Raw genomic sequence first — 56541 nt, 5'->3', positions numbered from 1 at the left:
GTCCGTGGGGAAGACCGAAAACACTGCTCCAACCTGCGCGGAACCTTAGAAACACCCCCACGTCCGTGGGGAAGACCATGTCGAACGCGAGAAGAACGTCTGCGGGTCTGAAACACCCCCACGTCCGTGGGGAAGACGCCATCGCGGCGGCAGCAATCACACCCGGCATGGAAACACCCCCACGTCCGTGGGGAAGACGGCCGTTTGACTGCCTCCAATGGCTGGGGGTTCGAAACACCCCCACGTCCGTGGGGAAGACCCTTGCGACTGCAAACCGCCGCGTCCACTGGCAGAAACACCCCCACGTCCGTGGGGAAGACACGACTACGATGAATATGCACTAGAAACAGATGGAAACACCCCCACGTCCGTGGGGAAGACTAGATTTTTGTCAATCGCATGAAGAACCTCCAGGAAACACCCCCACGTCCGTGGGGAAGACTGTGGTCCGGGGCTCTCACGATACGGCGCTCAAGAAACACCCCCACGTCCGTGGGGAAGACCCGCGTCCAGGTCACCGGAAACAAGCAAGACGGGAAACACCCCCACGTCCGTGGGGAAGACCTCTTGATGAAATCTCCGAGCAATTTCCTGACGGAAACACCCCCACGTCCGTGGGGAAGACGGGCCGAAGTCGGCCACATTGGCATCCGCCGGAGAAACACCCCCACGTCCGTGGGGAAGACACCATGGCGGCGAAGCCGATCAGCCCCGCCTTGGAAACACCCCCACGTCCGTGGGGAAGACGTTGCGCTCGTGGCGATACTGGGAATCTCCAGAGAAACACCCCCACGTCCGTGGGGAAGACCCATCAAGGTTCCGGGAAGCCGCGCCCTGTACTGAAACACCCCCACGTCCGTGGGGAAGACTAAGGTTGGCATTTACACCGGCCAACTGCTCTGGAAACACCCCCACGTCCGTGGGGAAGACCCAGGTCCACCGGAGAACCTTGGCTGAGCTGCGGAAACACCCCCACGTCCGTGGGGAAGACGGTGCCTGCGTAAACCAGTGGTCGGCAATACCAGAAACACCCCCACGTCCGTGGGGAAGACCCGATGAGGGCGGCTGCCAACTCTTGGATTTTAGAAACACCCCCACGTCCGTGGGGAAGACACCCCGCACCTTGGAGAATTGGCGGGTTAACTGGAAACACCCCCACGTCCGTGGGGAAGACCAACTCCCCGAACGGGCAGTCGGCGTAACACTGGAAACACCCCCACGTCCGTGGGGAAGACTTTGACGGGGTGGATGACGTTCTAGTTTTACCAGAAACACCCCCACGTCCGTGGGGAAGACCCACGGAAGACAACTGGCCAGCATGGCCCGCAAGAAACACCCCCACGTCCGTGGGGAAGACGGCCCTACCTGAATGCGCGCGGCGAGTCCGTCAGAAACACCCCCACGTCCGTGGGGAAGACGTTGTCAAGGCTCTTGTTACCCTTCTCTTGTTGGAAACACCCCCACGTCCGTGGGGAAGACTTACGGTGATAAGGTGCTCAATGTCCTCTGCTGGAAACACCCCCACGTCCGTGGGGAAGACCCGGCGCTCTGCTCACTCGATTCAACCACATCAGAAACACCCCCACGTCCGTGGGGAAGACGACGCTCAATGATCAACTCAACGACTGCATCAAGAAACACCCCCACGTCCGTGGGGAAGACATGTGCGATAAAGCAAGCCACGGACGACAGCTAGAAACACCCCCACGTCCGTGGGGAAGACTCGACCTGGCGATTGCGTCCGACATGACCACCGGAAACACCCCCACGTCCGTGGGGAAGACTTATTGGAGTGACCGTAGTTCGAACCCGGCTCCGAAACACCCCCACGTCCGTGGGGAAGACGCCGGGCTGCTGATGGCGGTTGGCGTGTCTCCAGAAACACCCCCACGTCCGTGGGGAAGACGCGGACAGGGTGCGCACACCGGACGGCGACGAGGAAACACCCCCACGTCCGTGGGGAAGACATCTGCCTGGGCCTGAGCGAGCTGCAGTCTGAGGAAACACCCCCACGTCCGTGGGGAAGACAGGGAGCCGCCGACGGTCACGCGCCCATGCTCAGAAACACCCCCACGTCCGTGGGGAAGACTCATCATCCGTAACGCTAGGGCAACCTAAAATAGAAACACCCCCACGTCCGTGGGGAAGACGATAAAGGAGGCCGTGGAGAAAGGGGAGGTCCAGAAACACCCCCACGTCCGTGGGGAAGACAGCCGAAGCCGAAGCGCGGAGAATGCACAACTAGAAACACCCCCACGTCCGTGGGGAAGACGCCCGCAGTTGCGGCGGGTGGGTGGGTGTAGAGGAAACACCCCCACGTCCGTGGGGAAGACTACCTGCTCCAACAGGCGACCGATTTTCTGTCGGAAACACCCCCACGTCCGTGGGGAAGACGTTCATGCGGCCTCTCTGTGCTGAATCAGAATGGAAACACCCCCACGTCCGTGGGGAAGACGCGAATGGCCTGAGAGCTGGGATTCATTGACCGGAAACACCCCCACGTCCGTGGGGAAGACGTGTTGGCCTCGCTGCCGATCTTGACCTGGCCGGAAACACCCCCACGTCCGTGGGGAAGACTTCTGATACCGGCGATGTCGGCAAATCTCCATAGAAACACCCCCACGTCCGTGGGGAAGACACCAACAAATTGTTAATGAGCAGAAACGAAAACACAATATCTTCTGATTACTGGGATTTAAGTGTTTCGATAACTAGTTGAAGGCCGCAGATCTCTGTTAGAGCTTTACGAGTCGGGCCAGTGGTGTGAACTTCATAACCGGGTGGTCTCGGCAAAGAGCGAAACATGACGATGCCGGATTCAGGAGGACAGTGTTTATACAGGTAATCAATTACCGTCTTGGCCACGGAATCCTTGACGCCAGAAACAAAAATGTTGGGACGCGGCTCTACAAACCAAAGCTTCATTCGCCCACGCACAGCGGGCGGCAAATCATTTGCGACGACCACGAGCACGGCCCACCCCCAGCATTTCGGCGATATCGTCTGCCAGTTTCGCCAACAGATCCATTTCAATCACCCGCTCGCGAAACGCCTCTGAGACCTTGTGTTTGTTGTAACGCCCAGCCATATCCCGGGTCAGCGAGAAGGCCAGATCAATACACAGGCGTTCTTTATACAAATCCGCTAGATCGTAAATGAAAGGCAAGGGGCTACCCGAGTGGATAAACCCAATATGGGGCGAATAGCCCATGCTGTGTACCGCGGAACAGAGTATGCCGTACAACGCCGCATTACTGGCGGTCAGCACCTGATTGGTAACATCACTGGTCTCAAATTTTCCGGGCACAAACTTCCGCCCCTTCCAGCCAACCTGATACTCCTCGGCTTTTGACTGATAAAGAACGCGGACGCGGTGGCCTTCCATGCCCATCATTTCCTTCAAGGTCTTCCCATCCAGGTCTGCATCGGGAAAACGGCGAGCAAACATGCGCCTGGCTACTTCCACCGATTTGTCGGGGTCGGCCGCCAATTCAATTTGCTGCTTCAGGTTGCGAGTATCCGCCGTGGGCAGAAAACCAGCGGCGTAGAACAACAAGCTGTCCTCTCCCACCCAGCAGACGGAACAGTTTGCCGCTGTCGCTGTTTTCACCGCATCGTGGGTAATGCTGGTTCCCGGCCCCAGCAGCAAGGCATTTAACGTCGCCACGGGTAGCGGCACCACGTTATTGGTGGAATCAATCCACTTGATACTACTGTCGTCGATTTCCAGCCTGCCCCGCTCCAGATACAGGAACGGGTACTTGTCCTTTACCTGCGGCAGAGAATCCCGAGTCACCTTCACAAACAGCCGTTGGCCGCCAGCCATGATCAGGGCACCGGCAAGACAGTAACGCGGCGATCCCGATACAACTTATGCTCACCAAACTGCAGCGGCACATCGTTGAGCGTGAGAACCTCCCCCTCGTGCTCACCTTGCAGCACTTTGAAGACCGGACTCCGGTTTTTGGACTCCGCCAGCAGCCCCGCCTGAGCCATTGCCTGCTCCCCGTCCTCGTAAATGCCCTGAGCAATAAACTCGGTGGGTACGCAGTTCTTACGCCCCAAATAGAGATCCCAGACCGGGTTTTGCAGTGCACGTTGTAGCTCGACCAGTTCCTCTTGCGGGCCTTGCAGGGCAACCGCAAAAGCCATGTCTTGCAGATAGTAGCGGTAGGTCATCTTCGCGCCCCCACCATCACTCGTTCTGGGCTTGCCATCGCTTTTGCGCGGCTCTAGAAGTTTCTGCCAAGGATCCGATAGATCATAACCTGCACCCACCATATGAAAATCCCGCATCAAGGGTTGGCGCGGCAAGGGTTTGCCTTTTTGGTCCATCAGCACATAGGCTTGCACCTGCATATCCCTATCAGCCCACTGTGCCAATCTCTCGGTCTGCGTTCCCCCAGCCCCCAAGGCACAGCACAGAAGACCGAACACCCCGGACTTGGTAGGAAAATCGAGGCTGTCCCGGCGACCAAACTTGGAGTCATGCCCCCATGACTGAAGAGGGGCCTCCAGCCAGAGCAGCAGATATGGATCACTCATGACCGGCCTCACTGAACATGGCTTTGCAGGGATTCCACCAGGGCGTCAATGCTGAAGTTTTCGTCTTCTCCCCAGTCATAAGCCGCCTGCTTGCCAAACAGAGAGCCCGTCAGCTTTTCTTTCTTGTCGAGATACTCTTTCAGAGTGTCAATGCTGGGCTGAAGGAAACCGCTATCGCGGGCTTTAACGGGTGCCTCAAACGGCACTTGCAGGCGCTGCCCCTTGCGAACCATAACGCGGGCAAACTCCCAGGGGCTGGCACCGGACTGGGTAGTCTGGCGTGCGGTGGGTACGGCCACAAACAACGCCTTGGTGAAAGCTTCCACGGCCTTCTTCAGATCGGCCTCCCCCATGGTCTGTGCCAACTGGCCGAGATCCAGGCTGATATAGCGATAGTAGGTTGCTGAGTTGTATTCCAGGCTACCCATGTGCGCGGTAGTGCCTGTGCTATCATCCAGAGCGGTGAAAAATTCCACCTCATTGCTGACTTTGTGCGTCGAAATGGCGTGAGAAAATGAGGCTGCAGCCTCCACATTCATTTCAGCCGCCTTGGCCACCATGCGCCCGAACAGCACAATATCCAGCGCATTCATGGCTAGATCGTGCTTGGATTTGCCAATCAAGGACGCTAGCTGACCTGGCCACTTCTTTTTATCCTTCGCTGTGAAAAATTTGTCCGTGTCGAAGCCTATATTCTTGAACGACTCTGCGATAGTTTGGATTTCTTTTTGACTCCAAAACAGCAGGGTATCGTTATCATCTCCAACTGAAGGTTCAATCGCATCATCACCTCCATTTTTTCCCTTCTTTTCTTTTACAAAGGTGCTCGATATTAAATCCCCACACTTAGTGGCTTGCTCTTCTGAAGCCCCAAGCTCAATACAATTTTCAGTAATAAGCGATTCCACTTTTTTAGTGCGAATACCCAGCTTGATACCAAATTCCTGCATGGCCAGGCGTACTTGCCGTTTCCAGCATTGCGAGCTGACGCGCGCGCGCTGCACCCCACCCACCATCGCGGATTTTGGTGCCCCGACATCATCCCGGTTCAGGCAGGTCACAGGAAACGACTGCAGAATGTGGTATTCGATTCGGGTATTAGTGTAGTTATTCGTCATTTCATTATTCCTTGTTTGATAAAACTGAAGTTAAGCAAACGGATTGTCGATAACGGGAACGATCTGAAGCAGGCCACAGCCGTATGCACGGGCACGCCCAACCCCCTGGGTGAAACTGTTGGCAAATTGCGCTTTGTCGGTGATGCTCAGAAGGCCCTTAACATGCGCCTGGCCAATGGTGACCTGACGTTGTTGCTTGTCTTTGAAACGCAAGACGTCAATGCGATCCACCTGCAGATGCTGCGGGTCAACCTCGAACCCCCAACTGGCTTTCGCCCGCTCGGAGAACCACTGAGCCACGGGTTCCCTGCCACGTACGGCAACCAGCTTGCGGCTGGCGCTATCACGGCGAGTCGGGTTCACTATCACCTTGAATCGGTACTGCTGATGTTCGAGAAAATCGTCAGGGATCGCCCGGCTCTGCACCGCGCCATGCTCGCCATCCACGGTAACCATCGGTTCACGGTTGGCCAGCATCAGCACCTTCCGCCCCCGAGCATCACCGCCCTGGTCAGCATAGAGAATGCCGCTGGTGGTGCTGGCCTGCTTCTGCTGTTCATCGCGTACATCGTTATAGAGGCTGTACACCACCCGATGCAGGGAATAGGCATCGGTGATGCGCAGCGCCTTGACCGAGCGGCGGTCGAGATGCAGTACGCTGGCAATCATTGTCATGCTGCACCCTCCTCACCACCGGCCGGAACGGGCTGACCATAAAACTCCTGTGCCCACTGGGTCTTGGTGCTCTGCCCGGATTCGTAGGTAAAAAACCGCAGCTGACGCAACAGGCGGACATAGTCGAGAGGCTGGCCGACCTTGCTGTCTATCAACGTCAGCACAGGGCGAAGAATGCGACACACTTCCGCCAGATCATTGCACGCCAGCAAGCGCCGCAGCTTCGCCTTGGCCTGACTGCTTTCCCGCCCATCGTCATAGCAGGCCGCAATCGCCCGCCCCAGGGTCAGCGCTCCATTCCGCTCAGCCTTGGATTTCGCAATGGCCGCCGCAACCGTCACGAAGGGCAAGCGCTCATAATCCTTCTCAAGGTCCACACCAAGGCAGCCCAGAAGCTCCCAGCTTTGATATTCCATTGCCGGGTTATCCGCTCGGCGCAGACGTGCCGCCATGCCCTTGTCGTTCTGGCATCGCTCCATCACAGCGTCCACAAAGCGCTCTCGATTTATACTCGCACCTGATGGTGCAGACGGTTGGTTATCCTGCATAACCTCAGGCCTCCTGTTTCAGATAGTTGCTGTTATTGGGGCGGCATTTTGCCCAGGCATCCAGTTGCCGGGCGGTCTCGTGGGGGCAAAACTTGTCGTAGGACTGCTGAACGTAGCTGGCGAAGCGCTGGCGCAGTTTTTGGCGCGCCTCGGCAGCCTCGTTGCTCTGTTCACACGAATCGACCAGGTGTTGAAAGTCCCTTTCGCATAGCTGCCAGAAGAGTTGTGTAGCCTGGGGAGCTACTTTGCTTCCATCTACAGTCTGTTCTTTAAAGAAGCCTTGAACTCGGCCATAGAGATTTTTAGCAAGGCTGTCGAGGGCACCCATTTCCTGCTTGAGCTGGCTGAACTCGCTCTGACCCAGAATATCGCTATGCAGCCAGACCTGAGATTCAACAAAATCATTTCTTCCAGATACAAACTGTTTATTGGTTTGCCCTCCACTTACACTCAACCCTCCGGTCCAGACGGAAAAGCAGCCTGACTCTTCTGCGGCGCGGTCTAAACCGCAATATAATTGCCAGCACTGAAAGCCCTGAGAAAAATCTTGCTCAATAAAATTAAGCAATGCCGTCAATGATCGCCAAGGGCGTTTCTCTGGATCAACCCACAAGGCCTTTGGCTCATTTGATGAATAATTAATCGCCATGCTTGGGTCATAAAACCCATCCTTATAACCGTAATGGGCAACCCCTTCGGAAAAATGCAAGCCCTTGTCCGTTAACAAGCAAAAATAACTTAATGAAACTAGACGCCCAATCAAAGACCGCTTCAAAACACGTGCCACAGGACAGTCCTCACCTTCAGGCATCTGTTCCCATGGAGCCGCTCCAATACCATCAGGATAGATATTCATCTGCTCAATCTGCTGCGTGGACATCAGGTTCAGCCAGACAGTTTCACTCAAGCTAGCCCCCATTAAGAAGCTATGCGTAAATCCGTTTGTACCCAACGACACACCCGGCTTTGAAACAGATTTTTTTCCCTTGGCATTGGTTTTTCCACTATATCCAGAAGTCAAAACAACGCTGTTGTCACCTTTCCCTCCAAATGCGAATCCCATAACCCCAACAAGAAGCAAAGCTCGTTCAGCGTCATCTACTACCCGCTGCACCTGTGTGTGGCTTAGCACTGTAGTGTTCCCGATCGAAATCTCTGGAATCACCGCCCCGAAAGGCTGTACTTTCGCCGCTCTAATCGCAGGCATCTGCAAAAACGGCTTATCCCCATACAGATAAAACCGGTCATACCACTTATCCAGATAGCCCAGGCAGCGTTCAGCCAGCCCATGCACTCCCAGCGCTTTCCATTCCGTTTCGTCCTTGGGCGTAGCGGCCGCCTGGGCAATCGCCAGCAGCAGCTTGAGCAACGCAATTTTCTGTACGGGGTTACCTCCGAGACTGCGATATTCCGGATTGCTGAATATCTGTCGCAGGCTGACGCGACCATGATCGGCCACGGGTATCCACGGCTCGTCAATCAGATTAAAACGGTTTTCCATGTTCAGTTTCCCTGGTTCTTGATGACGCGATAACCCAGGTCATCGCGGTATTCCATAAGATGGCTATCGTGTATTCCAGTATTCTCGATACCACGAAGGGCATCCGTTTCGTCTACCAGCGCCACACGCAGCACGCTTTCATCCTCAGGCCAGTCCGCGCGGCCCAGGAAGAAGCAGTGGTGCAACCCAAAGCGCTTGAGTGTATCCACCGGGGCCGCTTTCGGTTTGTCGCCCGGCGGCACATTCACGATCTGTCGCATCAGGGTGGCTGTACGCTTTTTCCATTCGGCCTTTCTCAGCTTGTACCGCTGTAACGGCAATTCGACCTGGGAGCCGTTCATCAAGGTCAGACAGGCCGTCTCGGCATTGCGGGAAAGGCCTTTCAGCATCAGCACTTCGTAGCTGTCGGATTCGCTGTAGCGGGTCTGGGCCTTGCTTTCCGGCAAGGTATTGCCATCCTCGGCCAGCCCAATTCGAGCTAGCTGCTGCAAGGCGATACGGCCCTTGCGTTGGCGGTTACGGTTACGGTTACCGTGATCGAGCTCATGCAGCCAACGCTCCATGCTTCCCTGTTCCTGCCTTTCCTCATAAGTACACTCAATCAGCTGGCGAATATCGCCGGGGAGGCTAACCCGCTCCACGTTTTGCCAGGCCTCCAGGCTACGGCATAGCACATAGGGGCTGTAGACATAGGCCGAGGCACCAAACGACTTTTGCGGTGCCTCAATGGCATCATTAAGCGCTGGTGCCAACAGCCACACCTCCGGCTCAGCAGCTTTACAGCGCGGTGTGTCTTCGTGCCGCCATACCCGCCCCAGGCGCTGCAACAGCATGTCTGTGGGCGCAAAGCGGGAAATCATGAAATCGGCATCAATATCCAGGGATTGCTCCAGAACCTGAGTCCCCACCAGGATTCGTCCCTGTTTGAGGCGATCCGGCCATCCGGCCTTGCCATACAGATTGACCCAGCGATCCTCAATCCGCTGGCGGTCATCCACCGTAAACCGGGAATGCAGCAAGCCACACCCCACGCCCAGCTCTGCTGCGCGGGCGGCGAGATCCAGGTACCGCTGCTGTGCCTCCTTGACGGTATTCTCGATCCACAACACCTGCTGCCCCTGTTCCGCTCTCAACAGCGCCTGTTCAACCGCTAGAGCCTCATCCGTACTCAATGAAACCCGTAACTGCCTGCACTCGCCAGCAGGAACGCTCACTTCGCTGACGTCCGCTGTATCTATCGTCGGGCAAGCGGTAATCAGCGGGTATTCCATGGATTTCGTCGGTCGACCCAGCAGCGCCGCCCGGCGCTCCTGATTCAACGTGGCGCTGAGAATAATCACCGTACACCCCAGCTCTCGCAGCAACCTGACCAGTGCATCCAGCAAGGTGCCGGTGTAGGCGTCATAGGTATGCACTTCGTCAAGGATGACCACCTTGCCCGCCAGGCCGAAGGCCCGGACAAAGCCGTGCTTCACATTCATGGCCGCCATCAGGGCCTGGTCAATGGTGCCCACCGCAAAAGGTGCAAGCAGGCCACGCTTGCCCTGGTTAAACCAGGCCCCACCCGGGCGACCCTCCTCCCCCATCTCGGTCTCCAGCAGCCAGGCATTGGCGTGCAACAACAACGAGCGGTGCGAACAGCCCTCCGCCAACACCCTTTCGAGAAAATTCTGGAACCGTTCAAAGATCTTGTTGGAGGTCAGCTGCGTTGGTAGCGCAAAGTAGATACCGCTGGCTTGGCCGCGATCGAGCATTCGGTATGCGGCATAGAGTGCGGCTTCGGTCTTCCCCAGCCCCATGGGTGCTTCGAGAACATAAACGCCGGGGGACGACACCTTCTCGATCAGGATCGCCTGCGCCTGGCGAGGAGCAAATCCGAAGACCTCTTCAAAGCCCAGATCTGGCTGATAGGACACCGGTACAAACCCTGCTTTATTCAGCGCCTCCGCTATTTTTCCTTCCCAGGGCAGTTCGGGGTTTTCAAAATGGTTCCCGGAACCAATCCAGTCAGCCACCGACGTCAAGCCAGCCACCAGGCGGGCCTGAGCAGCGGACTCAATCTGTGGCCAGTCTTCAGCCAACTGGTGCCGCAAAGCCTGAACCAGACTCTCTCGCTCATTCAACCAGGCCGCGCCGCCAAAGATCTCATCCTCAGCCCGCTTGCCCGCAAGGTTTGGAGAGAAGCCATGATGCCGGCCAAGAATTTCCGGCACATACCGTGGAGCACCCAGCTTTCTGGCGGTCAGTTGACTGACCCCTGCGTGACCACCCCACCCTTTTTCAAGATCGGGGTTGGCACCCGGGATCTGCTCCAGAGAGCAGGCCCGCATGATTTTGTTGTAGAAGGTCGGGCTGACCTTGCCGATATCATGACAAGCTGCAGCCAAACAGGCCCCTTCCGGGAATAAGGTAGCGACTGAAGAGCGCCTCACGATCTCTTTCGCTACCTCGCCAACGATACGGCAGTGGCTTTCAACCGAGCGCCCACATACGACCCCGTCAGACGATTCATAGGTTTTCGCTGGGCACTTTTGATATGGCACGACGCCACTAACGGGGGAATGGCTATCTCGTCTAAAGCGCCTCATCTCAGATCAATCTCCAACCTAATTTGTGCCGTTTCATTGCCGTTGCTGACATCGAATACCCTATAGGAGACACTGCCCCAATTCGTGCACTACTGTGAAAATCAACAGTAAATTCCAGTCATCATCTTAACCCGCTCGACCACCTCCTCCCTCAATTCCTCCGGCCCCATCACCTCCACGTCGGCCCCATAGCGCAACACTTCCATCACCAGCTCACGCTCGTCCGAATACGGCACGTAGAGGTGATAACCATCGTCCAACCACTCCCCACGCTGGTCCCTGTGCCATTGCTCCTCCGCCACCCACTGGGCGGCATGCTCGGTGAATCGCAGATGGGCGGTGGCTTTGGGTTGGCCGCCGAAGATGCCGAAGCTGGAGGAGGTGTAGGCGTCGAGACTTTCGGTGCTGAGTCGCTGGGCGGGAGCAGTCAGTAGCTTGGGCTGGGAGATGCGATCCAGGGAGAACAGGCGTAGGTCGTTGGCGGTTTGGCAATGGGCCAGCAAGAACCAGTTTGAGCGGTAGTGCAGCAACTTTTGCGGATGAACGGTACGAGTTCCCCCCACTCTGTTGCTGCGGGACGAATAATCAAACTTTATCTGATTTCCCGCCAACGTAGCCTCGGCCACAGGATCAAAAACCTGGGGCGCCGCCATGCGCGCCTGTATCGGTTGTATCTGAACGCGCTCACTGATCGTTTCCGCAGCATGCCCAGATTCCCCCAGCAGTTGGTGAATGCGCTCCCGCAGCGGGGCCAGGCGATGGCTGATCAGCCCCGGCTGTACGTTCTCCAGGAGCTGTTCGCAAGCCAGCAGAGCGTAAAGTTCCCCGGGGTTCATCCAGAATCCGGGCAATTCGAATACAGGAGCGTCGGGGTTATAACGATGCCCATTCCGCTCTCGGCAATACTCCAACGGCGCCCCGAGGCTGTCTCGCAGGAATTCGAAATCCCGGGTGATGGTGTTGCGGCTGGCTTCCAGTGCGTCCATGAATCGCTGCATGGGCACTGGGCGACGGGCGTTACGAAGCAGTTCGTGGATGCGATAGATACGGTCGAATCGGCTCACACCAGGTCCCTCTGGCTTGTGGACTTCCCTTTACAAACAAGGGTAGCCCCTCCAGCCAGAAACACCAACTTCAATATCAATTACAGCCAGTTACGCTGATCCGACCAAACCAATCACCACCGCCCCTGCAAAGTCGCCACCAGGGTGCGGCCGCCGGCGTGGTCCCGGTGTTCGCACAGGTAGATGCCCTGCCAGGTGCCTAGGGCGAGGTGACCGTCGGAGACCGGGAGGGTGATCGAGGGGCCGATCAGTACGTTCTTGATGTGGGCCGGCATGTCGTCCGGGCCTTCCAGGGTGTGGCGGTAGTGGGGGGCGTTCTCCGGCACCATTACGTTGAAGTGCCGTTCCAGGTCGCCTCGCACGTCGGGGTCGGCGTTTTCGTTGATGGCCAGGGAAGCCGAGGTGTGCTGGATAAACAGGTGCAGCAGGCCCACCTGGCAGTTGGTGAGGTCCGGGCCCTGGGACACGATGTCGTTGGTGATGAGGTGGAAGCCGCGGGGCAAGGCGGGGAGTTGAATGAAGGTTTGGTCCCAAATCATTGCACCGCTCTCCAAATAGGTTGCGCTATCTCTGGGTCTCATCCCAGGGATGGGCCGGCAGCACGTCTTCGGCCACGTCGGATTCGTAACTGCTGCGGAAGTAATCCATTGCCTTTTCTGCCTCCGCCAGCTCTTCGAACCGGGCCACGTGGTAGATGGCCTCGCCTTCGTTGACCAGCGGCAGGTTGTTGACGCAGATGACGATGCCCGAACAGGGCGCGAGGATGGCAGTTTCAGTTTCGCCAAAGGGGTCGGCGATCATGGCCAGTATCTGGCCTTGTCGCACCCGTTGGCCAAGACGGGCCACCGGGCGCATGATGCCGTCCATGTCCGCCCGCACCCAGGTGGAGGTGGCGGCGGTTTCGGAACGCTTCTTCGGGGCTTTGGGGCCTTTCTTGGCCGGCACCATCTCCAGCGACCGCATCACCCGCAGCACGCCTTTGACCCCGCTGCCGATCACCACCGGATCGAACCGCAGCGCCTCGCCGCCCTCGTAGGTGACCACCGGAATGTTGAGGGAATCGGCGTAGGCCCGCAGGCTGCCATCGCGCAAATTAGCATTGAGAATAATCGGAGCGCCGAAGGCTTCTGCCATGCGAATGGTATCTTCGTTCTTCAGCTCGGCGCGTATCTGCGGCAGGTTGAAACGATGGATGGCGCCGGTGTGCAGGTCGATGATGTGAGTGACATGCTCCATCACCTGGGAGCGCAGCAGGTAGGCAATTCGCCCGCCCAGCGAGCCGGTTTCGGAACCAGGGAAACAGCGGTTCAGGTCGCGCCGGTCCGGCAGGTAGCGGGTGCGCTGGATAAAGCCGAAGATGTTGACGATGGGCACCGCCACCAGGGTTCCGCGCAGATGCCGCAAGGCGGAATTACGCAGCACCCGCCGGATGATTTCCACCCCATTGATTTCATCGCCGTGGATGGCGGCACACACCATCAGTACTGGCCCATCCCGGCGGCCATGGATCACCTCCACCGGCAGGTGCAGCGGAGTGTGGGTGTAAAGCTTGGCCACCGGTATTTCCACCGTAGCCCGGCCGCCCGGCCGAATCTCGGTGCCTGCAATGACAAACGGTGCCCGGGCCATGATCTACCCTCGTCCCCTGGTTCGGGTCTTGCCGAGTTTCTGGTTCTTCTCGGTCCAGTTGATGATCATACCGGCCACGTTCTTGCCGGTGGCACGCTCTATTCCCTCCAGCCCCGGGGAGGAGTTCACTTCCATCACCAACGGTCCGCGACTGGAGCGCAGCAGGTCGACACCCGCCACATTCAGCCCCATGGCCTTGGCGGCGGTCACGGCGGTACGGCGTTCTTCGGGGGTAATGCGCACCAGCGACGCGGTACCGCCGCGGTGCAGGTTGGAGCGGAACTCACCTTCCGGCGCCTGACGCTTCATGGCGGCGATCACCTTGTCGCCGATGACGAAACAGCGGATATCGGAGCCGCCGGCCTCTTTGATGTATTCCTGCACCAGGATGTCGGCCTTCAGGCCCATGAAAGCCTCGATGACACTTTCCGCCGCCTTGCGGGTCTCCGCCAGCACCACGCCAATGCCCTGGGTGCCCTGCAGCAGCTTGATCACCACCGGTGAACCGCCCACCATCTTGATCAGCTCCGGCACGTTGTCGGGCTTATTGGCAAACCCGGTCACCGGCATGCCAACGCCCTTACGCGCCAATAACTGCAACGAGCGCAATTTGTCCCGGGCACGGGTGATGGCCACCGATTCGTTGACCGGGAACACCCCCATCATCTCAAACTGCCGCAGTACGGCGGTGCCGTAGAAGGTCACCGACGCCCCGATGCGGGGAATCACCACGTCAAAGCCCTCCAGCGTCTCGCCGTGATAATGGATTCTGGGGCTGGCCGAGGTAATGTTCATATAGCAGTGCAGGCAATCAATGACCCGCACCTCATGCCCCCGGTTGATGCCTTCCTCGATCAGGCGTCGGGTGGAATAGAGGTTGCGATTGCGCGACAGGATCGCAATTTTCATGTTGGGGTCCTTAGCACCGGCTCACCGGCCAGATAAGAGGATTCGGGGGACACGATACAGCGCCCGGCCATCGCCGTGCGACCGATCAGCATGCGAAAACGCATGGAGTCCCGGTTGGTCAATGTCATTTCAACCGGCCAGGTTTCCTGGCCAATCAACAGCGTCGTCGCAATCACCAACCTTAGCTCGGTGTGGCCACCGGAGTCGGTCACCGAGCGTTCGTCGATCACCGCGGCATCGCATTCCACGCTGGCGTGCAGGTTGTTCTGCTCCGGATGCACCCAGAAGCGCACCCGCCGCTCGCCATCCTGAGTGTACGGCTCGGTCCGATAGGTGTGCAGACAGGAGGTGCGGGCGCCGGTGTCCACCTTGGCCTTGATCCGGGGAATGTCCAGTTCGGGCAACGCCACCCATTCCCGCCATCCCAGGCATAGGCGCTGGTCGTCACCGGCGTCAGGGGTCTTGGCGGCGTTCTCAGTCGGTTTCACTGACATCGATTTCATCCTGCTGCTTGTTGCTTTGATTTCGGATCAGCTCGATCCGGAACGGTTCGGAATGACTTCCGGCATAGACGCTGGTGTGGGGGAACGGTATTTCGATTCCTGCCCGGTCCAATTCGCGTTTGATGGCCACCATCATGCTGCTGCGGCCCTCCAGTACTTGCTCCCTGGCGACCCAGAAGGAGAACTGCAAATCCACCGACGACGCCGCGAAGGCGGTGACCAGCACAAAGGGCTTCGGCTCCTGCAAAACGCACACCTCCCGCTTGGCCAGACCCAGCAGCAGCGACTCAACCCGCTCCACATCCTCAGCGTAGGCAATGCCTACGGTCAGGTCGATGCGGCGAATGGGAAAGCGGGATCGATTGACCACTCGGGTCTTGATCAGGGTTTCATTGGGGATACGCACATACAGGTTGTCCGGCGTCCGCAACTTCACGCTGAGCATGTCAATCCCCACCACCTCGCCAATGGTGCCCTCCACTTCAATATAGTCGCCCAGTTCAAACGGGCGCTCCACCAGCAAAAACAAACCACTGATCATGTTGGACGCCGAGGTCTGGGAGGCAAATCCGATGGCGACGGTCAAGATCCCCGCCGCCCCCAGCAACACATCCAGGGAGAACCCCGCCTCCCGCATGGCCGCCATCACGAAGATGGCCAGCACCACATAGAACACCAGCCGGCGCAACATCACCGAATGGTGGCGGGAGGTGCGCGCCTGCATCACCCTGGCAATGCCCCGACTGGCCAGCGACGCCAGCACCGCTCCCATCACCAGCAGGAACAGGGCCGCCAGCCACTGGCTCCAGGCAATATCGGCGATCACCGCCATCAGGCTCTGCTCAACCTCCTCGAGCACCGTTCACACTCCCAATTAACCAAACATCCGATCGAAGGCCCGGATCAAACCGCCCCGCTCACTGGACTCCCTGGCCGGGCTCAGCAAATGGCACTTGCCCGCCTCGGGTATCAGTGTTGGCGATATCTTTAATCGAGCCGAATTCATGTCCGTTTCGCACACCACCGTCACCTGGGGCGTCCATAGCTGGCCGTCCTCATTCTGGAACAGCGGCAGCAACGGCGTAGGCAAGCTGAACCGTTCCAGCAACAGGGGCTCGGGACGGCGATTCAGAATACGTACCGGGGTGATCGCCCGCCAGGGCCGCTTCGGCACTGCGTCCAGCACCATCCGACCATAACTGGCAGCGCTGTAACACAAGTCCCCCTCCATGGTGGACGGTCCCACCCAGGTGAGTGACGGTTCGGTGAGCGCCACCTCGGTCAGCAGGGTCTGCCGCTCCCCGGCCCGCAGCTGCAGCCACACCTGGGTCCCCACATAGATGGTGCACTCGCTATCGGCGGGAAGGGTCAGCGGCTGGTAGGGACGGATGACCGTGGGTTTGGTGGCCAGCGCAGGCAGCATTCGCACCCGGGTGCCCGCATCCGGTCGCACAAACCGTTGCAGTGGCACCTCTGCCCCTGGCAACACATGGCTGATCGAGGTGAGCCAGCCGGCCGGGTCGGTCTGCTCATAATGGTATTGGGAGCGTACCTGCCACTCCTTATCGAGCAGGGTCAACCACAGGCGCAGGTGGCCTAGCTCATGCAGCTGGGTCTGGCCGGAGTCCAGGATGTAATCCCGGTTCCACGCTCCGATATGTTTTGGCCGCACGGTGGCCTGGCTGTCAGATAATACGCCCGAGGGTTCGGTCATTGCGTCCTGTGTGGTGAGCAATCCAAAGGGTTTCTTCAACTATAATCCAATTCCGGGCTGTCAGCGAATACCCAAGTATGTGATTTTATTGATTCCTTTTGACCTGTAACGGGCTCCCCCTATGACTGCACTGGTCTGGTTCCGTAACGACCTCCGCACCGCCGACAATCCCGCCCTCACCGCCGCCTGCCAGTCCGGTCTGCCGGTCAGGGCCTGCTACCTGCTAACTCCCGAGCAATGGCGCGCCCACCACTGGTCGCCGGCGCGCGTCCGTTTTGTGATCGATCATCTCAATAGCCTGAGCCGGCAGTTGGCGGCTCTGGGCATCGAACTGGCGATTCTTTCGGCCGCCAGATTCGACGATTCGTTCGCCTCCCTAAAGAAATTTTGTCATGAGCAACGAGTTCAGCGCGTCCATTTCAACGAAGAATATGGCATCAACGAGCGCCGACGGGACAGGCGTGCCCATCGTGGATGCCGCCATGCGCCAACTCAATCAGACTGGCTGGATGCACAACCGGCTGCGGATGGTGACCGCCATGTAGATGTGCAAGAACCTGTTCCTGGACTGGCTGGGGGGAGTAACGCCAAAGGGTTACCCGAAGCCGTTGGTGGATCTGAAGACGAGCCGGCATGAGGCCATCGCCCGTTTTCGGGCGCTGAAGGAGGCGACATCGGGTAATACTGGATAGGGGACGGACTCAGTGCTCGACCCCGGAGCCGCACACCGGGCATTCCGGGTCCCTGGCCAGGGTCATCTGTCGCCACTCCATCTGCCAGGCATCGAGGATCAACAACCGGCCTATCAGCGGCGAACCCACACCGCTGATGACCTTGATGACTTCCATGGCCTGACTGCTGCCGATCATGCCCACCAGCGGGCCGATGACACCGGTCTCGGAACAGCTCAGGTCTTCGTTGCCCTCTTCCGAGTACAGGCAGTGGTAACAGGGGCTATCCGGCTGACGTACGTCAAACACCGACACCTGCCCCTCAGCGCGAATCGCCGCACCGGATACCAGCGGCACTCGGGCCCGGACACAGGCCCGGTTGAGGGCGAAGCGGGTGGTGAAGTTATCGGTACAGTCCACCACCACGGTAGCCTCCTGTACCTGCTGCACCAGCGCCGCGCCATCCAGCCGCCTGGACAGTGACGTTACTGCCACTGCCGGGTTGATCTGACGCACCCGCTGGGCCAAGGCCTCGGCCTTGGACTGGCCCAAATCAGATTGGTCGAAGGCGATCTGCCGTTGCAGGTTGGCCACTTCCACCGTGTCGTCGTCCACCACGGTGATCTGGCCAACCCCGGCGGCGCCCAGATACAGGGCCACCGGACACCCCAGCCCGCCGGCGCCGACAATCAGTACCCGGGCCTGCTTGAGACGAACCTGGCCGGCCACATCGAACGCGGGCAACAGCAATTGACGGCTGTACCGCATCAACTCGTCATCAGTCAGCATGGAATGTCTCTCCGGTCTCAGCGGGTGAATTGGCCCAGGGTTAAGCGGTCCTGACCACCATAATCCTTGCGGGACGCCACCGCCACAAAGCCCGCCTGACGAAACAGTGCCTGGACCGCATCGGCCTGGTCGTAGCCATGCTCCACCACCAGCCAGCCCTGGTCGTCCAGCCAGTCGGGCGCCTGGGCCACGATCTGGCGCAGGTCGTTCAGACCGTCGGCCCCGGAGACCAGCGCGGTGGCCGGCTCGAAGCGCACATCGCCCTGGGACAGGTGATGGTCATCGGCGGCGATGTAGGGGGGATTGGACACGATCAGGTCAAACCGTTGGGGCAGCAGATCGTCGAACCAGTGGCTCGATACCACCCGCAGCGGCAGGCTCAGTTGCTCGGCATTGCGACGGGCCAGTGCCACCGCGTCGGCAACGGCATCACAGGCACTCACCTGCCATGGCGGTCGCTCACTGGCCAACGCCAGGGCGATGGCGCCGGTGCCGGTACCCAGATCCAGCACCCGGGCGTTCGGCGGCAGCGGCAATGCCAATGCCACCTCCACCAGGCATTCGGTATCGGGACGGGGAATCAGGGTGTCGGGGGTCACGGCCAGGGTCAGGGACCAGAAATCCTGCGTCCCCAACAGATGGGCGATGGGCTCGCCGTCGATACGACGGGCCAGCAGGGTATGGAACTGGGCCAACTGCGCGGCGGTGAGTTCACGCTCCGGCCAGGCCCGCAGGCTGGTGCGGGACCAGCCGGTGACGTGACTCAGCAACAGCTCGGCATCGAGTCGCGGCGTCTCGCTATCAATGCGGGCCACCGCCTCTAAAATCAGCGCCTCACTGGTCAGTGACGACTCACTCATCCGACATGCTGGCCAACAATTCGGCCTGGTGTTCCTGCTGCAACGGGCCAATCACCGGCGATAGGTCGCCGGCGATGACTTCGTCCAACTTGTACAGCGTCAGGTTGATGCGGTGGTCGGTAACCCGGCCTTGGGGGAAGTTGTAGGTGCGAATCCGTTCGGATCGGTCGCCACTGCCCACCAGGCTCTTGCGGGTCTCCGCCTGGGACTGCTGCTGCCGTTCCCGCTCGGCGTTCTGCAGGCGGGTCGCCAGCAGGCTCATGGCCTTGGCCCGGTTCTTGTGTTGCGAACGCTCGTCCTGACACTCCACCACGATGCCGGTGGGCAGATGGGTCAGGCGAATGGCGGAATCGGTCTTGTTGACGTGCTGACCACCGGCGCCCGAGGCGCGGAAGGTGTCCACCCGCAGGTCCGCCTTGTTGATCTCGATGGCCTGGGCCTCATCGGCTTCCGGCATCACCGCCACCGTGCAGGCCGAGGTATGGATGCGGCCCTGGGACTCGGTCTCCGGCACTCGCTGCACCCGGTGCGCGCCGGACTCGAACTTCAGCGCACCGTACACGCCATCGCCCACCACCCGGCTGATCACCTCTTTATAGCCGCCATGCTCGCCGGCACTCTCGCTGACCAACTCCACCTGCCAGCGCCGCCCTTCGGCGTACCGGGAATACATGCGGAACAGGTCGCCGGCAAAGATCGCCGCCTCGTCGCCACCGGTTCCGGCACGGATTTCCAGAAACACGCTCTTGGTGTCGTTCGGATCCTTCGGCAACATCAGGCGCTGCAGTTCTTCGTCGAGCTCTTCACTCTTTTGCCGGGCCAGGGCCTGCTCCTCTTCGGCCATGGCACGCATGTCGGCATCGCCATCCCGGGCCAGCTCGGCCGCAGTCTCGATGTCGTCGAGGGCCTGCTGATAGGCCCGGAAGCACTGCACCACCGGTTCAATCTCGGCGAATTCCCGGGACAGGGTGCGAAACTTGTCCTGATCGCTGATAACGCTCTGGTCACTGAGCAACGCACTGACTTCCTCGTAGCGGTCGACCAACCGCTCGAGTCGGGACTGAATCGATGGTTTCATAGTTTTTCCGATGTGACGGAAACCTCGTTATCTTGGGTTTCCAGCTGATGCAGTTCTCGGAGCCAATGGGTGACTTCCACCCGCCCCTCGGCGCTGGCTTTGCGGACCTGGATCGAAGGTTCGTGCAGCAGTTTGTTGGTCAGGCCCCGGCCGAGGCTGCGGATGACCGTCTCCGGGTCGCCGCCATTGCGCAGCGCCCGCAGGGCTTTTTCGGTTTCCTGGTCGCGCTGGCGTTCGGCCTGTTGACGGAACTGTTTGAGGGTGGCCACCGCATCCAGCGCCCGCAACTGGCTGAGAAACTCCTGGGCGCCGGCCAGAATCAGGTTTTCGGCTTCTCGCGCCGCACCTTCCCGCGACCGCACATTCTCTTCGATCACCTGGCGCAGGTCGTCTACGGTATAAAGGTAGACGTCGTCCAACGACGCCACTTCCGGCTCGATGTCCCGCGGTACGGCAATGTCGACCATGAAATAGGGCCGGTGCTTGCGCCGTTTCAGCGCCCGCTCCACCGCGCCTTTGCCGAGAATTGGCAGCGGACTGGCGGTGGAGGCAATCACGATGTCCACCTCCGGCAGATAGTCGGGAATATCCGACAGCACGATGCCCCGGCCGCCATGATCCTCGGCCAGGTTCTGGGCCCGATCCAGGGTCCGGTTGGCCACCAGAAAATCCGTCACCCCGGCTTCCGACAGATGCCGGGCCACCAGCTCGATGGTTTTGCCCGCCCCAATCAGCAGCGCCCTGTTCCGCGACATATCGGAAAAAATGTGGCTGGCCATACTGACCGCCGCATAGGCCACCGACACCGGGTTCTCACCGATGGCAGTCTGGGTGCGCACCCGCTTGGCCACCGAGAAGGTCTGCTCGAACAGGCGGGACAGGAAGGTACCGCTGGCATCGTGCTCCCGCGCCAGTGCGTAAGCGTCTTTCAGCTGACCAAGAATCTGAGGCTCGCCCAGCACCATCGAATCCAGCCCGGAGGCCACCCGCATCATGTGGCGCACCGCCTCGCTGTCCCGATGCACGTAGATGGCGTCTTCCAACTCGCCGGGCGCCAGACCATGAAAACCGGCCAGCCACCGCAACACCAGGGCCGCGCAGTCGTCGTCACCCGCCAGGTAGAGTTCCGTCCGGTTGCAGGTGGACAGGATCGCCGCCTCGCTGGCACCGGAAGCCGCGCGCAGCTCGGCAAACGCCTCAGCCATCCGCTCCGGGGTAAACGCAATGCGCTCCCGAAGCTCCAGCGGCGCGGTGCGGTGGTTGATGCCCAGCGTAAGTAATGCCATGTGGAAGTGAGACTGCCTCTGCGCCAGAATTTACGCCCGCAAGCTCCCGTGCGCCCTGTTTCAGGAGGGCCGTGAGTGCAGCAGACGGACGAATAATGGCCTCATTTTACAGACGGACTTTGCCCCCCGCCACCCAAAACGCCGTTCCACCACCGCCAATCCGGGGAAATGCGGACAGGTTGGGCAAGATCAAATGCTTATGCCATCATAGGGTTTCGATATCGACGCCCGTTGCCGGGCCGGGCTCCCGCCGCCCCGACGCGTCGAACCAACCAGTACGGGATACCGCATGCAAAAACCTGTCTTGTTGTTTCTTGCCAGCCTGATCGGCGCGACACTTGCCGGCTGCGCAAACCTGATGGACACCACGGAGCCTGCCCAACCTGTCAAACCGCTCTCCCCGGCAAACACCGCCAAGGTCGAGGAAATTCGCTACGCCGACTTCGACCCGGAAGTGCTCTACCTGCTGACCAGCGCCGAGATTGCCGGCCAGCGGGGCCGCTACGATGTGACCCTGCTGAACTACCTCAAAGCCGCCCAGCGCTCCAGGGACAAGGGCGTCATTCGCCGGGCCCTGCGCATTGCTCAGTCGCTCAACGGCGACAACGCTCAGCTCCAGATGGCCACACTGTGGCTGGAAGTGGAGCCGGACAGCCTGGAGGCGCACCGGGTCCTGGCCATCCAGGCGGTCAAACGCAGTCAGTTGGACACCGCCTTGCAACACATGGAGCAAATTCTGGAGCTGGGGGGCGATGCCGATTTCGACAGCCTCGCCGGCATGGCGTCCCAATTGTCCCCGGACAAGCAGCAGGAACTGCTCGAGCTCTACCGCCAGCTGGCGGAGCGGCATCAGGACAACATCGAGATTGAGTACAGCATTGCGCTGCTGATGAAGATCAACAACCAACCGGCCACCGCCCTGGAGCGCCTGGAGCCGCTGCTTGCGGCGCATCCCAATTTCCAGCCCGCGATCATCCTCAAGGGCGACCTGCTGTATCAGACCGGCCTGCCGAGCGCCGCCCTGGATCATTTGCTGCAGAACACCCGCAAGTTCCCGGACAACCGCCAGATGGGCACCCTCTATGGCCGCATGCTGGTGGGCGAAGGTGAAATGCAGGCCGCCCAGGACGAGTTCGCCCGGCTGATGACTCAATTCCCCACCGTGCCCGGCCTGCGCCTGTCCCACGCCCTGGTGGCGGTGGAAAACGGCGAACTGGACACCGCGCGCCAGGACTTGATCAGCCTGATTGAACAGGGCCACCACTCCCATGAGGCCCACTTCTATCTGGGCAAAATCGCCGATATGGAGAACGACCCGCAACAGGCGATCGGTTACTACGAACAGGTGGAGAAGGGCCCCCAGTACTTTCCCGCCCTGTCTCGAGCCAGCGTGTTGCGGGCCGAGGCCGGGGATATTGACGGTGCGCTGAGCAACCTTCGCCAGATGCGCGAAGCCAACCCTCAGCAAGCGGAAAATTTCTGGCTGCTGGAAATCAATCTGCTATTGGAACAGGTACTGCCCGACGAAGCCTTTGACTCCGCCAACCAGGCGCTGGCCGAGCTTCCCGACAGCGTGCGCATCCGCTACGCCCGCGCCATGCTGCTGGACGGCATGGAACGCACCGAGGAGGCCGAGGCCGATCTGCGCCAGGTGCTGGACGCAGACCCCGACAACTCAGTGGCCCTCAACGCTCTGGGCTACATCCTGGCCACCCGCACCGACCGGCTCGGCGAAGCGGAGGAATTGATCGGCCGTGCGCTGTCCTTAGACCCTAACAACCCGGCGATTCTGGACAGCATGGGCTGGGTGCTGTTCCGCCAGGATCAGTTTGAATCGGCGCTGACCTACCTCAAGCAGGCCTACGAAACGCTCCCAGACCCTGAGGTGGCCGCGCACTTTGGCGAGCTGCTCTGGCGCATCGGTGAACAGGAACAGGCCCGTATCGTCTGGCGGGACGCCCTGGATGACAACCCCGACCACCCCATTCTGCTGGAAACGGTTCAGCGACTGACCGGAGATCAGGACCTATGACAGCCTGCGGCCGCTTCTGGCCAACCCTCCTGCTCTGCCTGTCCCTGTCCGCCTGCACCACAGTCCCGCTGGAGCCGCTGCCGGACGGCCTGACCAACCAGCCACCGGCGGGCTGGCACCTGCGCCAGCAGGAAGTCCAGGCCCTTCAGCATTGGCAACTGCAAGGCAAGCTGGCGGTACGGCAACCCTCGGACAGCGGCAGCGCGGTGATCAATCATTGGAATCAGCACAACGACGCCTACGAGATTTCGCTGTCGTCCGCGTTCCTTGGCCTGGGCCGTACCGAAATCAAGGGAGTGCCCGGCTACATTGAGCTGAGCTTGCCCGATGGCGCCATCTACCGATCCACCGAGCCGGAGGAACTGGTAGCGGCAGCCACCGGATGGCAGTTACCGATCGACAACCTGAGCTGGTGGATTCGCGGCCTGCCCAGCCCCGGCAGCGACTACCGTCTGTATTTCGACTTCGGTGCCAAGCTCGCATTACTGAAGCAAAGCGGCTGGGAAATTCGCTACGACCGCTGGCAGCGATTTATGGACGACAAACCCGAACTGCCGGCCCGCATCACCGCCATCAAAGGTGAAAAACGTGTCCGCCTGGCGGTTACCCAATGGCAACTCACCGCACCGGAAACGGCCCCTTGACCCTGAGACTCCCCGCCCCCGCCAAGCTCAACCTGTTTCTGCACATCAATGGCCGTCGCTCCGACGGCTACCATGAACTGCAGACCCTGTTCCAGTTCCTCGATTATGGCGATGAGCTGGATTTCCAACTCAGACCGGACGGAGGCATCAGCCTGTCGCCCGCCATCGCCGGCGTGCCAGACGAGGACAATCTGATTGTTCGCGCCGCCCGGTTGCTGGCCGAACGAAGCCCAACTCCGGTGCCAGGCGTTCGCATCAACCTGCACAAGGTTCTGCCCATGGGCGGCGGCTTGGGCGGCGGCAGTTCTGACGCCGCCACTACCCTCCTGGCGCTGAACCATTTATGGCAGCTTCGTCTGCCGCTGGAGGAGCTCGCTCAACTGGGCCTGTCCTTGGGTGCCGATGTGCCGGTATTCGTTCGCGGCTTTGCCGCCTTCGCCGAGGGCGTCGGCGAGATTCTGACCCCGGCCACACCGCCGGAAGACTGGTTCGTGGTGCTGAAGCCGGCGTGCAACATCAACACCGGAAAGATTTTTTCCGCGCAAGGGTTGACAAGAGACACCCCGAGAATCAAAATAGCGCCCGCTTTTGAGGGAGACGCCTCGAGGTACCGAAACGACTGTGAGGATGTAGTTTGCGGACTATATCCCGAGGTTAAAAAGAGCCTGGACTGGCTCTCACAATTCGGACCTGCAAGATTAACCGGAACCGGGGCTTGCATTTTTGGACGTTTCCCGACAGAATCCGCAGCCCGGAATATCTGGGAAAGCAAACCCTCCGGCATCACGGGGTTCGTAGCTAAAGGGGTGAATCAATCACCGCTTCACTCAAAGCTAGCAGAGCTGAAATGATGCCAAAGAAGTTCGATAATGGGGTGTCGCCAAGTGGTAAGGCAACGGGTTTTGATCCCGTCATTCGCAGGTTCGAGTCCTGCCACCCCAGCCATCTTTCTCCCTCAACGCCTGACTCTGAATCCAACGCTGAAACTCTGAAGGATACCGTCGTGTCCAAACTGATGATTTTTGCTGGCAACGCTCATCCGGAACTCGCCCAGAGCATCGCCAAGAAACTGGCTATTCCCATGGGACAGGCCACCGTGGGCAAATTCAGCGACGGTGAGACCACCGTTGAGATCAACGAGAATGTTCGCGGGCACGATGTCTTCATCATTCAGCCCACCTGCAACCCCACCAACGACAACCTGATGGAATTGATCGTGATGGCGGATGCACTGCGCAGGGCTTCAGCCACCCGCATCACCGCGGTGATTCCCTACTACGGCTACGCCCGCCAGGATCGCCGGGTGCGCTCCACCCGAGTGGCGATCAGCGCGAAAGTCGTGGCGGACATGATCTCCAGCATCGGCGTTGACCGGGTTCTTACGGTCGACCTGCACGCCGACCAGATTCAGGGCTTCTTCGACATCCCGGTGGACAACATCTACGCCACCCCGGTGCTGATGGAAGACATTGAGAAGCAGAAATTCGAAAACTTTGTGGTGGTATCCCCGGACGTGGGCGGCGTGGTTCGCGCCCGCGCCGTGGCCAAGCGCCTCGACGACGCCGACCTGGCAATCATCGACAAACGCCGCCCCAAGGCCAACGTCTCCCAGGTAATGCACATCATCGGTGACGTCAAGGACAAGACCTGCATCCTGGTGGATGACATCGTCGATACCGCCGGCACCCTGTGCAAGGCCGCCGATGCCCTGAAAGAACAAGGCGCCGCCAAGGTAGTGGCCTATATCACCCACCCGGTGCTGTCCGGCCCGGCCATCGAGAACATCCGCAACTCCACGCTGGACGAACTGGTGGTGTGCGACACCATCCCGCTGGATGACAACGCGCTCAGTTGTGGTAGAATTCGCCCCCTCAGCATGGCTGGACTGCTGGCAGAATCGATTCGACGCGTCAGTAACGAAGAATCCATCAGCCAGATGTTTGAGTAAGCGGCCCAGCCAGGCCAACGAATCCGAGCCGGGAGTCCTTATGGACTCCCGGCTTGTTTAACTGGCCGGAAAATTGTTGATTCCGGCTTCTTAACAGACCCACCCGACATCCGGCCTGGTCGCGGGCCCCTCGGGTGTAGATCGAGGTAATAGTCATGTCTCAGGAATTTGTGATCGAAGCAAACCTTCGTGACGACCAGGGGAAGGGTGCGAGCCGCCGCCTGCGTCGCGAAGAAGGTAAGATTCCCGCGGTTATTTACGGCGGCAACAAGGATGCAATTGCCATTTCCGTTTCCCACAACGAAATGACAAAGGCGATCGAGAACGAAGCGTTCTTCTCTCACATCCTTACCATCAACGTGGACGGCAAGGCCGAGAGCGCGATCCTCAAGGATCTGCAGCGTCACCCGTACAAGCCGACTCTGTTCCACGCCGACTTTCTCCGCGTCGACAAGGACCACGAGATCCACGTTAACGTACCACTGCACTTCATCAACGAAGAAAGCGCACCGGCCGTTAAGCTCGAAGGCGGCAAGGTTTCTCACCAGTTGAACGAAGTGGAAGTGATCTGCCTGCCGCAGAACCTGCCCGAGTTCATCGAAGTGGACATCACTGACGTTGCCATGGACCAGGTGGTTCACCTGAGCGACCTGAAACTGCCGGAAGGCGTTCGCGTTGCCGCCCTGCTGCAGGGTGAAGACCACGACCTGCCGGTTCTGGCCATCCACAAGCCGAAAGGCGCCAAGGCTGACGAAGCTGAGGCCGAAGGCGAAGGCGGCGAGGAGTAATTCCTCTCCGGGGTAACGGCTCATGGCGCAACAGATTGTCATGGTGGTGGGACTGGGCAACCCCGGTTCAGACTATGAGAACACTCGCCACAACGCCGGCGCCCTCTTCGTAGAAGCGCTGGCCCGCCATGCGGGCCAGACGCTCCGTCCGGAAAAGAAGTTTCATGGCTTTTACAGCCGCATTCACTGGCAGGGTCTCGACCTGCACCTCCTGAATCCGACCACCTTCATGAATCGAAGCGGACTGGCCATCAAGGCCCTGGCGGATTTCTACAAGCTCAAGCCCGAACAGATCCTGGTGGCTCACGACGAGCTTGACCTACCTCCCGGCACCGCCAAACTCAAACAAGGCGGCGGTCACGGCGGCCATAACGGCCTGCGCGACACCATCAACCAGTTGAGCAGCAAGGAATTCCACCGCCTTCGCCTGGGCATCGGCCACCCCGGTGACGCCAAGAAAGTGACCGGCTATGTCCTCGGCCGCTTCGGCAAGCAGGAAAGCGAGCAGCTGGACGCGGTAATCGACGAAATCACCCGAGTACTCCCCGACGCCGCCACCGGCAAACTGGCCGCCGCCATGAACCGGCTGCACAGCTACAAGCCCAACGCCTAAGCAAGTCGCCCCGGGCACAAAGCCCCTCTCGCACCCTGCCCGCTTCACCGGTATAATCCGGCCACAATTTTCAGCATCAGCAGAGGCAATCCATGGGCTTTAACTGCGGCATCGTCGGCCTGCCCAACGTCGGCAAATCCACCCTGTTCAATGCACTGACCAAAGCCGGCATTGGCGCGGAAAACTTCCCGTTCTGCACCATCGAGCCCAACGCCGGCGTCGTGCCGATGCCAGACCCGCGCCTCACCAAACTGGCGGAGATCGTCAAGCCGGGGCGGGTCATCCCCACCTCCATGGAATTCGTCGACATCGCCGGCCTGGTCGCCGGCGCCTCCAAGGGTGAAGGCCTGGGCAACCAGTTCCTCGCCAACATCCGTCAGACCGACGCCATTGCCCACGTGGTGCGCTGCTTCGAAGACGACAACGTCATCCACGTCGCCAACCAGGTGCACCCTGCGGCAGACATCGAGGTGATCAACACCGAACTGGCGCTGGCCGACATGGACACCGTGGAAAAAGCCATCAAGCGGGTTCAACGCGTCGCCAAGAGTGGCGACAAGACCGCCAAAGCCCAGCTGGAAATATTCGAGAAGCTGCTACCCGTGCTCAACGAAGGCAAGCCCGTGCGAGGCATGGAGCTCAGCGACGAGGAACAGGTATTGATTCGTGAGCTGTGCCTGCTCACCGTCAAGCCCACCATGTACATCGCCAACGTCAGCGAAGACGGCTTCGACAACAACCCCTATCTGGACCAGGTACGGGCCATTGCCGAGTCGGAAAATGCCGTGGTCGTTCCGATCTGCAACAAGATCGAGGCCGAAATTTCCGAGCTGGAAGACGACGAAAAGCTCATGTTCCTGGAAGAAATGGGCATGGAAGAACCCGGCCTCGACCGCGTCATCCGCGCCGGCTACAACCTGCTGGGCCTGCAGACCTACTTCACCGCCGGCGTGAAGGAAGTCCGTGCCTGGACCGTACGTATCGGCGCCTCCGCACCCCAGGCTGCGGGCGTGATCCACACCGACTTCGAGCGTGGCTTCATCCGTGCCGAAGTGGTGAACTACGACGACTTCGTCGCCTGCAATGGTGAAAGCGGCGCCAAAGAAGCCGGCAAATGGCGCCTGGAAGGCAAGGACTACGTCGTCCAGGACGGTGACGTTATCCACTTCCGCTTCAACGTGTAATTTTTCGGAATAATTCGGGCATTCCCCCTTGACAGTAAGCGCCCAAATACTGAAAATACGCGCCTCGTTTGGGGCGTAACCCCATCGAATTGGCAAGGTAGCTCAGTTGGTTAGAGCACAGCACTCATAATGCTGGGGTCGGCGGTTCGACTCCGCCCCTTGCTACCAGTATTCAAAAAGGGCCCTCGTGCAAGCGTGGGCCCTTTTTTAGTGCTTGATAAAAGGTGAGCTGAACTGAGCCGCCCTCCTCACCATTCCGCACTCAGCTCATTGGCCTCGTCCGTACCGGACAACACCGATGACCAAGAGCAACAGAAAAGCCAGCAACAGCGGCAACAACACGTAGTCCAGGTAACCCAGAATGGCCGAAAGGCCGAGCCATCCAAACAGCCAGACCAGAACCGGCGTGAAGCAGCATAGCGCGGTGACCAGGCTGCCAACCGCCCCTACCCTGATCAATCGACGACCCGACGTCATAGGCTTAGTCCCCCTGAGCCAGCTGTCGCGGCGGGCAAGGGGTGTCGCCATACGAGCAGAACACACAACAGTCGCCCGGCTTGGGTTTGAGTAGGACTCCGCACCCCCTACACGGATAAAAGTACAGGCAGGCATGCTTCGGCATGGTCTCGGAGGCTTGATGCCCACAGACTGGACAGGTAATGATTGCAACCCGCTTCGGCTTCATCACGGCGAGCGCTTGAATTGTTGTCGCTGCTGGATCATGCAGCCGCCAGACAGACTCGGTCGCTGTCCCGACCGCACCGCCGTTTGCTCTCGCTGACAGGAACGCTGTTGCAGCCACCGCCGCTCCAGCTGCTGGCGCTGCTGGGCGCGTTTCTCGATGGGATCAGGGGAAGGTTGTGCAACCTCCGTGTCGCTTGGTCGCGGTTGCACAGGCACAGGCTCGGCACCGATGAGTGTCATCAGCAACACCGCGCCGGAAATGGCGACGGTAAGTTTCTTTAGCTTTGATGCCATGACAGCATGCTCGGCGGCCTTTATGACCGTAGGACCAGCAATGCCACATTCGGTTCAGTGGCGGAACGAAAGCGCACTCAGCTGGGTACGATCATGGCCGATTGAGCATCCTACCAATCGCCATGGATACGGCGGCGAGCGTCGCAAGACCGGTGACAGCCCGATGGACCACCAGGATCTCGCCCACCGCCAGCGAGTGGCTTCAGGGATTAATCCCAGAAGTTCCACCACGCCTTGGAGTGCTCACGTTTGGCCGCCTGGCCCTGCTCGCTGCCCCGCTCGCCAGGGTTAACCTGAGGGCCGCCGGCGTTCTCGGCGCGGCCACGGGCCTCATCCATGCCCGCTTCGGCCTGTTCACGACCACGCTCCGCTTCGTGCTCGGCACGCTCGCGCATGTCTTCAGCCTCGTCTCTACGGCGTTCTGCTTCATCGGCCATACGCTCACGTTGCGATTCGGCGTGTTCTTCCATCTGGTAGCGCTGCTGCGCCGCAGCATCACGATGCCCCTGGCCCGGGTGGTCCTCGGCGTTCTTGCCCCCAGGCGCTGCCGCAACCTGGCCAGCCAGCATGACGGCAGCGGCCAACATCAATCCATATCCCATGCTTTTTTTAATCGTCATTGCTCGTCCTCATCATCAGTGCTTAGGGTGATGGCTCCACCATAGACAATAACGGGCTTTTCACTGCCCTTTTTTTGATGACATTTTGGTAGGATTCGGCAAATTGGCGCAATCGGACTTACCGCCCGCGGGCGGCGCCATTTTCCGACGTCGCCTCTGACGACACACAGGCTGGTGACAGCCCCTCCCTCCGACCGGCCCGGAGCTCGGAGCGCTCTTGTTGACACTGCCGCTCCAGCCTTCGACGCTGCTCCTTGCGCTGCCAGTATTGCTCATGAATCTGGTCGCGAATGCGCTGCATGGGGTCCTCGTCATTGCGAGCGCCCCGCGGGTCCGCCGATACCGCCACGGCGGTTAACCACAAGCCCAGCAACAGCCCACACAGCGTGACTGCAGCACTCTTCTTTACCATCATTTGCCGGTCCCCCAAGTTGGGCCGTCGGGTCAGGGATTAAGGGGCGGATGCCTCCAACATACCATCGCGACGCGCGTTTCGCCGCCCCTCCCAGCCCCCCATGAGACAAAAGTTGCATCGGCAACAGGCGGTGATTGTCCTTACAGCGCTTGTATCCTCACCGCCCCCGCATTACCCTTTAGGGCTACCCCCAAGCAATGTCAAAAGAGTCCGGTTGTCATGAGCGACAGCGCGAAACCCCGCGTTACCAGTGGTACCAAGTTCCAGAGCGAACATGGAATCTCCGCCATCAAGGACGGCATCAAGAAATCGAATCACGCAACCACGCCCATTTCCCGCAAACCCAAATGGTTGCGCGCCAAGATGCCCGGCGGCGAACGGTACGACGCGGTTCGCCGCAATGTCTCGGAACACCGGCTCAGCACCGTGTGCCAGGAATCCCACTGCCCCAACATCGGGGAGTGCTGGAGCAACGGCACCGCCACCATCATGGTGATGGGCTCGGTCTGCACCCGCGCCTGCAAGTTCTGCGCGGTGGACACCGGCAACCCCAAGGGCTGGCTCGATACCGAGGAGCCGGAGAACACCGCCAAGTCGGTGGAACTGATGGGGCTGCGTTACATCGTACTGACCTCGGTGGACCGGGACGACCTGGAGGACGGCGGCGCCGCCCACTATGCCGCCTGCGTCTCCGCCATCAAGAGCCGCACGCCGGAGGTGGCGGTGGAAGCCCTGACCCCGGATTTTGATGCCGTCATGCCCCACGTGGAGCTGGTGGTGGATTCAGGCCTGGATGTGTTTGCCCAGAACGTGGAAACGGTGGAACGGCTGACCCACCGGGTGCGGGACCCCCGCGCCGGCTACCAGAAGACCCTGAGCGTACTGGCCCATGCCAAGCAATACCGCCCGGACGTACTCACCAAGACCAGCCTGATGCTGGGACTGGGCGAAACCGACGAAGAGATTCTCGCCACCATGGATGACCTGCGGGCCGTCGGCGTCGACATCCTGACCCTGGGCCAGTATCTGCGCCCCACCCCTAACCACTTGCCGGTGGAACGCTACGTAACGCCGGAAGAATTCAACCGCTACCGCGAGATTGGGCTGGAGAAAGGCTTTATGGAAGTCCCCTCCGGTCCCATGGTCCGGTCCAGCTACCGCGCCGATCGGGTGTTCGAAAAAAACAATTTGGGTTTGATCACGCCGCAGGTTCCGGACAGCCAGGCCCATCAAATCCCAGTCAAGCTGGTGGAATAACCGCCACCGGCTGACCTGCCCTTAGCGCCACCCCTGGGCTGCGCCTTCAGGAACCGGATTCCCTGGAGACCGCAGCCATTCGGATCACCAAGGCTCGCGGCGAGATCCGTTCATTTCGGCCAAATTTGGCTCATCCGCTGGCTTCCCTCGCAGAATATGGCACACTTCGCGCTCCTCCTGATTCCGTGGACCCCTGTGCCCAATGACCAAACTGCGCACCCTTTATGACCGTCTGATCCTTGCTCACCCACTCATCGTACTGGCCGTGTTCGCCTTGATACTGCTCGCCGCCAGCTTGCGCCTGGACCAGTTCCGGCTAGACGCGTCGGCCGAGTCGCTGGTGTTGGAGAACGACCGGTCGCTGGAACAGTACCGCGCCATTAACCAGCGTTTCACCACCTCCGACGACTTTCTCATCGTCACCTACACGCCCCATCAGGCGCTGTTCAGCGAACAGGGACTGGCGGATCTGGCGGCCTTGAGGGACGAACTGGAAGCGCTGGAGGCGGTGGGCTCCACCAACAGCATCCTGAACGTCCCGCTGTTACACAGCCCGGAACTCAACCTGGACACAGTGGATGAGGAGATCAAAACCCTCGACAACGACCCGGTGGCTCCCCAGGTCGCCCGTCAGGCATTGCTGGACAGCCCGCTCTACCCCAACCTGCTGATCAGCGAGGACGGCCGCACCACCGCGATCCAGGTGAATCTCCCCACACCGGTACAGTTTTATGACTTGCTCCAGGAACGGCAGCGGCTGCGAGAAGCGACCGCCGAGGGTGCCGGCACCGACCGGGACCGGCAACGACTCGACGAGGTCGAGCAGGCTTACCTGAGCCTGACCGATCAGCTAAGTCATCGCCGGGACGCCACCATCGAGGCGGTTCGCGAAATTCTGGCAAGCTATGCCGACACCGCCGAGATCCACCTGGGCGGCGTGCCGATGATCGTCTACGACATGATCCACTTCATCAAGAGTGACCTGTCCACCTTCGGCATCGGCGTGCTGCTGTTTCTTCTCGGCACCCTGGCGGTGATCTTCCGCCAGTGGCGTTGGGTGGCCGCTCCGCTTTTGTGCTGCGGCTTTACGGTGTGGCTGATGGTCGGCTACCTCGGCTGGGCCGACTGGCCTGTGACCGTAATCTCGTCCAATTTCATCGCCCTGCTGCTGATTATGACGCTGTCCTTGACCATCCATCTGATTGTTCGCTACCGGGAGTTCCAGCACGACGGGCCGGACACCCCGCCGCGGCAAATTCTCGGCAACACCTTGCGGGCGATGTTCAAGCCGTGCCTCTACATGGCGCTCACCACCATGGTCGCCTTCGGCTCCCTGACCTTCAGCGGCATTCGGCCAGTGATCGACTTCGGCTGGATGATGAGCATCGGCATTACCGTGGCGTTTCTGGTGGCGTTCGGCGTGTTTCCGGCGCTGCTGTCGATGCTGCCGCCTCCCGTTGACCAACGGGTCCGCTCCAACCGGGTTCCGTTCACCGACCACTTTGCCCGCTTGACCGAGCACCGTGGTGGTTGGGTGGTTGGCGTCGCCCTGCTGCTGGCGCTGCTGTGTGTGATTGGGGTATCCCGGCTGACGGTGGAAAACAGTTTTATCGACTACTTCAAGTCCAGCACCGAAATCCACCAGGGCATGATCACCATTGACGACCGCCTGGGGGGCACCACCCCGCTGGACGTTATCATCACCGACGAACCGGCCCCGGAAGGCAGTGCCTTCTTGGATCCCTTCGCCAGCGACTGTGATCCGTTTGTTGACGACTGCGGCACCGAAGAGGAATACCGGGATACCTGGTACACCTACCAGAAAATGGACCGCCTGGCCCAGGTACACCGTTATCTGGACAGCCTGCCGGAGACCGGTAAGGTGCTGTCCATCACCACCACCCTGGGTGTGCTGGCGCAGATCAACCAGGGCGAACCGCTGAATGCGCTGGAACTGGCCTTTGTACCCGCAGCGGTGCCGGACGAGCTCACCGATGTACTGTTGACGCCCTACATTTCGGAAGAGTACGACCAGGCCCGGTTCAGTATCCGGCTGCTGGAAACCTCACCGGAACTGCGCCGCCAGCAGTTGCTCGAGCAGATTCGCGAACACCTCACCGGCGAGCTTGAAATCGACGACGAGCGGGTGATGTTCACCGGCATGACGGTGATGTACAACAACATGCTGCAAAGTCTGTTCGATTCCCAGATCAAAACCCTTGGGGTGGTCTTCCTGGCCATCGCCGCCATGTTCCTGGTGCTGTTCCGCTCCCTGTGGCTGGCGCTGATCGGACTGGCCCCCAATCTACTGGCCTCCACCTCGGTACTGGGCCTGATGGGCTGGCTCGGCATCCCGTTGGATATGATGACCATTACCGTGGCCGCCATCACCATGGGTATCGCCGTGGATAACACCATTCACTACATTCACCGGTTCCGGGTGGAGTTCCAGAAGGACGGCGATTACCTGGCCACCATGCACCGCTGTCATAGCAGTATCGGTCGGGCCATGTTCTATACCTCGCTGACCATCATCGTTGGCTTCTCAATTCTGGTGCTATCAAACTTCATCCCCACCATCTACTTCGGCCTGTTCACCGGCTTCGCCATGCTGATGGCACTGCTCGGCGCTCTCACCCTGCTGCCGAAACTGATCCTGCTGTTCAAACCCTTCGGCAAACCCGCCTGAGCCGAATCACTCCCTGGATACCAACAACCCCGGCCCGCACTGCGGCACCGGGGTTGTTGGGTTAACGGCTTTTACCGCTTTGGTTTTCGATGGCCCAGCGGTTATTGCTGGTTCTGCGGCAGGCCGCCTTGCTGCATACGCTGCTGCATTTCCCGCATCTTGCGATCCAGCTCGTCCCGTTGTTCCTGGGTGAACACCGCATCAACCTTGGCCTGCAACAGTGTGGACAGCGCCGAAATCTCACCGGTCAGTTCGCCCAGTTTGCCGGCGTCGGCACGGATGGCGGCTTCGTCGTAATCCGGCTTCACCTGGGTCTGCAGTTGCTGCTGCAGCTGCTGCGCCTCAACCCGCAGGGCTTGAATCTCGCTCTGGAGATCCTCGATGATGGTACGAATTTCGGTCTGCTGCTCATCGCTCAGACCCACCATCTCCGCCAGGCGGTCCACCTGGTCCGGCTGCTGGGCCCAGACCGGATTGACCAGGGTCATTACGAACAACAGGGTGGCCAGCGGTTTTAACAACTTCATAGCGATCTCCATGGCTTGCGTGCATCAAGTATTTCATCGTCTCGGCTACACCCTAAAGCATACGGCGGGGGGCCTGCACCCCTGCCCCCATAATTTTTCTACACACTTCACAGTCGTGGCCCGATAATCCCGCGCCATCGGCGCCAGGCGGGAAATGTGAAAAATTCGTCATTCCCGTCCATAATGGCGCGATTCCGTCGACCACTGCCGACCACTGGCGACTACTGCCAACCACTGGAGAAGCAACATGGCCATTAACTGGTTTCCCGGGCACATGCATAAGGCCCGCAAGGAGATCAAGAAGATCATGCCGCAGATGGACCTGATCATTGAGGTCCTGGACGCGCGCCTGCCCTTCAGCAGCGAGAACCCGCTGGTACCCAATCTGAGGGGCGACACTCCGGTGATCAAGGTGCTCAACAAGCGGGATCTGGCCGACCCGGCAATCACCGCCCAGTGGCAGCAATATCTGGAGCAGGAACGGGGCGTGCGGGCGATCACCCTGACCCACAATCAGCGCCAGGAAGCATTGGATATTCTGCGGCTGGCCGGTGAGATGACGGCTGGACACGACCGCCAGAAGAGCGCGCTGCGAGTGATGATCCTGGGTATCCCCAATGTCGGCAAATCCACCCTGATCAACACTCTGGCAGGGCGGCCGGTGGCCAAGACCGGAAACGAGCCGGCGGTGACCAAGGCCCAACAGGTGATCAAGCTGCCGGACAACGTGCTGCTGTACGATACGCCAGGCTTCCTCTGGCCCAAGCTGTCACCAGAAGCCTGTGGCTATCGGCTGGCGGTTTCCGGCGCCATCCGCAGTGCGGTGATCGATTTCGAGGATGTGGCGCTGTTCGCCGCCGATTACCTGCTGCAGACCTACCCCCAGGTTGTCACGGAGCGCTACGGGATCGAGCGTATGCCTGCGGATGGGGTGGCGCTGATGGACGCCATCGCCGAGCGGCGCCGCTTCTTCGCCCGTGGCGGCATTCCCGATCTGCATAAGGTGGCGGAGGTGTTGCTGAACGAATTCCGCACCGGCAAGCTCGGCGCCATCAGCCTGGAAACCCCCGCCATGGTGGAAGCGGAAGCCCGCGAACTGAGTGCCCAGCAAGACAGCCGCGAGGCCGCCAAACGCAACCGCCGTCAGGATACCGGGTCGCAGCGGCAGACCTGAAACCAGCCGTTGCCGGCATAGAGCGACGGTAGCGCGTCGAACAAATCCCGTGCGGTCCGCACCAGGTGCGGCTGATCGTAGAAGCCGCCTTCGGCGGCGATCTCCGAGACCGTCTTGCCCGGGCTCCAGCTGGCCATGGCCCGGTGCATCTTGAGCTGCAGCAGAAATCGCCGCGGCGACACGCCCGTTTCATTACGAAACAAGTGGGTAAGCCGGGACGGCGAGAGCCCGACCCGGGTGGCAAGGTCTGTCAGATTCAGCCGTTCCGGCATCTCCCGCCGGAGGAGCTGGCAGCAAACGGCAACGCGCTGATCCAGCGCCGCCGGCTGACCGCCACACTCCGCCAGCAATGCCGCCAGCGTCTGCTGCATGGCTCCACAGTCTGGCGGCTGGCTCTGGGCCAGCCGCGCGACCGCCGGGTCGAGATCCACGGAAGGCTGACCGAGCAGCAGCCCTTTCAGCTGCATCCAGGGCTGGCTGTCCGGGTCCAGCTGCGCCACCCACATGTCGGTCTCACCCGGGTTCAATGCCTGGGGTACGTCCGGGGCCACCAGGGCTGCGCGGGTGGTACGCCAGTGGCCGCCACATTCCAGCTCAAACGGCCCCCGGATACCCACCAGCAAGGACGCAGTGCTGTGGCGATGGGTACGATTGGGCATGACGCGACCCCATACCTGCCAGTGATCCGGCCAGATATAGAGTCGGCTGTGTGCCGATGGGAGCGCCCCGGCTGTGGGCTGCTGCATGCCTGTTCCATCCCGAACAACGTGGTGACAAAGCGACAGCATACCCCATTTTTTGGTGTCTCAGTGGCCCTGATGGGAGTGGGGCTGGGATTGAGAGCCAGACGCGCCCTGAGCGTGGGGAACCGGCAGCCCCAGCTTGGCCGCGAACTCGATGCTGACAAAAATCGGGCCGATCAGCAGAAACACCAGGTCTTCGACGAACGACGGCTTCTTGCCCTCCACCTTGTGGCCATACACCTGCACGATCCAGGCTGCGATCCACACCGCCAGGCTGATCCAGAATAGCGACCATCCCGCCTGTTGAATCGCCACGATGGCCCAGGCCGACAGGGCAAACCAGCCCGTCATCAGCACGAAGACCCACAGCGCGAGGCGCAGGTACACCAAACCCGACAGTACCGCCAGTATGGTGGCGCCATTCACCCAATAGGCGATGCCGTCCGACAGCGACAGCCAGGCACCGATGGGAATCAGCCACAGCAAACCCAGGGTCGACATCAGGATGGCCGGGACACAGACAATATGTACCCACTGGTTCAACGGGTTTTGATGGCTCTCGCCGTAATCCGACAGGAATTGGGACAGGGAACGCACGGGGATCTCCTATTGTTTGTTGTTTCGCACAGGCGTTGTCTTGCACAAATGTTCATTTGCGCAAGCCGAGAGGAGCCGCGACTGGGCTCGGTTCAGGCTTTCAGAATACCTACTTGCGATCTTGGCGCCTTGTACGAAACAGCTACGGAGCCGCAAAAGGCGCCACCGTACCAAGGTCACATACCCTCTCAGGCGCAAAATGCTTAAACTGGCCCCTATCCAAGCATCATTACCAAGGCGGTTGCTGCAATACACCTCGGCAGCCGGGACAGGAGGAGACTATGAGACGGGTTGTGGTAACTGGCATGGGCATCGTATCGTGCCTGGGCAACTCAGTTGAGGACGTGCTGAGCAGCCTGAAAACCGGCCAATCCGGTATTCGCTTCAACGAGACCTACCGGGACCAGGGCTTCCGCAGCCAGGTGTCAGGATCGGTGGATGTGGACACCTCGGTGATCGACCGCAAGCTGCGCCGCTTCATGGGCCAGTCGGCGATGTACAGCTTCCTCGCGATGGAACAGGCCATTGCAGCCGCGCAACTGCCTGCGGAACTGGTTTCCAGCGACCGCACCGGACTGATCGCCGGCTCGGGCGGCGCCTCCTGCTCCAGCCAGGTGGAAGCCATCGACCTGATGCGGGAGCGCGGCGTCAAACGGATTGGGCCTTACATGGTGCCACGCATCATGACCAGCACGGTGTCCGCTTGCCTGGCAACCGCCTTCAAGATTCGCGGGGTCAACTACTCCATGTCTTCGGCCTGCGCCACCAGCGCCCACTGCATCGGCCACGCCATGGAACAGATCCAGGCGGGCAAACAGGACATCGTCTTTGCCGGCGGCGGCGAGGAAGAGGACTGGAGCCTGACCATGCTGTTCGACGCCATGGGCGCGCTGTCCACCAAGTACAATGACGCGCCCCATAGCGCTTCGCGGCCGTTCGACAACGGTCGTGACGGCTTCGTCATCGCCGGCGGCGGCGGCATGCTGGTACTGGAGGAGCTGGAACATGCGCGGAAGCGGGGTGCCCCGATCATCGCCGAGCTGACCGGCTACGGCGCCACGTCGGACGGCTACGACATGGTCGCCCCCTCTGGCGAAGGCGCCCAGCGCTGCATGAAACAAGCCATGGCCACCGTCAACCGTCCCATCGACTACATCAACGCACACGGCACCAGCACACCGGTGGGGGATGTCGCCGAGATGAAAGCGGTGCGGGCCACCTTCGGTGACGAGATTCCGGCCATCTCCTCCACCAAATCACTGTCCGGACACTCGTTGGGCGCAGCCGGCGTGCACGAAGCGATCTATTCTCTGCTGATGTTGCAGCATGGATTCATCGCCGGCACCGCCAACCTGAGCGAGATCGATCCTGAGATTCAGGAGCTGCCGATTGTTGGCCCGAACGCCCGCGAGGCCAACCTGGCCACCGTGATGTCTAACAGCTTCGGCTTTGGCGGCACCAATGCGTCGCTGATTTTCCAGGCTCTGGACTGACCGGTTAAGCGTGCGCCACTCTGCCGCCCAAGCCTGGACGGGCGGCGGAGTGCGGGGAGAGCACCGGGCGCGCGCAGCAGGGGTAGAGCAACCGCCTCAGCCGGCGTTCTCACCCTCCAGTTTCGCCTCACCGAGACTGCTGACCAGCTCCAGCTCGTCGTCCAGCTGGGTGCGCCAGGGCAGCTGCTTGATACCGAAGGCGTTGCGAATCTTGGTGCAGCCGAGGGTTGCGTTCACCGGTTCCAGCGCGGTCCAGTCGGCGTTCTCATCCACCACCCGTGCGCCCTCGGGCAATTCGAGCGTTTCTGCAATGGCCAGCCCTAGTTCGTACAGGGAGATCTCCTCCGCGCCGGTGTACTGATAGGTACCCCACACTTCCGCGCCACACTCCACCTGCTGCAACACCGCCACCATCACCCGGGCCAAGTCATGGAAGGACACCGGCTGACCGACAAAGCGACTGGACAGCGCTACCGTTTGTTGGCTATCGACGCAGGCGCGCACCTTGCTGATGAAGCGCCCCAGGTTCCAGCCGGTCCGCAGGATCAGGTGTCGCGGCAGCAGCGTCCGCAGGGCCTGCTCGCACTCCCACTGCCAATTGCCCAGCTGGCTGATTGGGTGCCCGGGATTGGACGCCAGGTAGGCACTCTGCTTGCGTCCATCGAAGACGTAACAGGACGAGAGCTGCAGCAGTGCCATACCGCTGGAACGGGCATGCTCGGCCAGGGCCATGGGCACCGAAAACGCCATCTGGCGTGCCGCCTCCGGGTCTTTCTCAGCCCTCTCCGGGTCGGTCAGCCACAGGGCGTTGACGATCAGATCGGTATCCTCGGGCACCCAGTCCGCCAGCGCGGCCAGATCGGCGTTATCGGGTTCGCTGATCAGCAGCGGGCTGATGTGCAGGGAGCTACGTTTCAGCTGCTCCAGCAGCACCCGACCAAGGGGGCCGTAGTCATGAACGACAAGTACATTCACAGGAAATGACAAACTCCGCAACGAGTGGAAATTCAGGGAAACCAAAGAGTCGCCAAACAGCGCCAGACTCACCGCCGGCGCTGTTCAGCTGCCCCCTAACTGTACTACCTCTTGAACCACCCCGTCACCGGTATCACAGATCTGACACCTCCGGTAACCCGTTCAAGCCAATGGCGCCAAACCCCAGCCCCCTAAAATACCGGCTATCTCATCCTACAAACCAGCCATACAACCACGACAACGGACCCCGTTATGCTGAAGAGTCAGAGTCATATTGTTGCCCCCATTTCCAACGAGCTGCGCACCAAGGCCGAAAACACCGTGACCGAGCTGCGCAGCCGTAGCAAGGCGGACAAAGAAGCGATTGAGCAATTGTACAACCTGATTGTGGAGTTGACCGAGAACGGCCTGGATTTTTTCTTCCTGGAACCCCTACGCCGCCTGCGGGCCGGCAGCATGATGATGGGCATGGCCAAGGTGGGCATCAGCAGCATGCTCAAGGGCAGCAAGATGGTCGTTCACAAGGTATTGAAGAAGCTCGACGACGAAAGCCTGGTGAGCATCCTCGATTTCATCGAGGAAATCATCCACGAGCCGGAAAGCGCCTAAGCGTTCCGGCCGGATTGGTGATACAGCCTGGGCACCCGGGCTGTGACCCCGGTCAGCAGTTCATAGCCAATGGTTCCCGCCCAGCGAGCAACCTCGTCAACGGGAATACGCTCGCCCCAGAGCTCCACCCGGTCGCCGGGACGGGCAGCCGGTGCGGCGGACAAATCCACCGCCAGCATATCCATCGACACCCGACCAATCAGTGACGCCCGCCGCCCCTTGACCCAGACCGGGGTGCCGGTGCCGGCGTGCCGCGGGTAACCGTCGCCGTAGCCGATGGCCACGATGCCCATGGGCGTAGGCCGCTCGGCTATCCAGGTTTGACCATAGCCCACGGCATCGCCAGGATTCAGCGTGCGTACCGCAATAAGCTCGGATTCCAGCGTCATCACCGGTTTCAGGCCAAGCTCGGTGCCCATCTGCTCCGGCAGGGGCGAGGCTCCGTACAACATGACCCCGGGGCGACTCCAGTCAAACAACGGTTGCCCCACACGAAAATGGGCCGCCGAATTACCAACACTCAGTTCGGCTTCCGGCCAGGGCGCCACCGCCTGCTGGAAACACCGGGTCTGTGCTTCCGTGGCCGGATTGTCGGCTTCATCCGCCGCGGCGAAGTGGGTCATGAACCCCCGCACCGGGCAATCGGCATCCGCCAACCGGGCCATCACCTCCGTTAACTCCGCCGGCGCAAAGCCTAGACGATTCATACCGCTGTTGACCTTAATCCAGCTGCGCGGCCGCGCTGACGCCTGGGTCAGCCACGCCGTCTGATGGTGGCTATGGAGCACCGGCTCCAGGCCAAGTCGCTGGCAGCTCGCCACATCCTCCGCAGCATGAACACCTTCCAGCAGAACCACGGTATGGGGTAGCCCCTCATCCCGTATGGCCAGCGCTTCTTCCAGGCAGGCCACCGCAAAACAGTCGGTCTCTGCGGCCAGCGCCCGGGCCACCGCACGAATACCATGACCATAACCATCGGCCTTGATGACCGCCATGGCGATGGCGTCACCGGCACGCTCTCGTGCCAGCCGGTAATTGTGTCTCAGGGCGTCCAGGTCAATCTTGGCAACGGTATGGCGAGGCATCAGTAATCGTCATCCCTCAGTAATCGTCACTATAATCGCCGTGGGCCAGGTCCTCGAATTTGGTGTACTTGCCCACGAAGGCCAGCCGCACCGTTCCGATTGGGCCGTTCCGCTGTTTACCGATGATGATCTCGGCCACCCCCTTGTCTGGAGTGTCCTCGTTGTAGACCTCATCACGGTAGACGAACATGATGACGTCGGCGTCCTGCTCGATCGCACCGGATTCCCGCAAATCCGAGTTTACCGGCCGTTTGTTCGGTCGCTGCTCGAGGGAACGGTTAAGCTGGGACAATGCCACCACCGGACAGTTCAGCTCCTTGGCGATTCCCTTCAGGGAGCGGGAGATCTCGGAGATCTCCGCGGTCCGGCCTTCGGTATTACCAGGCACCCGCATCAGCTGCAAATAATCCACCATGATCATGCCCAGCTTGCCACCATTCTCCCGCGCCACCCGCCGGGCCCTGGAGCGCAGTTCGGTGGGACTGAGGCCAGCGGTATCGTCGATGTAAAGGGGCTTGTCCTTGAGCAGGGACACCGCCGAGGTCAGCCTAGGCCAGTCGTCTTCCTCGAGCCGACCGCTCCGGACCTTGGTCTGGTCGATCCGGCCCAGTGACGACAGCATCCTCATCACGATGGAGTCTGACGGCATCTCCATACTGAACACCAGAATCGGCTCACCGGTCTTCAGCAAGGCGTTTTCCACCAGATTCATGGCGAAGGTGGTCTTACCCATCGAGGGTCGCCCCGCCACGATCACCAAGTCCGAAGGCTGCATCCCCGAAGTACGGTCATCCAGGTCCTGGAATCCAGTGGTCAGGCCGGTAATGGAGCCGTCGGACTCAAACAGTTCCTCAATACGCCCCAGCGCCTTGGTCAGAATCGGGTTGATGCTTTCCGGCCCGGAGCCTTCCTTGTTGCGCGACTCCGCAATCTGGAAGACCTTGCGTTCGGCCTGGTCCAACAACTCGTCGCTGGTCTGGCCCTGGGGATTGAAGGCGGAATCCACGATCTCCCCGGAGACTTCGATCAACTTGCGCAATACCGCCCGCTCGCGGACGATACTGGCATAGGCCTTGATGTTGGCCGCGCCGGGGGTTTTCTCAGCAAGCTCCGCCAGATAGCCCAGGCCGCCGGCGTCTTCAATATCGCCAGCGCGCTCCAAAAACTCCGCCAGGGTCACCACGTCGAGCGGTTCGCTCTCGCTGGCCAGGCGCTCGGCGGCGGCGAAGATCAAGCGGTGATCCTGGCGATAAAAATCGTCTGACGAAATGACTTCGGAGACTTCGTCAAAACGGCGATTGTCCAGCATCAAGCCGCCCAGCACCGCCTGTTCGGCCTCCAGGGAATGGGGCGGAACCTTGACGCGGGAGGTTTCCAGGTCGGAAGACGCCGGTTTCAGATTGGGATTGGCCATGAACAAGGTCTTCGGTTGGATCGGAACAAAATGCTAATTGGCCCCAGCTGTGGGGACCGTATCGGACGTACAAGCATACCAGAAAGCAACAGGCCCGGAAGCCGCTTTCGCGGTCCGGGCCTGTTGTGGATATCACTGACCCAGAGGGGTCAGATCACCGCTCCGGCGGGGGGCTTACTCAGCCACGACCGCCAGCTTGACCGCCACAGTGACGTCACTGTGCAGTTGCAGCTCGATATCATACTCACCCACCACGCGGATGGGGCCTTCCGGCAGACGCACTTCGCTCTTCTCAACGTCGGTACCGCCAGCAGTGACTGCATCGGCGATGTCACGGACACCGATAGAACCGAACAGCTTGCCTTCGTCACCAGCCTTGGAAGTGATGGTGAAAGAAGCGCCTTCCAGAGTTTCGGCACGAGACTGGGCAGTGGCCAGCTTGTCAGCAGCCGCCTTTTCCAGCTCAGCGCGACGCTCTTCGAACGCCTTCAGGTTGACTTCCGTGGCAGCAACAGCCTTGCCATAAGGAAGCAGGAAATTACGACCGTAACCGGCCTTTACCTTAACCTTGTCACCCAGTGAACCAAGGTTTGCAACTTTCTCGAGCAGAATAACTTCCATCTCGTTAACCTCTTCGTGCTTTATTCAGCCGACCCAGAGGGCTTGATTCGCCCCCGGATATCCAGCCAGCTATCCACAAACGCCAAAACCAACAACAGAAACATCAGACTGGGACCCAGCAGGACCAATGCAACGTAAAACATCACCAGCCAGTGAGAGCCCATGTGTCGCAGGCCCACCACGCCATGAACCAGGGCCACCGCAGCCAGGAACAACGGCAGTCCCGCAGCCCATGCCAGCAACAGGGGATTAAACCCCAGTGTCGGCCCTGCCACCATCACCACCACGCAACCGATAGCGGTGGGCGCCGACAGTCGAAAGGCGTGAAACTCCTTCCGGAAGCCGCCCGGATTATACAATCCGGCTTGCCAGGACCTGGCCAGCATGGTCATGAAGACCCCGGTGGCCAGGAACATGCCAGCCATGCTGGCAATCATGGTTTGCCGGATAGCCGGCTCCAGTTGCGCCGTCACTTCCGCGGTGGCGTTCACATCGTACTGGTCATACAATTGCACCCCGGCGCGGACCAGCTGATCCAGCAACTCCGGGTACAGGACAGGCAGTAACAGCCCGCTCGCTATGGCCAGCAGGCCGCCGCTCAGCAGCGCCCGCTCCCAGGACAGCGTGGCCCGCAGTACCACGGCAATCAGCATGGTGTGAACCAACACCGCCAACGCCGTGGGGTCCTGCCCCACCCAGCCCCAGCCAATGGCCGGAAGCAACGCCCAGAGGCCAATGTTCAGTCCCTGGGCAATGCCGAGTCTGAGAATCACCAGACCGACAACTGCCGCACCTACCCAAAACAGCAGGGGTACCGCCGTCGCGGCGGCCGCAACCAATCCTGCCTGCAGGGGACCTCGCATTACGAACTGTGCCAATGCACGCATGGTCCCGAGTCCTGTCGATTATTCCTGAAACTTAGTTATCGTGGCTGTCGGAATACGGCAGCAGAGCCAGGTAGCGTGCACGCTTGATAGCGGTGGCCAGCTGACGCTGATAACGTGCTTTGGTGCCAGTGATGCGGCTGGGCACGATCTTGCCGGTTTCAGTGATATACCCTTTCAGGGTGTCCAGATCTTTGTAATCGATCTCCCGGACACCTTCCGCCGTGAAACGGCAGAACTTACGACGCCTGAAAAAACGAGCCATAAATTACTCCTCAACTCCGCAGGTGGTTTTACTCTTCTTCGCTATTGGCTTCAGCCTGACGACGCTCGCCAGATTCTGCTGAACGACGCGGGCGGTCGTCTCCGCTGGGACGACGGTCCTCACGGGACTCGGCGGCTTTCATCGGAGACAGCTCGGTAACGGCCTCATCGCGACGAACAATCAGGTCGCGGATGATGGCGTCGTTGAAGCGGAAGTTGTGAGTCAGCTCGTCCATGGCGTTCTGTGAACATTCAACGTTCATCAGCACGTAGTGAGCCTTGTGGATCTTGTTGATCGGGTACGCCAGGTGACGACGACCCCAATCTTCCAGGCGATGTACCTGGCCGCCATCTTCAGTGATGACACCGGTATAACGCTCGATCATCGCGGGCACCTGCTCGCTCTGATCCGGATGTACCATGAATACGATTTCGTAGTGACGCATGAGTTCTCCCTACGGTTTCAACAGCTTCCGACAAGATGAGCCCGAATTGCGGACCCACCCGACCAGAAGCAAGGAGGTGGCAGCCAAGCCGCCGGTTTCATTTGCTTTTCTCAAAGCCGTGGCGCTCAGGCCGGAGAAATTTTCCAGACAATAAGACGCCACCCCTAAAAAAAGGGGTGACGCATTTTAGGCGTGTGGGAACCGCTATGCAAGTCTTTGTCGAAGCGCCTCGTAGAGGCAAACCCCGGTTGCGACGGAGACGTTCAGACTGTCGACGTGGCCCAGCATCGGAATGTTGATCAGCAAGTCGCAGTGATCCCGGGTAAGTCGGCGCATCCCCTTGCCCTCCGCGCCCATCACCAAGGCCACCGGGCCTTTGAAATCGGCCTGATAGAGGGTGCTGGTGGCTTCGCCAGCGGTGCCGATCAGCCACACCCCTTCTTCCTGCAGCGTCCGCAAGGTCCGCGCCAGATTGGTCACCCGCACCAGCGGCACCGTCTCCGCAGCGCCACAGGCCACCTTGCGGGCGGTCGGAGTCAGCGACGCGGACTTGTCTTTGGGCACAATCACCGCCTGCACCCCGGTGGCATCCGCGGTACGCAGGCATGCTCCCAGGTTGTGGGGATCCGTCACGCCATCCAGTACCAGCAGGAACGGCGACTGTTCGGACCGGGAAAGCAACGCGAGCAGGTCGGACTCGCTCCATTCCCGGCTCTTGCCGACCTGAGCCACCACACCCTGGTGCACCCCGCCAACCCGTTCGTCCAGCTCGCGGCGATGCACCTCCTGCCAACGCACGCCAAGCTCATCAAGGGCCCGGCTAACGCTCTTGACCCGGCGATCCTGGCGCCCGGTCTGGATCCAGACCTGCTGCAACCGCTCCGGCTCGCGCTTGAGGACCGCCTCAACCGCATGCCAACCAAATATGTACTCGTCAGACACTGGTGACCTTCCCGATACCGCTTATTTTTTCGATTTCCGCTTCTTTGGCGCCGCATTGGCACCGCCGGCCTTCTTGCCGGCCGATTTCCTGGCCGCCTCGCGGGCCGCCTCGGCAACCAGCTTTTCCTTGGCGCTGCGCGGCTTGGCCGCAGCCGGCTTCTCGTCCGAACGCGCGGTTTTTTTGGCACCGCGGGTCTTGCCCTTGCCATCGCGACGCCCTTTGTCGCCGCGGCGTTCCTTCACATCCAGAGCATCGCGGTCGGCACGGCGGCGACGTGGCTTGCTGAGCAATTCCAGATCAATCTTGCGCTCATCCAGATCGACCCGCGCCACCTGCACCCGAACCTCGTCTCCGAGCCGGAAGCTGACGGCGGTCCGCTCTCCCACCAAGCGGTGCTTGGCCGCATCGTGATGGTAGTAATCCCCGCTGAGGGCAGAAATGTGCACCAAGCCTTCTATGTAGATGTCATTCAGCTCCACAAAGAAGCCAAACGGCACCACCGCCGCAATCACGCCATCGTACTCTTCGCCCACCCGGTCACTGAGGTATTCGCACTTGAGCCAGGACATGACGTCACGAGTGGCATCATCGGCGCGCCGCTCGGTCATCGAGGTCAGCTCACCCAGCTGGGTCATCCGCTCGCGGTCATAGGGGTAGCTGGCCAGCGCCGAATCCCGTTGCTCGGGCTGCACCACCATCTTGCGGGCGTCGGCGCTGTGTATCACCGACTTGATCGCACGGTGCACGATCAGGTCCGGGTAGCGACGAATGGGCGAGGTAAAGTGAGCGTAACTGGCGAAGCCGAGCCCGAAATGACCCGACTCCTCCGGGCTGTAGACCGCCTGACTGAGCGAGCGGAGCATCACAGTCTGGATCACCTGGGCATCGGGGCGATCCACAATGGTGGCCAACAACGCCTGGTAATCGGCCGAAGTTGGCTGATCGCCACCGCCCAGCTGCAGCCCAAGCTCACCGAGAAACAACCGCAGCCCGCTCAACCGCTCCTCGGAGGGGCCGTCGTGCACCCGGTACAGGGCCGGAAGCTTATGGTATTTGAGGAAGCGGGCAGCGGCCACGTTGGCGCACAGCATGCTTTCTTCGACAATCTTGTGGGCGTCGTTGCGATGCACCGGGACGATCTCCTCGATCTTGCGGGAGGGATCGAAAATGACCCGGGTCTCGGTGGTTTCAAAATCGATCGCACCACGCTCGGAGCGCGCCTTCCGCAACAGCTTGTACAGATCGTACAGGTCATGCAGGTGCGGCAGCAGCTCGGCATACTGTGCGCACAGGCGATAGCCGGGCTCGGAGTCCGGCCGCTCCAGCATGTCGCTGACCTTGGTGTAGGTGAGCCGAGCATGGCTGTGCATCACCGCCTGATAAAAGCTATAGCTGCTGATGTTGCCCGCCGCACTGATGTTCATGTCGGCCACCATGCACAGACGGTCAACCTGGGGATTCAGCGAGCACAGGCCATTGGACAGCTTTTCCGGCAGCATGGGCACCACATGATCGGGGAAGTACACCGAATTACCCCGGTTTTGCGCCTCGTCATCCAACGGACTGCCTGGCCGGACGTAATGGGACACGTCGGCTATGGCCACCACCAGGCGGAAACCGCCACGGGAGCGCCGCTCACAATAGATGGCGTCGTCGAAATCGCGGGCATCCTCACCGTCGATGGTCACCAGCGGCAACGGACGCAGATCTACACGATGGGATTTATCCTGTTCCGTCACCTGCTCGGGGATCGCCGCCGCCTGCTCGCCAACCGCCTGGGGCCAGCTGTGGGGAATATCGTAGGAACGAATGGCGACAGCAATCTCCATCCCTGGCGCCATGTGATCCCCCAGCACCTCGACAATACGGCCCGTGGGCTTGGTGCGAGGGGTGGGCTGCTTGAGAATGTCGACCACCACATACTGACCGTGGCGGGCGTCGCCGCAATGCTCGTCCGGTATCAGCACCTCGTGGCTGATACGGGCATTTTCCGGCACCACAAAAGCGACCCCGCTCTCCCGGAACAGACGGCCGACGACCTGACTGGTACGAGCCTCCAGCACCTCGACAATCACCCCTTCCCGACGGCCACGGTCGTCCACGCTGTCCACCCGCGCCGCGACCCGGTCGCCATGAAATACCTTGCGCATCTGGCGCGCGCTGAGAAACAGGTCGGAGCCGCCGTCTTCGGGCGACAGGAAGCCGAAACCGTCCCGATGACCAATGACCCGGCCACTGACCAAATCCGCCTCATCAATGGGCAGGTAGGCATCGCGGCGATTGCAGATCAGCTGACCATCCCGGCACATGGCAATCAGCCGGCGCCGCAGCGCTTCGATGCTGTCCGGATCGGTCAGTGTCAGTTCCTGACACAGGGTCTCGTGGGTGGCAGGAGCGCCTCGCCGGCGCAGGTGGTCGAGAATAAACTCTCGACTCTGGATGGGGTTGGAGTATTTTTCGGCCTCACGATTGGCATGAGGATCTTTGTCGGTCTTTTTTCTGGAAGCCATTAGGAACCTTGTTTGGGGGCCGCCCGAGGCATGCTAGCGCCAAAAAGTTGTGGAGCGGCCTGAATCTATGTGATTGGAGTATAACGCCCTCACTGCAGCCTGCCTAACGTGCCATCAAAGAAAATTGAAAAAAGTGTTTGACAGCCACAGAGCGAATGATTAAAGTACGCGCCATCGGTTGAGGAGACAAACCTCAACGACGGCAGAAACGCTTGATTTTCAACAGACTATCCGTAGAATGCGGGTAATCAGAAAGCAGGCAACCTTCTGCAAATCACCTGCCGAGGTGGTGAAATTGGTAGACACGCTAGCTTCAGGTGCTAGTGGGGGCAACCCCGTGGAGGTTCAAGTCCTCTCCTCGGCACCATTTCCTTCCCCAGGAAATGGCGAGAAACATTCCCGAGCATACATAGTTCACTAAAGACCACGCCTTATCCGACACCGCAAGGTTTTCGGGTGCAGTTGCGTTTCCGTTTACCATGCCTCGCAACCCTAACTCACGCTGCACCCAGAGGATGGCTACCGAACATCGCCGGCCAGCACCTCTGACAAACGCCCGTAGATACTCGACACCCGGGCAAACAGCGCATTGGCTGGCACATCATCCACCCCACTGCCACAGGCATGAGTGCCGGAGTACCGCTCCAAATAGGACTCCTCAATAAGGTTGGGCTGCAGGTCGGTGAGCCGAACGCCTTCCGACTGATAAAAGTACTGCCAACGATAGCCATAAGCAGCGTCCAGCCCAAGGAGCGCTGCAATGCCGGGGTCCAGGAAGCTGTGGCTGAGCAGACGATCGGTATTACCACGGTCATCAAACTGGAGCATAAGCCCGGAAAACGCCGCCGGCTGGGGGTCGTAGCCGGAGAAAATATAGGCCTGCTGGGCGGAGATCACCCGATCCAACGCCGCAATGTCGTCACCGATACCGCTCTCACAGGAGACCCGATCACCGGTCATCTGCACGGACACAGTGTCGCCAGCACCACCGCTCAGCACACCGCCCCAATAGGCCGAACTGGCCTGCTGGTAATCGGGTACCAGGGTCCGCTCACCGTCGGTGATCGAGTCAACCTTACCACCCGACACCGTCCACTGGAAGCGCAGGGCCGGCTCCCCGCCCAGCTGATCAGAGGCCACCAAACCCTCCTGACACGATGTGGTGGTTTCGAACAATGCCTCCCGATTGTCCCAGTCAAACAGCAAACGCTCGTCGTCGCCCGGGGCATCCAGGTAGGACTGACTGAGCTGGGACAGGGAGATGCCGGGCAGCCACTGAATGTCGGTATCGGCCATGTAGCCGTTGGCGTTGGCCAGCCGGGCGATCTCTTTCATCGACGGGGTCATGCAGCCCTCCGCGACCACCGCTTGCAGGCGGCCGTCGGCGGAGTACTCAAACCGCAGTTCCGCCGACCTCTCCAACTGGGCGCGCTGGCTGGGAAAGCTGCCATCGCTGTCATGGGCGTACACCACCTGCTTCGACAGCAGCACCGGATTGTTCAGATCGAGCGGCTCGTACGGCAATGCCAACGCCGAAATATCCACGTTTTCGTAATGACCGGCCGGTGCCGCCTCGTCCACCGTCGCCACGATAGCACCGGCATTGCGGGCGAAAGAGACTGCCATCAGCCGTACCGATTCGGCGGCCAACACCCGCTCGGTACCGTCACCGACCGCCAGCGCCGCACTGGCGTCATCGGGAAACTGCCGGGCCAGAAAGCGGGCAAACGCCTGGGCATAGGCATGCGCACGGGCATCCCCCGACCGGATGTAGTCGCTGCGTAGATTAATGTCCCGAAACAGGCCGGCCAGCGCCTCCGCGCCGGCCAGCGACTGGGTGACGCCGGACACATCCCGGAAATGCAACAACGTGGTTAGCGGAGTCACGGTACGGATACCAGGCATCGCCGTGAGCATGAAGGCCCGCTCCACCAGACGGCCACCGCCGTAGCTTTCATCCACGGTCTGGCCAGGCACCGCCAATGCGATCAACGGGTAATCCCGGGGGTCGAGATCGGGCGCCACCATCGGGTCCAGCATCAGCCCTGTGGTGTCCAGGGTAAAGTGCCCGCCGGCACCAGTCATGGTGGTCGGCTCGCCTTGCGCCAGGGTAACCTCGGCCCCGGAGGGCAACACCACGCTCACCGGGCCGGAGGTGTATTGCCAGTCGCCATCGAGGTCCAGCCAGACCCGGGCATTGCGCAGGTAGCCGTCAATGACCACGCCACTGTAGCTTCCCGGGGCAACATAGTCCTGAGCCGCAAAATCGCGACCATCCTGTGGGGAGCGCGAGGACTCCTCCCCGCAGCCGGTCAGGGCGAGGAAGGTCAAGGCCGGGAAGGTCAAAACCAGGAACGGGGCAAGCAGACGTGTCATGATGGCAACCGTTGTGTTGTTGTTGGTTGTCGTGACACTGTAGGGGAAGTTGCCAGCGGGAACCTTGATTGGCTTGGCAATTTGTAAAGAAAGGTAACCGGACCCATCGACCCGGTCCGGTTAGCCTTGATCTCAGCAGCTTCAGAAAGAGCGGGCCACGATCTCCTTCATGATTTCATTGGTACCCGCGTAGATTCGCTGCACCCGGGAATCGGCCCAGGCGCGGGCGATCGGGTATTCCCACATGTAACCGTAGCCACCGTGGAGCTGAACACACTCGTCCATCACCTTACACTGCAGGTCGGTGGTCCACTGCTTGAGCATGGCGGCAGTGGGAATATCGAGCTTCTTCTCCAGATGCAGCTCCAGGCAGCGGTCGACAAAGACTCGAGCGGCGGTAATCTCGGCTTTCATTTCCGCCATCTTGAAGCGGGTGTTCTGGAACGCGATCACCGGCTTGCTGAACGCCTTGCGCTCCTTGACGTAATCCAGGGTCCACTGCCAGGCCGCTTCGGCCGCCGCCACGGCGGCAATGGCCACTTGCAGCCGCTCCGCCGGCAATTCCTGCATCAACTGGAAGAAGCCCTGTCCCTCCATGGTGCCCAACAGATTGCCTTCCGGAATCTTGACGTCCTGGAAAAACAGCTCCGAGGTGTCCTGCGCCTTCATCCCCACCTTGTTCAGGTTCTGACCTTTCTGGAAACCTTCCCAGGCGGTCTCAACGATGAACAGGCTGGTGCCCTTGGCGCCCTCTTTCGGATCGGTCTTGGCCACCACAATCACCACGTCCGCCAGCTGACCGTTGGTGATGAAGGTTTTCGAGCCGTTCAACACGTAATGATCGCCGTTCTTGATCGCCGTGGTTTTGACGCCCTGAAGGTCGGAGCCGGCACCGGGTTCGGTCATGGCAATGGCACCAATCATTTCGCCACTGACCAGTTTGGGCAGGTAGTGCTGTCGCTGGGCGTCGGTACCGTGATGGAGGATGTAGGGCGCCACGATATCGGAATGCAGCCCCCAGCCGATGCCAGACAGACCGGCGCGGGATACTTCTTCCATCACCACCGCGCTGTAACGGAAATCCACCCCGACACCGCCATATTCCTCCGGCGTGGTCGGACACAGGAAGCCCAGCTCACCCGCCTTGGTCCAGAGTTCCCGGCTGACCTGACCGTCCTTTTCCCACTGCTCATGGTAGGGGATCGCCTCCTGTTCCAGGAACTTGCGAACGGAATCGCGGAAACCTTCCAGATCGGCGTCAAAGAGAGTGCGTGGAATCATGTTGAACCTCTGTGAATGTGGTCTTGTACGTTATTTCACAGAGTCTGTGGTGGCAGCGGAGTTTGCTCAATGGTGAAAAGCATCAATCCGGTTGACCAAATCCGCCGTCCGGGACTGTAACCCGCGCGCCCGGCACTTCGGCGTTACTCCGAATGCCCCAGTTTACGGGCAACCCGCTCGTTCCCCCAGCGGGGCATCAGCTCCTGACCGAGCCCCAAATGGTCGAGCAGACGGGCGACGATGAAATCGATGAGATCGGCGACCGTTTCGGGCTGGTGGTAAAATCCCGGACTGGCAGGCACGATCACCGCCCCCATCCGGGTGAGGCGCAGCATGTTGTCCAGGTGCAGTTCGGAATACGGGGCCTCCCGGGGCACCAGGATCAACGGCCTGCGCTCCTTCAAGGCGACATCCCCTGCCCGTTCGATCAGGTTGTTGCTGGCACCGGTTGCCAGCGCCGACAGCGTGCCGGTGCTGCAGGGGCAGATAACCAGAGGCGCCGGAGCGCCGGAGCCGGAGGCCGGGGGCGCAAACCAGTCCTCACGGCCGAACACCAGTAACTGGTCGGGCTCGGCCTGAAAATGGTGGCCCAGGTAGCTCTGCATGGCCTGGGGCGAGCCTGGCAAACTCAGATCGGTCTCCGTGGCAATCACCACCTGGGCGGCCCGACTCACCATCAGGTGGACCTGACAACCGGCCGCGAGCAGGCACTGCAGCAGTCGCAAGCCATACTGGGCCCCGGAGGCACCGGTAATGGCCAGATTGATTACCTTGCGGGAACTTTGAGTCATGGTTTCATCACAATGTCGACGCCTGTCACAGCCCGCTTTAAGCCTGTAGCTGGCGTTCAAGCGCCGTTACCAGCTGGCCGTGGATACCGCCAAAGCCACCGTTACTCATGATGACAATATGGCAGGGCTGGGTGAGCTCTTCCAGAGTGCGGGCAATGAGCGCCTCAACACTCGCCTCCACACGGTGACGGGGCGCTTCGCCTCCGCCCTCCTGGTCTTCCGCGACCAGTTGGTCCAGCCACTCCAGTTGATTGAGGTTGGCCCATAACACCTTGTCCGCCAACGCCGCGCTGGCCAGCAGACCGGCCCGATGAACGCCCTGCTGCATGGTGTTGGAGCGGGGTTCGATCAACGCCACAATGGTCTCGTCCCCAACCCGGTTGCGCAGTCCTTCCAGGGTTGTGGCAATGGCGGTGGGATGGTGGGCAAAGTCGTCGTACACCCGAACCCCCTCGATATCCGCCAGCAGCTCCATCCGCCGCTTGACACCGGAAAACCGGTTCAAGGCGGCAATGGCGTGGTCCGGGGTGACGCCAACGTGGCGAGCGGCAGCAATGGCCGCTAGGGCATTGCGAACATTGTGCTGACCGGTCATCGACCACCGCACGTTGGCGACGGGTTGTTCATGGTGAATCACCACGAACTCGCTGCCATCATCCACCAGCATTTCGGCCCGCCAATCCGTGGTTTGCGCCTCGCTGCCGATGGCGGTGGTTTGCACACCGCTCCAGCACCCCATCGCCAGAGTCTGATCCAGAGCCAGATCCTGCGACGGTCGCACCAGCAAGCCCTGGGACGGCACGGTACGGATCATATGGTGAAACTGGCGCTGGATGGCCTCGAGGTCGTCGAAGATATCGGCGTGATCAAACTCCAGGTTGTTGAGGATGACCGTACGCGGGCGGTAATGGACAAACTTGGAGCGCTTGTCGAAAAAGGCGCTGTCATACTCATCCGCCTCGATCACAAAGAAATCGCTCTTACCCAGGCGGGCAGACACCGGGAAATCCTTAGGCACGCCCCCCACAAGGTAGCCGGGCTCGAACCCGGCCTGCTCCAGTATCCACAACAGCATGGAGGTGGTGGTGGTCTTGCCGTGAGTACCCGCCACCGCCAGCACCCAGCGCGTGCGCAGCACCTCCCGCGCCAACCATTCCGGCCCCGACATATAGTCAAGGTTACGGTTGAGCACGGCCTCGACCTCGGGATTGCCACGGGACATGGCGTTGCCAATCAGCACCAGGTCGGGCGCCGGCTCCAGGTGGGCCGGATCATAGCCCGCCATTAACTCGATGCCCTGGGCTTCGAGCTGGGTACTCATCGGCGGGTAGACGCCCTGGTCGGACCCGGTCACCGTATGCCCCAGTTCCCGGGCGAGCACCGCCAGACTGCCCATAAACGTGCCACAAATGCCCAGGATGTGTATATGCATGACAATCTCAACCCAATGAATAATTGGTGCCAAGACTCCCGTATCGCTTGCACGGCGTCAAGGGCAATTTGATCGGGGATTTTCCATTGCCAGCCATGAAAAACACCCCCGATTGACGTATCATGCGCGGCAACCGTTTAACCAGCAGGAGGCGCCAGCCAACATGGCCATCAAGAATGCGTTTTATGCCCAATCCGGCGGGGTGACCGCTGTCATCAATGCCAGCGCCTGCGGGGTCATCCAGACCGCGCGGCAACACCCGGACAAGATCGGCAAAGTCTACGCCGGACGCAACGGAATCATCGGCGCCCTGCGCGAAGAGCTGATCGACACCAGCCTGGAGACCGACGACGCCATTCAGGCCCTGCTCCACACGCCAGGCGGCGCTTTTGGCTCCTGTCGCTACAAACTGAAGAACCTGACCGAAAATCGCCGCGAATACGAACGCCTGATCGAGGTGTTCCGCGCCCACGACATCGGCTACTTCTTCTACAACGGCGGCGGCGACTCCCAGGACACGGCATTCAAGGTGTCCCAACTGGGCGAAAAAATGGGCTATCCGATCACCTGCATCGGTGTTCCCAAGACCGTCGACAACGACTTGCCGTTCACCGACTGCTGCCCGGGTTTCGGCTCGGTGGCCAAGTACATCGCCACCTCCACCCTGGAGGCCAGCCTGGACATCCGCTCCATGAGCGAATCCTCCACCAAGGTGTTCATCCTAGAGGTGATGGGCCGTCACGCTGGCTGGATTGCCGCCTCCGGCGGCCTCGCCGGCAGTGGCGAGGGCGAACCGCCCCACATCATCCTGTTCCCGGAAGTACCATTTGACCGCGAGGCCTTCCTCAAGCGGGTGGAATTCTGCGTGGCGAATTACGGCTACTGCGTGGTTGTGGCCTCCGAGGGCGCCCAATACGAGGACGGCCGTTTCGTTGCCGAGGCCGGCTCCAAGGATGCGTTTGGCCACACCCAACTCGGCGGCGTGGCGCCGGCGCTGGCCAACATGGTGAAACAGGCCCTGGGTCACAAGTACCACTGGGCGGTGGCCGACTATCTGCAGCGGGCAGCCCGCCACATTGCCTCTGCCACTGATGTCGAACAAGCCTACACCGTCGGCAAGGCCGCGGTGGAAATGGCCCTGGCCGGCAAACAGGCGCTGATGCCCACCATCGTGCGGGAACAGTCTTCCCCCTATCGCTGGCACATCGGTGAATCACCGCTCAGCGAAGTGGCTAACCAGGAAAAGAAAATGCCGATTCACTACATCACCGATGACGGCTTCGGCATCACCCAGGACTGCCGCGAGTACCTGCAGCCGCTGATCGAGGGGGAAAGCTTTCCGCCATTCGAGAATGGCCTGCCGAAAGTGGCCAAGCTGCGTAACGAGCTGGTGGAGAAGAAGCTGAAGACCGAGTTCCAGATCTAGGCGACATGGCTCTCGCATTAAAAAGGCGCTCTTGATGAGGCTGTGTAAAAACGAGTTATACAGCCTTCAGGCGGCCAAGCAAAAATGCCCCGGACTCTCTCCGGGGCATTTTTCGTTCCAGGCGTCCGACCTGAATTGGCTCAGATCCGGCAAAAATCGCCGTCAGGCGAGCCTGGCCAGCATACCTTTCACACCCAGAATGTTGATCGCCCGCATCAGGTTGTAGCTGAGCACCGCAAGGCTGTACTCGCTACTGGCGGAGCTCAGTCCCCAGCAGGTAAATCGCCCCTTGTTCAGCAACCGC

General features: G+C 60.4%; 53 protein-coding genes, 3 tRNA genes, 2 pseudogenes and 1 CRISPR repeat array (1 of these 59 only partly in view). Of the genes and pseudogenes, 18 read left to right on the top strand and 40 right to left on the bottom strand.

The window, feature by feature from the left end:
• Positions 1–2638: a CRISPR direct-repeat array (repeat unit 28 nt; unit sequence GAAACACCCCCACGTCCGTGGGGAAGAC); it reaches 1111 nt to the left of the window's first position.
• Positions 2639–2685: 47 nt separating this feature from the next.
• The 15 genes from cas2e to N6L25_RS08280 form a co-directional block, all read right to left on the bottom strand.
• Positions 2686–2925, bottom strand: a complete 240-nt coding sequence (gene cas2e, locus N6L25_RS17700; protein ID WP_442915224.1) for a type I-E CRISPR-associated endoribonuclease Cas2e — start codon at positions 2923–2925, stop codon at positions 2686–2688.
• Between the two features lie 25 nt (positions 2926–2950).
• Entirely contained in the window at positions 2951–3826 is an 876-nt protein-coding gene (gene cas1e / locus N6L25_RS08345; protein ID WP_271979362.1) for a type I-E CRISPR-associated endonuclease Cas1e, read from the bottom strand.
• 2 nt (positions 3827–3828) lie between these two features.
• Positions 3829–4545, bottom strand: coding sequence for a type I-E CRISPR-associated protein Cas5/CasD (gene cas5e, locus N6L25_RS08340; protein ID WP_271979361.1), 717 nt, complete (start codon positions 4543–4545; stop codon positions 3829–3831).
• An 8-nt stretch (positions 4546–4553) separates the two neighbouring features.
• Positions 4554–5663, bottom strand: a complete 1110-nt coding sequence (gene cas7e / locus N6L25_RS08335; RefSeq protein WP_271979360.1) for a type I-E CRISPR-associated protein Cas7/Cse4/CasC — start codon at positions 5661–5663, stop codon at positions 4554–4556.
• A gap of 30 nt (positions 5664–5693) precedes the next feature.
• Complete coding sequence (cas6e, locus tag N6L25_RS08330; RefSeq protein WP_271979359.1) at positions 5694–6338, bottom strand: type I-E CRISPR-associated protein Cas6/Cse3/CasE; 645 nt, start codon at positions 6336–6338, stop codon at positions 5694–5696.
• On the bottom strand, positions 6335–6829 hold the full coding sequence (gene casB / locus N6L25_RS08325) for a type I-E CRISPR-associated protein Cse2/CasB (RefSeq protein ID WP_271979358.1): 495 nt from the start codon (positions 6827–6829) through the stop codon (positions 6335–6337). Before casB ends, cas6e begins: the two co-directional genes overlap by 4 nt.
• A gap of 61 nt (positions 6830–6890) precedes the next feature.
• Entirely contained in the window at positions 6891–8387 is a 1497-nt protein-coding gene (gene casA / locus N6L25_RS08320; RefSeq protein ID WP_271979357.1) for a type I-E CRISPR-associated protein Cse1/CasA, read from the bottom strand.
• 2 nt (positions 8388–8389) lie between these two features.
• A complete protein-coding gene (cas3, locus tag N6L25_RS08315; protein WP_271979356.1) occupies positions 8390–10975 on the bottom strand; it encodes a CRISPR-associated helicase Cas3' in 2586 nt (861 codons plus the stop codon).
• A 101-nt stretch (positions 10976–11076) separates the two neighbouring features.
• Positions 11077–12039, bottom strand: coding sequence for a helix-turn-helix transcriptional regulator (locus N6L25_RS08310; RefSeq protein ID WP_271979355.1), 963 nt, complete (start codon positions 12037–12039; stop codon positions 11077–11079).
• A gap of 113 nt (positions 12040–12152) precedes the next feature.
• Positions 12153–12578 (bottom strand): secondary thiamine-phosphate synthase enzyme YjbQ, encoded by a 426-nt coding sequence (locus N6L25_RS08305; RefSeq protein ID WP_271979354.1) that lies wholly within the window; start codon positions 12576–12578, stop codon positions 12153–12155.
• A 25-nt stretch (positions 12579–12603) separates the two neighbouring features.
• Positions 12604–13668 carry a succinylglutamate desuccinylase/aspartoacylase family protein gene (locus N6L25_RS08300; RefSeq protein WP_271979352.1) on the bottom strand — a complete coding sequence of 355 codons (1065 nt, stop codon included), beginning with the start codon at positions 13666–13668 and terminating at the stop codon, positions 12604–12606.
• A gap of 3 nt (positions 13669–13671) precedes the next feature.
• Positions 13672–14577: a 30S ribosomal protein S6--L-glutamate ligase gene (gene rimK, locus N6L25_RS08295; protein ID WP_271979351.1), complete on the bottom strand. Its 906-nt coding sequence runs from the start codon at positions 14575–14577 to the stop codon at positions 13672–13674.
• Entirely contained in the window at positions 14574–15071 is a 498-nt protein-coding gene (locus N6L25_RS08290) for an ATP-dependent zinc protease family protein (protein ID WP_271979350.1), read from the bottom strand. The genes rimK and N6L25_RS08290 overlap by 4 nt, the downstream gene beginning before the upstream one ends.
• Entirely contained in the window at positions 15052–15939 is an 888-nt protein-coding gene (locus tag N6L25_RS08285) for a mechanosensitive ion channel family protein (RefSeq protein WP_271979349.1), read from the bottom strand. The genes N6L25_RS08290 and N6L25_RS08285 overlap by 20 nt, the downstream gene beginning before the upstream one ends.
• Positions 15940–15954: 15 nt before the next feature.
• The gene (locus N6L25_RS08280) at positions 15955–16794 is read right to left on the bottom strand and encodes a hypothetical protein (protein WP_271979348.1); all 840 of its coding nucleotides are present in this window, start codon (positions 16792–16794) and stop codon (positions 15955–15957) included.
• Positions 16795–16915: 121 nt separating this feature from the next.
• Between N6L25_RS08280 and N6L25_RS17695 the strand changes: the two are divergent.
• Both N6L25_RS17695 and N6L25_RS17690 read left to right on the top strand, forming a co-directional pair.
• Positions 16916–17218: pseudogene (locus N6L25_RS17695) on the top strand (deoxyribodipyrimidine photo-lyase); the annotation flags it as partial.
• Positions 17219–17249: 31 nt separating this feature from the next.
• Positions 17250–17336: pseudogene (locus N6L25_RS17690) on the top strand (FAD-binding domain-containing protein); the annotation flags it as partial.
• A gap of 159 nt (positions 17337–17495) precedes the next feature.
• Here the strand turns inward: N6L25_RS17690 and N6L25_RS08265 are convergent.
• The 4 genes from N6L25_RS08265 to hemA are packed head-to-tail and all read right to left on the bottom strand — an operon-like array spanning position 17496 to position 21478.
• A complete protein-coding gene (locus N6L25_RS08265; protein ID WP_271979347.1) occupies positions 17496–18254 on the bottom strand; it encodes a HesA/MoeB/ThiF family protein in 759 nt (252 codons plus the stop codon).
• A gap of 17 nt (positions 18255–18271) precedes the next feature.
• The gene (prmC, locus tag N6L25_RS08260) at positions 18272–19114 is read right to left on the bottom strand and encodes a peptide chain release factor N(5)-glutamine methyltransferase (RefSeq protein WP_271979346.1); all 843 of its coding nucleotides are present in this window, start codon (positions 19112–19114) and stop codon (positions 18272–18274) included.
• Complete coding sequence (gene prfA, locus N6L25_RS08255) at positions 19107–20192, bottom strand: peptide chain release factor 1 (RefSeq protein ID WP_271979345.1); 1086 nt, start codon at positions 20190–20192, stop codon at positions 19107–19109. The genes prmC and prfA overlap by 8 nt, the downstream gene beginning before the upstream one ends.
• Positions 20189–21478, bottom strand: a complete 1290-nt coding sequence (gene hemA / locus N6L25_RS08250; protein ID WP_271979344.1) for a glutamyl-tRNA reductase — start codon at positions 21476–21478, stop codon at positions 20189–20191. Before hemA ends, prfA begins: the two co-directional genes overlap by 4 nt.
• Before the next feature lie 289 nt (positions 21479–21767).
• Here hemA and N6L25_RS08245 point away from each other — a divergent pair, with 289 nt between their 5' ends.
• From N6L25_RS08245 to N6L25_RS08205, 9 genes are all read left to right on the top strand, one after another.
• Entirely contained in the window at positions 21768–23510 is a 1743-nt protein-coding gene (locus tag N6L25_RS08245) for a tetratricopeptide repeat protein (RefSeq protein WP_271979343.1), read from the top strand.
• On the top strand, positions 23507–24154 hold the full coding sequence (lolB, locus tag N6L25_RS08240) for a lipoprotein insertase outer membrane protein LolB (RefSeq protein WP_271979342.1): 648 nt from the start codon (positions 23507–23509) through the stop codon (positions 24152–24154). The genes N6L25_RS08245 and lolB overlap by 4 nt, the downstream gene beginning before the upstream one ends.
• Positions 24151–25005 carry a 4-(cytidine 5'-diphospho)-2-C-methyl-D-erythritol kinase gene (ispE, locus tag N6L25_RS08235; RefSeq protein WP_271979341.1) on the top strand — a complete coding sequence of 285 codons (855 nt, stop codon included), beginning with the start codon at positions 24151–24153 and terminating at the stop codon, positions 25003–25005. Before lolB ends, ispE begins: the two co-directional genes overlap by 4 nt.
• 19 nt (positions 25006–25024) lie before the next feature.
• Positions 25025–25099, top strand: a tRNA-Gln gene (locus N6L25_RS08230).
• A gap of 58 nt (positions 25100–25157) precedes the next feature.
• Positions 25158–26102 (top strand): ribose-phosphate diphosphokinase, encoded by a 945-nt coding sequence (locus N6L25_RS08225; protein ID WP_271979340.1) that lies wholly within the window; start codon positions 25158–25160, stop codon positions 26100–26102.
• A 155-nt stretch (positions 26103–26257) separates the two neighbouring features.
• On the top strand, positions 26258–26890 hold the full coding sequence (locus tag N6L25_RS08220) for a 50S ribosomal protein L25/general stress protein Ctc (RefSeq protein WP_271979339.1): 633 nt from the start codon (positions 26258–26260) through the stop codon (positions 26888–26890).
• Between the two features lie 22 nt (positions 26891–26912).
• Positions 26913–27503, top strand: coding sequence for an aminoacyl-tRNA hydrolase (pth, locus tag N6L25_RS08215; protein WP_271979338.1), 591 nt, complete (start codon positions 26913–26915; stop codon positions 27501–27503).
• A gap of 92 nt (positions 27504–27595) precedes the next feature.
• On the top strand, positions 27596–28687 hold the full coding sequence (gene ychF, locus N6L25_RS08210; RefSeq protein WP_271979337.1) for a redox-regulated ATPase YchF: 1092 nt from the start codon (positions 27596–27598) through the stop codon (positions 28685–28687).
• Positions 28688–28778: 91 nt separating this feature from the next.
• Positions 28779–28855, top strand: a tRNA-Met gene (locus N6L25_RS08205).
• Positions 28856–28954: 99 nt separating this feature from the next.
• On the opposite strand, the gene merF is transcribed toward N6L25_RS08205, so the two are convergent.
• The 5 genes from merF to N6L25_RS08180 all read right to left on the bottom strand — a co-directional run bounded on the left by merF (position 28955) and on the right by N6L25_RS08180 (position 30700).
• Positions 28955–29164 (bottom strand): mercury resistance system transport protein MerF, encoded by a 210-nt coding sequence (gene merF, locus N6L25_RS08200; RefSeq protein ID WP_271979336.1) that lies wholly within the window; start codon positions 29162–29164, stop codon positions 28955–28957.
• A 4-nt stretch (positions 29165–29168) separates the two neighbouring features.
• Positions 29169–29372 (bottom strand): GDCCVxC domain-containing (seleno)protein, encoded by a 204-nt coding sequence (locus N6L25_RS08195; RefSeq protein ID WP_271979567.1) that lies wholly within the window; start codon positions 29370–29372, stop codon positions 29169–29171.
• Positions 29372–29665 (bottom strand): hypothetical protein, encoded by a 294-nt coding sequence (locus N6L25_RS08190; RefSeq protein WP_271979335.1) that lies wholly within the window; start codon positions 29663–29665, stop codon positions 29372–29374. Before N6L25_RS08190 ends, N6L25_RS08195 begins: the two co-directional genes overlap by 1 nt.
• Before the next feature lie 209 nt (positions 29666–29874).
• Positions 29875–30285, bottom strand: coding sequence for a hypothetical protein (locus tag N6L25_RS08185; protein ID WP_271979333.1), 411 nt, complete (start codon positions 30283–30285; stop codon positions 29875–29877).
• Positions 30286–30403: 118 nt separating this feature from the next.
• Positions 30404–30700, bottom strand: a complete 297-nt coding sequence (locus tag N6L25_RS08180; RefSeq protein WP_271979332.1) for a hypothetical protein — start codon at positions 30698–30700, stop codon at positions 30404–30406.
• 219 nt (positions 30701–30919) lie between these two features.
• On the opposite strand from N6L25_RS08180, the gene lipA reads away from it, so the two are divergent.
• Positions 30920–31957: a lipoyl synthase gene (lipA, locus tag N6L25_RS08175; protein ID WP_271979331.1), complete on the top strand. Its 1038-nt coding sequence runs from the start codon at positions 30920–30922 to the stop codon at positions 31955–31957.
• Positions 31958–32159: 202 nt separating this feature from the next.
• Positions 32160–34646, top strand: a complete 2487-nt coding sequence (locus tag N6L25_RS08170; RefSeq protein ID WP_271979330.1) for an efflux RND transporter permease subunit — start codon at positions 32160–32162, stop codon at positions 34644–34646.
• A gap of 101 nt (positions 34647–34747) precedes the next feature.
• On the opposite strand, the gene N6L25_RS08165 is transcribed toward N6L25_RS08170, so the two are convergent.
• Positions 34748–35173 carry a Spy/CpxP family protein refolding chaperone gene (locus N6L25_RS08165; protein WP_271979329.1) on the bottom strand — a complete coding sequence of 142 codons (426 nt, stop codon included), beginning with the start codon at positions 35171–35173 and terminating at the stop codon, positions 34748–34750.
• Positions 35174–35420: 247 nt separating this feature from the next.
• Here N6L25_RS08165 and ylqF point away from each other — a divergent pair, with 247 nt between their 5' ends.
• Positions 35421–36347, top strand: coding sequence for a ribosome biogenesis GTPase YlqF (gene ylqF / locus N6L25_RS08160; RefSeq protein WP_271979328.1), 927 nt, complete (start codon positions 35421–35423; stop codon positions 36345–36347).
• On the opposite strand, the gene N6L25_RS08155 is transcribed toward ylqF, so the two are convergent.
• Both N6L25_RS08155 and N6L25_RS08150 read right to left on the bottom strand, forming a co-directional pair.
• On the bottom strand, positions 36317–37093 hold the full coding sequence (locus N6L25_RS08155) for a helix-turn-helix domain-containing protein (RefSeq protein ID WP_271979327.1): 777 nt from the start codon (positions 37091–37093) through the stop codon (positions 36317–36319). The genes ylqF and N6L25_RS08155 overlap by 31 nt on opposite strands.
• A gap of 60 nt (positions 37094–37153) precedes the next feature.
• The gene (locus N6L25_RS08150; protein WP_271979326.1) at positions 37154–37687 is read right to left on the bottom strand and encodes an Mpo1 family 2-hydroxy fatty acid dioxygenase; all 534 of its coding nucleotides are present in this window, start codon (positions 37685–37687) and stop codon (positions 37154–37156) included.
• Positions 37688–37968: 281 nt separating this feature from the next.
• Between N6L25_RS08150 and fabB the strand changes: the two genes are divergently transcribed.
• Positions 37969–39180 carry a beta-ketoacyl-ACP synthase I gene (gene fabB / locus N6L25_RS08145; RefSeq protein WP_271979325.1) on the top strand — a complete coding sequence of 404 codons (1212 nt, stop codon included), beginning with the start codon at positions 37969–37971 and terminating at the stop codon, positions 39178–39180.
• Positions 39181–39276: 96 nt separating this feature from the next.
• Here the strand turns inward: fabB and N6L25_RS08140 are convergent, their stop codons facing one another.
• On the bottom strand, positions 39277–40155 hold the full coding sequence (locus tag N6L25_RS08140) for a sugar nucleotide-binding protein (RefSeq protein WP_271979324.1): 879 nt from the start codon (positions 40153–40155) through the stop codon (positions 39277–39279).
• 252 nt (positions 40156–40407) lie between these two features.
• On the opposite strand from N6L25_RS08140, the gene N6L25_RS08135 reads away from it, so the two are divergent.
• Positions 40408–40764 carry a hypothetical protein gene (locus N6L25_RS08135; RefSeq protein ID WP_271979323.1) on the top strand — a complete coding sequence of 119 codons (357 nt, stop codon included), beginning with the start codon at positions 40408–40410 and terminating at the stop codon, positions 40762–40764.
• On the opposite strand, the gene alr is transcribed toward N6L25_RS08135, so the two are convergent.
• The 8 genes from alr to rnr form a co-directional block, all read right to left on the bottom strand.
• Positions 40761–41849 carry an alanine racemase gene (alr, locus tag N6L25_RS08130; RefSeq protein ID WP_271979322.1) on the bottom strand — a complete coding sequence of 363 codons (1089 nt, stop codon included), beginning with the start codon at positions 41847–41849 and terminating at the stop codon, positions 40761–40763. The two genes, N6L25_RS08135 and alr, sit on opposite strands and share 4 nt — an antisense overlap.
• 16 nt (positions 41850–41865) lie before the next feature.
• Complete coding sequence (gene dnaB / locus N6L25_RS08125) at positions 41866–43263, bottom strand: replicative DNA helicase (protein ID WP_271979320.1); 1398 nt, start codon at positions 43261–43263, stop codon at positions 41866–41868.
• Positions 43264–43437: 174 nt separating this feature from the next.
• Positions 43438–43884 (bottom strand): 50S ribosomal protein L9, encoded by a 447-nt coding sequence (gene rplI, locus N6L25_RS08120; RefSeq protein ID WP_271979319.1) that lies wholly within the window; start codon positions 43882–43884, stop codon positions 43438–43440.
• Between the two features lie 20 nt (positions 43885–43904).
• On the bottom strand, positions 43905–44771 hold the full coding sequence (locus N6L25_RS08115) for a hypothetical protein (RefSeq protein ID WP_271979318.1): 867 nt from the start codon (positions 44769–44771) through the stop codon (positions 43905–43907).
• A 31-nt stretch (positions 44772–44802) separates the two neighbouring features.
• Entirely contained in the window at positions 44803–45033 is a 231-nt protein-coding gene (rpsR, locus tag N6L25_RS08110; RefSeq protein ID WP_036131835.1) for a 30S ribosomal protein S18, read from the bottom strand.
• 28 nt (positions 45034–45061) lie between these two features.
• Positions 45062–45478 carry a 30S ribosomal protein S6 gene (rpsF, locus tag N6L25_RS08105; RefSeq protein WP_271979317.1) on the bottom strand — a complete coding sequence of 139 codons (417 nt, stop codon included), beginning with the start codon at positions 45476–45478 and terminating at the stop codon, positions 45062–45064.
• A 204-nt stretch (positions 45479–45682) separates the two neighbouring features.
• Positions 45683–46420 (bottom strand): 23S rRNA (guanosine(2251)-2'-O)-methyltransferase RlmB, encoded by a 738-nt coding sequence (gene rlmB / locus N6L25_RS08100; protein ID WP_271979316.1) that lies wholly within the window; start codon positions 46418–46420, stop codon positions 45683–45685.
• A gap of 21 nt (positions 46421–46441) precedes the next feature.
• Complete coding sequence (rnr, locus tag N6L25_RS08095; RefSeq protein WP_271979315.1) at positions 46442–48931, bottom strand: ribonuclease R; 2490 nt, start codon at positions 48929–48931, stop codon at positions 46442–46444.
• Positions 48932–49211: 280 nt separating this feature from the next.
• Here rnr and N6L25_RS08090 point away from each other — a divergent pair.
• Positions 49212–49298: transfer RNA gene (locus N6L25_RS08090), tRNA-Leu, on the top strand.
• 152 nt (positions 49299–49450) lie between these two features.
• Here N6L25_RS08090 and N6L25_RS08085 read toward each other — a convergent pair.
• The 4 genes from N6L25_RS08085 to mpl form a co-directional block, all read right to left on the bottom strand.
• A complete protein-coding gene (locus N6L25_RS08085) occupies positions 49451–51307 on the bottom strand; it encodes a hypothetical protein (RefSeq protein ID WP_271979314.1) in 1857 nt (618 codons plus the stop codon).
• Positions 51308–51448: 141 nt separating this feature from the next.
• The gene (locus N6L25_RS08080; RefSeq protein ID WP_271979313.1) at positions 51449–52588 is read right to left on the bottom strand and encodes an acyl-CoA dehydrogenase family protein; all 1140 of its coding nucleotides are present in this window, start codon (positions 52586–52588) and stop codon (positions 51449–51451) included.
• A 143-nt stretch (positions 52589–52731) separates the two neighbouring features.
• Entirely contained in the window at positions 52732–53379 is a 648-nt protein-coding gene (locus tag N6L25_RS08075) for a flavin prenyltransferase UbiX (protein WP_271979312.1), read from the bottom strand.
• Between the two features lie 37 nt (positions 53380–53416).
• The gene (gene mpl, locus N6L25_RS08070; RefSeq protein ID WP_271979311.1) at positions 53417–54811 is read right to left on the bottom strand and encodes a UDP-N-acetylmuramate:L-alanyl-gamma-D-glutamyl-meso-diaminopimelate ligase; all 1395 of its coding nucleotides are present in this window, start codon (positions 54809–54811) and stop codon (positions 53417–53419) included.
• A gap of 163 nt (positions 54812–54974) precedes the next feature.
• Between mpl and N6L25_RS08065 the strand changes: the two genes are divergently transcribed.
• Positions 54975–56237, top strand: coding sequence for a 6-phosphofructokinase (locus N6L25_RS08065; protein ID WP_271979310.1), 1263 nt, complete (start codon positions 54975–54977; stop codon positions 56235–56237).
• Positions 56238–56541: the final 304 nt, after the last annotated feature.

It is taken from the genome of Marinobacter sp. SS21, assembly GCF_028369065.1.
Lineage (GTDB): Bacteria > Pseudomonadota > Gammaproteobacteria > Pseudomonadales > Oleiphilaceae > Marinobacter.
The sequence above is the reverse complement of the archived record's forward strand: the minus strand, read 5'-3'. Positions and strand labels throughout refer to the sequence as shown.

What these genes read in the sequence shown, in the direction of transcription:
- cas2e (WP_442915224.1), bottom strand. Translation starts at nt 2,925, where the DNA reads ATGAAGCTTTGGTTTGTAGAGCCGCGTCCCAACATTTTTGTTTCTGGC.
- cas1e (WP_271979362.1), bottom strand. Translation starts at nt 3,826, where the DNA reads ATGGCTGGCGGCCAACGGCTGTTTGTGAAGGTGACTCGGGATTCTCTG.
- cas5e (WP_271979361.1), bottom strand. Translation starts at nt 4,545, where the DNA reads ATGAGTGATCCATATCTGCTGCTCTGGCTGGAGGCCCCTCTTCAGTCA.
- cas7e (WP_271979360.1), bottom strand. Translation starts at nt 5,663, where the DNA reads ATGACGAATAACTACACTAATACCCGAATCGAATACCACATTCTGCAG.
- cas6e (WP_271979359.1), bottom strand. Translation starts at nt 6,338, where the DNA reads ATGACAATGATTGCCAGCGTACTGCATCTCGACCGCCGCTCGGTCAAG.
- casA (WP_271979357.1), bottom strand. Translation starts at nt 8,387, where the DNA reads ATGGAAAACCGTTTTAATCTGATTGACGAGCCGTGGATACCCGTGGCC.
- cas3 (WP_271979356.1), bottom strand. Translation starts at nt 10,975, where the DNA reads ATGAGGCGCTTTAGACGAGATAGCCATTCCCCCGTTAGTGGCGTCGTG.
- N6L25_RS08305 (WP_271979354.1), bottom strand. Translation starts at nt 12,578, where the DNA reads ATGATTTGGGACCAAACCTTCATTCAACTCCCCGCCTTGCCCCGCGGC.
- N6L25_RS08300 (WP_271979352.1), bottom strand. Translation starts at nt 13,668, where the DNA reads ATGGCCCGGGCACCGTTTGTCATTGCAGGCACCGAGATTCGGCCGGGC.
- rimK (WP_271979351.1), bottom strand. Translation starts at nt 14,577, where the DNA reads ATGAAAATTGCGATCCTGTCGCGCAATCGCAACCTCTATTCCACCCGA.
- N6L25_RS08290 (WP_271979350.1), bottom strand. Translation starts at nt 15,071, where the DNA reads ATGTCAGTGAAACCGACTGAGAACGCCGCCAAGACCCCTGACGCCGGT.
- N6L25_RS08280 (WP_271979348.1), bottom strand. Translation starts at nt 16,794, where the DNA reads ATGACCGAACCCTCGGGCGTATTATCTGACAGCCAGGCCACCGTGCGG.
- N6L25_RS08265 (WP_271979347.1), bottom strand. Translation starts at nt 18,254, where the DNA reads ATGCTGACTGATGACGAGTTGATGCGGTACAGCCGTCAATTGCTGTTG.
- prmC (WP_271979346.1), bottom strand. Translation starts at nt 19,114, where the DNA reads ATGAGTGAGTCGTCACTGACCAGTGAGGCGCTGATTTTAGAGGCGGTG.
- prfA (WP_271979345.1), bottom strand. Translation starts at nt 20,192, where the DNA reads ATGAAACCATCGATTCAGTCCCGACTCGAGCGGTTGGTCGACCGCTAC.
- hemA (WP_271979344.1), bottom strand. Translation starts at nt 21,478, where the DNA reads ATGGCATTACTTACGCTGGGCATCAACCACCGCACCGCGCCGCTGGAG.
- N6L25_RS08245 (WP_271979343.1), top strand. Translation starts at nt 21,768, where the DNA reads ATGCAAAAACCTGTCTTGTTGTTTCTTGCCAGCCTGATCGGCGCGACA.
- lolB (WP_271979342.1), top strand. Translation starts at nt 23,507, where the DNA reads ATGACAGCCTGCGGCCGCTTCTGGCCAACCCTCCTGCTCTGCCTGTCC.
- N6L25_RS08220 (WP_271979339.1), top strand. Translation starts at nt 26,258, where the DNA reads ATGTCTCAGGAATTTGTGATCGAAGCAAACCTTCGTGACGACCAGGGG.
- pth (WP_271979338.1), top strand. Translation starts at nt 26,913, where the DNA reads ATGGCGCAACAGATTGTCATGGTGGTGGGACTGGGCAACCCCGGTTCA.
- ychF (WP_271979337.1), top strand. Translation starts at nt 27,596, where the DNA reads ATGGGCTTTAACTGCGGCATCGTCGGCCTGCCCAACGTCGGCAAATCC.
- merF (WP_271979336.1), bottom strand. Translation starts at nt 29,164, where the DNA reads ATGACGTCGGGTCGTCGATTGATCAGGGTAGGGGCGGTTGGCAGCCTG.
- N6L25_RS08195 (WP_271979567.1), bottom strand. Translation starts at nt 29,372, where the DNA reads ATGAAGCCGAAGCGGGTTGCAATCATTACCTGTCCAGTCTGTGGGCAT.
- N6L25_RS08190 (WP_271979335.1), bottom strand. Translation starts at nt 29,665, where the DNA reads ATGGCATCAAAGCTAAAGAAACTTACCGTCGCCATTTCCGGCGCGGTG.
- N6L25_RS08185 (WP_271979333.1), bottom strand. Translation starts at nt 30,285, where the DNA reads ATGACGATTAAAAAAAGCATGGGATATGGATTGATGTTGGCCGCTGCC.
- N6L25_RS08180 (WP_271979332.1), bottom strand. Translation starts at nt 30,700, where the DNA reads ATGATGGTAAAGAAGAGTGCTGCAGTCACGCTGTGTGGGCTGTTGCTG.
- lipA (WP_271979331.1), top strand. Translation starts at nt 30,920, where the DNA reads ATGAGCGACAGCGCGAAACCCCGCGTTACCAGTGGTACCAAGTTCCAG.
- N6L25_RS08170 (WP_271979330.1), top strand. Translation starts at nt 32,160, where the DNA reads ATGACCAAACTGCGCACCCTTTATGACCGTCTGATCCTTGCTCACCCA.
- N6L25_RS08165 (WP_271979329.1), bottom strand. Translation starts at nt 35,173, where the DNA reads ATGAAGTTGTTAAAACCGCTGGCCACCCTGTTGTTCGTAATGACCCTG.
- ylqF (WP_271979328.1), top strand. Translation starts at nt 35,421, where the DNA reads ATGGCCATTAACTGGTTTCCCGGGCACATGCATAAGGCCCGCAAGGAG.
- N6L25_RS08155 (WP_271979327.1), bottom strand. Translation starts at nt 37,093, where the DNA reads ATGCAGCAGCCCACAGCCGGGGCGCTCCCATCGGCACACAGCCGACTC.
- fabB (WP_271979325.1), top strand. Translation starts at nt 37,969, where the DNA reads ATGAGACGGGTTGTGGTAACTGGCATGGGCATCGTATCGTGCCTGGGC.
- N6L25_RS08135 (WP_271979323.1), top strand. Translation starts at nt 40,408, where the DNA reads ATGCTGAAGAGTCAGAGTCATATTGTTGCCCCCATTTCCAACGAGCTG.
- alr (WP_271979322.1), bottom strand. Translation starts at nt 41,849, where the DNA reads ATGCCTCGCCATACCGTTGCCAAGATTGACCTGGACGCCCTGAGACAC.
- dnaB (WP_271979320.1), bottom strand. Translation starts at nt 43,263, where the DNA reads ATGGCCAATCCCAATCTGAAACCGGCGTCTTCCGACCTGGAAACCTCC.
- rplI (WP_271979319.1), bottom strand. Translation starts at nt 43,884, where the DNA reads ATGGAAGTTATTCTGCTCGAGAAAGTTGCAAACCTTGGTTCACTGGGT.
- N6L25_RS08115 (WP_271979318.1), bottom strand. Translation starts at nt 44,771, where the DNA reads ATGCGTGCATTGGCACAGTTCGTAATGCGAGGTCCCCTGCAGGCAGGA.
- rpsR (WP_036131835.1), bottom strand. Translation starts at nt 45,033, where the DNA reads ATGGCTCGTTTTTTCAGGCGTCGTAAGTTCTGCCGTTTCACGGCGGAA.
- rpsF (WP_271979317.1), bottom strand. Translation starts at nt 45,478, where the DNA reads ATGCGTCACTACGAAATCGTATTCATGGTACATCCGGATCAGAGCGAG.
- rnr (WP_271979315.1), bottom strand. Translation starts at nt 48,931, where the DNA reads ATGGCTTCCAGAAAAAAGACCGACAAAGATCCTCATGCCAATCGTGAG.
- N6L25_RS08085 (WP_271979314.1), bottom strand. Translation starts at nt 51,307, where the DNA reads ATGACACGTCTGCTTGCCCCGTTCCTGGTTTTGACCTTCCCGGCCTTG.
- N6L25_RS08080 (WP_271979313.1), bottom strand. Translation starts at nt 52,588, where the DNA reads ATGATTCCACGCACTCTCTTTGACGCCGATCTGGAAGGTTTCCGCGAT.
- N6L25_RS08075 (WP_271979312.1), bottom strand. Translation starts at nt 53,379, where the DNA reads ATGACTCAAAGTTCCCGCAAGGTAATCAATCTGGCCATTACCGGTGCC.
- mpl (WP_271979311.1), bottom strand. Translation starts at nt 54,811, where the DNA reads ATGCATATACACATCCTGGGCATTTGTGGCACGTTTATGGGCAGTCTG.
- N6L25_RS08065 (WP_271979310.1), top strand. Translation starts at nt 54,975, where the DNA reads ATGGCCATCAAGAATGCGTTTTATGCCCAATCCGGCGGGGTGACCGCT.